Raw genomic sequence first — 50,243 nt, forward strand, 5'->3', positions numbered from 1 at the left:
CTGTATAAGGACATCATGGCCGAGCTGAACATCGACCCGAAGCGCTTTCCGGTCAACCAGCTCATGAACCGCATCTCGAGCGCGAAAAACGACCTCGTCGTGCCCGGTGATTTCGAGAGTCGGGCCACCGACCCGGTAGGGCGCGTGGCCGCCCAGGTGTACACGCGGCTCCAGGAGCGCTTGCGCGCGGCCAATGCCGTGGACTTCGACGATTTGCTGCTGTACGCCTACCTGCTGCTCAAGCAGCATGAGGACGTTCGCACCGCCTACCAGGAGCGCTTCCGCTATATCATGGTGGACGAGTACCAGGACACCAACCGCGCCCAGTACGCCATCACCATGCTCCTGGCTGCTGGTCATCGCAATGTCATGGTGGTGGGCGACGACGACCAGTCCATCTACTCCTGGCGCGGCGCCGATCTGCGCAACATCTTGGAGTTCGAGAGCGATTACCCCGAGGCGCGCGTGGTGAAGCTGGAGCAGAACTACCGCAGCGTGGGCAACATCCTCGCTGCCGCCAACGCTGTGATCGCCAACAACCAGCACCGTAAGGCGAAGCGCCTGTTCACTTCGTCGGGCGACGGCGACAAGATCTCGGTGTACATGGCCTCCGACGAGCGGGACGAGGGTCGCTGGATCGCCGGGGAGATCGAGAAGCGCTGCGCAGACGGCGTGTCCTACAACAACATGGCGGTGTTCTACCGCACCAACGCCCAGTCCCGCATGCTGGAAGACATGCTGCTGCGGGCCGGCGTGCCCTACCGCATCGTCGGCGGCACTCGCTTCTTCGACCGCGCGGAGATCCGCGATGTGATGGCCTATCTCACCCTGGTGGTGAACCCGGCCGACGACATCGCCGCCAAGCGCGTGGTGAACGTACCGCGCCGCGGCATCGGCAAGGCCACCATCGAGCGCATCGACCAGTTCGGCCGCGAGCTGAACATGCCCTTCCTCACTGCCGCCGAGTTGGCCATTGTCGATGAGGACATTCGGCCGGCCACCCGCCGGGCCGTGGGCGAATTCGTGCAGGTTCTCAAGGACGGTGCCAGCTACGAGGGCGACCTGCGCAAGGTCATCGAGCGCATCATCGATCAGGCCGGGCTCATCGAGGCGCTGCAGAACGAGGGCACCGACGAGGCCCGCGGCCGCATTGAGAACATCCAGGAGTTTCTGGGCGTAGTGGACGAGTTCGTGGAGACTCATGATGCCGAGGATGCCGACTACGCCGCGCCCACGGCCGGCGAGAGCCCCGAGGCGGAGCCGGTGCGCGTGCTGCGGGGCGATTCCCTGGCCGACTTCATCGAGTGGGTGCGCCTGCGCACCGACCTGGACACGGTGACCGAGGACGGCCAGGCCGTCACCCTCATGACCGTGCACTCCTCCAAGGGCCTGGAGTTCGACTGCGTGTGGGTGGCCGGCATGGAGGAGACCCTGTTTCCCCACATGAACTCCGTGGGCGACGCTGCGGCCGTGGAAGAGGAGCGGCGGCTGGCCTATGTGGCCATCACCCGCGCCCGCAAGAAGCTCTACCTCACCTGCGCCCAGCAGCGCCAGATCTTCGGCCAGACCCACGCGAACCCCATTTCGCGCTTCATCGGCGAGATCCCGAGCGAGCTGCGCCAGACCACAGGTCTGGGCTCGGCGGGCTTCTCCGGCACCGGCTGGGAGAAACGGGGAAGCCGCCGGGGCATTGCCGGCTCGGGTACCGAGGCGGGGGAGGGCCGCGTGTTCGGCCGGTCGAGCGCCTCGGGATCCGGCGGCCGCTCCTTCGCCGAGTACCGTGCCGCTACCGGCTCGGGCCGCACGGCCGCCAGCAGCGGATCCGTGTCGCGAGGCGGGGCCGCGTCGGGGCGCGTTGGTGCCGGGGTGAACCCGAACGCGGGCAAGAAGGCCGCCGCCAAGGCCGCCTTCGCCGCCGGCGATGCCGTGGACCACAAGACCTTCGGCCGTGGCATCGTGGTAAAGGTGGACGGCGACACCCTGCACGTCAAGTTCGCCAAGACCGGCCAGACCAAGAAGCTGCTGCGCGACTACGCCCCCATCGTGAAGATCGGCTAGCCCTCGCCTAGCACCCCGCGCAGAAGCTGCAGGCGGAGGGGGCGGTGGCGATGCCGCCGCGGGCGGTCTCGCGCAGCTCCATGGGCAGCTCGCGGCCCACCTTGTCCATCACGGCCACGTTCTCGTCGAAGGGTACGAGGTTGCTCACGCCCGCCAGCGCGATCTGGGCGCACACCAGCGCCAGGGGCGCGGCGGTGGCGTCGCGCTTCTGGCAGGGCAGCTCTACCAGGCCACCTACCGGATCGCACACCAGGCCCAGCAGGCACTGGATGACGTTCGATGCCGCATCGAGCGCTTGGGTCGGCGTGCCTCCGGCCATGGCCACGGCCGCCGCCGCCGCCATGGCCGCCGCGCTGCCCACCTCGGCCTGGCAGCCGCCCTCGGCGCCAGAGACGCTGGCGTTGCGGGCCACGATGTAGCCCACGGCCGCCGCCGTGAGGATGCCCTCGCGCAGCTCGTCGTGGCTGTAGCCGCGCACGTCGCGCATGGCCAGCAGCACGCCGGGCAGAACACCCGAGGAACCGGCCGTGGGGGTGGCCACGATAATGCCCATCTTGGCGTTGGTCTCCAGGGTGGCCAGGGCGTAGACGGCCGCCTTGGCCGTGAGCGGGTCCATGAGGCGCCGCTTGGCATCGTCGGTCTCCAGGCTGGCGGTCACCTTCGCCGCCTCCCCGCCGATGAGGCCTCCGATGGAGCGCTCGGGAGCCTCGATGGGAACCGTGGCGGCCGCATCCATGACGGCGAGCACCCGGTTCAAATAGTCATCCACGTCGGCGGCGACGCCCTGCTTGGCGCAGAGGGCCTCTTCCCGGGCGCGGAAGGCCTCGGCGATGGTTGCGCCCTCGCGCTCGCACAGGGCTAGAAGCTCCGCGCCGCTCGCGTAGTTCCAGCGCGTAAACGCCTCGTCGGCGCCGGGCGGCACCGCCACGGCCGCGCCGTCGGTGGCGCTCATGGCCGGGATAATGCGGGCGTTCAGGATATCCGGGTGCAGAATGAGGTAGTCGCGCACCTTGCCGTCCACGTCGTCATCGGTCTCGAGCACGGTGAAGGCGTCGCCGCGCTTCTCGGTGCGGTGGAGGTTGGCCGTGGCGATGTTGATGCCGCAGCTCGCGAGCACCGAGGAGATGTGGGCCAGCACCCCGCGCACGTCGTGCTGGTGCACCACCACGCTCGTGTGCTCGCCGGTGATGTCCACGTCGATGCCGTTGATGCGCCGGATGACCGCGGCGCCCCCGCCGATAGAGACGCCGCGCATGTCGAGCACGGTGCCCTCGCCGTCCTCGCAGTGCACGTCTACGGTATTGGGGTGGTCGCAGGGGCTGGCGGTGTCCCAGATAATATCGACCTCCACGCCCGCCCGCTCGGCCAATGCGAAGGAGCGCGAGACGTCCGGGTCGTCGGCGGCCAGGCCGATGATGCCGGCCACGAGGGCCTTGTCGGTGCCATGCCCGCTGCCCGTGGCGGCGAAGGAACCGTAGAGCGTGAAGGTCACGCGCTCGGGGTTGCCGCCGAAGAGCTTGCGCGCAATGGAGGCGATGCGCAGGGCACCAGCCGTGTGCGAGCTGGACGGGCCCACCATGATGGGGCCGATGATATCCCGCAGACCGTAGGTTTTCATGCTGCTCCTTTCGCGGGCGCCGCGGCCTCATCCGCCCGATCGCCGGTAGAACCGGGGCTCGCGGGTGGCGCTGCCCGCCGTCGGCCGCGCGAGCATTTGTTTTCGTCGCAGAACGCTATCATAGCCCATCGCCACCGAGGGCTGGGAGGGGTATACTGCCTCAAAACCGTAAATTGGTATAAGGTGAGATTGGTACAAGAACAGAAAGGGGCACCAATGACCGCCAAGATTCTCGTCGTGGGCCATCGCAATCCCGACAACGACTCCATTTCCGCCGCTGTGGGATACGCGCATCTGAAGAACGCCCTGGCCGCCCGCGACGGTGAGGCCGAGGCCGTCGAGTACGTGCCCGCCCGCCTGGGCCCCCTGCCCGTGGAGAGCGCGTGGCTTCTCGAGCGCAACGATATTCCCGAGCCAGTGCTCATCGACAACGTGAACCCCGTCGAGCATGACGGCGAGACGGTGCGCCAGAAGGTCATCCTCGTGGATCACAACGAGGTGGCCCAGGCCGCTCCGGGTATCGAGGAGGCCGAGGTCGTGGAGATCATCGATCACCACCGCATCGCCGATGTCACCACGGCCAATCCCATCTTGTTCTTGAACCTGCCCATCGGATCCACGGCCACTATCGTCACGCTGCAGTTCCGCCAGACCGGCATCGAGCTGCCCGACGCCATCGCCCGGGTGCTCCTGTCCGCCATCCTCACCGACACGGTCATTATGAAGTCCCCCACCTGCACCCAGGTGGATATCGACCAAGTGAGTTTCCTGGCCGACAAGCTCGGCATCGACGCCGTGGAGTTCGGCATGGAGATCTTCCGCACCCGCGGCGGCGAGGATACCATGCCCATTGCCAAGCTCGTGGAGGCCGATTCCAAGGAATTCAAGGTCAACGATGACGTGACTGTGCTCATCGCCCAGCGCGAGACGGTGGACCTGCCCTGTGTGATGGGCCGCGAGGCCGAGATTCGCGAGCACATGAAGAAGCTCGTGGAAGGCAACGGCTACGAGTTCGCTCTGCTGCTGGTCACCGACATTTTGGCCGAGGGAAGCCAGTTCATCGTGGAGGGCGACCCTGCCCGCGTGAACCGCGTCTTCGAGATCGAGTGCTGCGAGGGCGGCAACTGGATGCCCGGCGTGCTGTCCCGCAAGAAGCAGGTGGCGGCTCCCATTCTGGCTTCGTAGAAGCCTCGTAATAATTCCCCGGGGAATTACTGCGCGACGCTGCGGGTCCGACAGGCACCTGGCCCGGCCCCTTGTTTTTGCCACGGCACGGTGCGAAGGCCGCTCGGGCAAAAGGCGGGGCAATCCCAGGCGCCTGCCGGACCCTCGCTGTTTTTCCTTGGGCGCATTCCTGCGACCAAAAGTTTCGGAGTTTTGGAAAGAAGGACCCCTATGAATCCCGACCGCGTGCTCGAATCGTTTCTGGAGATGGTGGCCATCGAGAGCCCGTCGTGGCACGAAGCTCCTATGGCCGCCTGCTGCGCGGAGAAGCTGGCCGAGATGGGATTTACCGTCGCCTTCGACGCTTCGGCGGCGGAAACCGGGTCAGATACGGGCAACCTCATCGCGCATCTGCCGGGCACGGTGCCAGGGCGCGTGGCGTTCTCGGCCCATCTGGACACGGTGAAGCCCTGCGCGGGCATCGAGGCCGTGGTGGAGACGCGTCATATCTGCGATGATGTGACCTGCCGCATGGCCGAGGTGGTGTGCTCGGCGGGGGATACCATTCTGTCGGCCGACGACAAGGCTGGTATTGCGGCCATCTTCGAGGGCGTGCGCTCGGTCGTGGAGTCCGACGCCGTGCGCCCCGACATCACGGTGCTGCTCACCACCTGCGAGGAGCAGAGCCTGCTCGGCTCCTCGGCTCTTGCCGACGACGCGCTCGCGTGGCCGGCCGATCTGCCGGCGGCCTCGCGCGGCACTGCTGCCGAGGGGCTTTTGGGCGACGGCGCCGCCCCCTCCGAGCCGGTGCCGCTGTTCGTGCTCGATGCCGACGGGGCGCCGGGCACCATCATTATGGGCGCGCCCTACCACTGGACCCTGCGCGCCCGCATCGAGGGCCGCGCCGCCCATGCCGGGGTGGAGCCGGAGGAGGGGGTGTCCGCCATCCAGATCGCCGCCGCCGCGGTGGCCACCATGCCGCTCGGCCGCATCGATGAGTGCACCACGGCCAACGTCGGCCACATCGAGGGCGGCGTGGCTGTGAACATCGTGCCGGCCGCTTGCGAGCTGGAAGGGGAGTGCCGCTCGCTGTACGAGGACCGCGTGCTCGCCCAGCGTGATGCTATGACCGCGGCTTTGGAAGAGGCCGCCGAGCGCCTCGGCGGCACGGTGGAAGTGGCTTGGGAGCTCGACTACCCGGCCGTGGTCCACGAAGCGGGTGACGCCATCGTGGGGCATCTGGAGGCCGCCGCGGCCGCCTGTGGGCTGCCCGTGTGCCATGTCGTCTCCGGTGGCGGGGCCGATGCCAATGTGCTTTCCGCCAAAGGGGCCGATGCCATTACCCTGGGGATAGGCATGACCAACTTCCACAGCACCGACGAGTACATCGAAGTGACCGATCTTCAGAATATGGCCCGCTACGTCGAGGCCATCATCGCCGAGTACGCCTGCTAGGAATCTTTTCTCCCGAAAATAAAGAAGTTTCCCACCCGAAAATGACGAAGTTTTCTGCCCGAAAATGGTGAAGCGGTTGGGCGCATCGTCATTTTCGGGCTGCGGGGCGGGCATACCGGCATTTTCAGTCGTGCGCCTGACCTGGTATTTGTCGCATATCACCAGATCAGATAGGGGGTTTGGAAATGCCCCGAAATGACGGTGCGCCCGGCCGCTTCGTCATTTCGGGGCAGGGCACCCTCCAGGGCCGGCCGCCCTCCAGGGCAGGCGCGCACCCTCCAGGGCCGGCCGCCCTCCAGGGCAGGCGCGCACCCTCCAGGGCAGGCGCTCGCCCTCCGGGGCAGGGCGCCCTCGTGCGGGCAGCTTCGGGACGTATTTCCCAGTTGTGAACGTTTTGTGCCGCTCATCGGAAGATATAGATACGCCCGGATGCGTGGCGTTTGACACACGGCGGGAACCCTCGTAGTATGCATCCTCGCGCCTCTGGGAGGCGCTTGTTTTGTGCAGTGTAAGCTCGTGGATAAAAGGAAAGGAAAAGAGTCTTGCCTACAATCAACCAGCTGGTCCGCAAGGGCCGCAAGAAGTCGGTCGACAAGTCGAAGACCCCGGCTCTCAAGGGCAACCCGCAGAAGCGCGGCGTGTGCACTCGCGTGTACACCACCACCCCGAAGAAGCCGAACTCCGCTCTTCGCAAGGTCTGCCGCGTGCGTCTCGTCAACGGTATGGAGGTCACGGCCTACATCCCCGGCGAGGGCCACAACCTCCAGGAGCACTCCATGGTGCTCATCCGCGGCGGCCGTGTAAAGGACCTTCCCGGTGTCCGCTACAAGGTCATCCGCGCGGCGCTCGACTGCGCTGCGGTGGACAACCGCAAGCAGGCCCGCAGCCGCTATGGCGCCAAGCGCCCGAAATAACATTCGTTAAGCCGCGCGGGCCGAAGGGTTCGGCCTAATGGGCGGGGCACCGCCCCGAAGCGCGCAGAAGCAAAAGGAGAAACTACATGCCGCGTCGTGCAGCAGCAGTCCGCCGCGAAACGCAGCCGGACGCAAAGTTCAACAACCGTCTCGTCACGCAGCTGATCAACAAGGTCCTGCTTGACGGTAAGAAGTCCACCGCCGAGAACATCGTCTACGGCGCCTTCGATCTGGTCGCCGAGAAGACCGGCGAGGATCCGCTGGCTGTGTTCAAGAAGGCTATGGACAACGTGCGCCCCACCCTCGAGTGCAAGCCGAAGCGCGTGGGCGGCGCCACCTACCAGGTGCCGATGGAGGTCAACTCCCGTCGCGCCACTACCCTGGCCATCCGTTGGATCGTCGACTTCTCGCGCAAGCGCAAGGAGCACACCATGATCCAGCGTCTCGCCAACGAGATCATCGACGCTTCCGAGAACACCGGCGCCGCCGTGAAGAAGCGCGAGGATATGTACAAGATGGCCGAGGCTAACCGTGCGTTCTCGCACTACCGCTTCTAAGGCTGGTGTGATATATGGCTAAAATCGATCTGAAGGATACGCGCAATATCGGCATCATGGCCCACATCGATGCAGGCAAGACCACCACGACCGAGCGCATCCTCTACTACACGGGCAAGACCCACAAGATCGGCGAGGTGCACGACGGCGCCGCTACCATGGACTGGATGGTCCAGGAGCAGGAGCGCGGCGTGACCATCACCGCTGCCGCCACCACCTGCTTTTGGAAGTACCCCGGCGGCGCTGCCGGCGGCAAGGAGTACCGCTTCCAGATCATCGATACCCCCGGCCACGTGGACTTCACGGCCGAGGTGGAGCGTTCCCTGCGCGTGCTCGACGGCACCGTGGCCGTGTTCGACGCCGTTGCCGGCGTGCAGCCGCAGTCCGAGACCGTGTGGCGCCAGGCTGAGCGCTACGGCGTGCCCCGCATCGCCTTCATCAACAAGTACGACCGCGTGGGCGCCGACTTCTTCCATGCCATCCAGACCATGCGCGATCGTCTGGGTGCCAAGGCCGTGGCCGCCCAGGTTCCCATGGGCGCCGAGGACAACTTCTGGGGCGTCATCGACCTGGTGACCATGACCGCCTGGGACTTCAAGGCCGACGACAAGGGCATGACCTACCCTGAGCCCATGGATGCCATCCCGGCCGAGTTCGCCGACGATGCCGCCATGTACCGCCAGGAGCTTCTGGAGGCCGCCGCCGACTGCGACGACGATCTCATGGAGAAGGTCCTCATGGAGGAAGAGGTCACGGTCGAGGAGCTGAAGGCCGCCATCCGCAAGGGTGTCATCGCCTGCCAGATCAACCCGGTGTTCGTGGGCTCCGCCTACAAGAACAAGGGTGTGCAGGAGCTGCTGGACGCCGTGGTCGACTACATGCCGTCCCCGGTTGACATCCCCGCCATCAAGGGCACCAACCCCGACACCGATGCCGAGGAGGAGCGTCCCGCCGACGTGAAGGCCCCGTTCTCTTCCCTGGCCTTCAAGATCATGACCGACCCCTACGTGGGCAAGCTCACTTACCTGCGCGTCTACTCCGGCGCCCTGGACGCGGGCAGCTACGTGCTGAACGCCGTGAAGGGCAAGAAGGAGCGCATCGGACGCTTGCTGCAGATGCACTCCAACCAGCGTGTGGACATCGACGCCTGCCAGGCTGGCGACATCGTCGCCGTCGTGGGTCTGAAGGATACCTCCACCGGTGACACCCTGTGCGCCGAGAACGCGCCGATCATCCTGGAGTCCATGGAGTTCGCCGATCCGGTTATCGACATTGCCGTGGAGCCCAAGACCAAGGCCGAGCAGGACAAGATGGGCGTGGCTCTGGCCAAGCTGGCCGAGGAGGATCCGACCTTCCGCGTGTCTACCAACCACGAGACCGGCCAGACCATCATCGCCGGCATGGGCGAGCTGCACCTGGAGATCATCGTCGACCGCCTGCTGCGCGAGTTCAAGGTGGAGGCCAACGTGGGCAAGCCCCAGGTTGCCTACCGCGAGCGTCCGGGTCACGAGGTGCTGAATGCCGAGGGCAAGTTCGTACGCCAGTCCGGTGGTCGCGGCCAGTACGGCCATGCGGTCATCAACATGTACCCGCAGGAGGCCGGCAAGGGTTACGAGTTCGTCAACAAGATCGTCGGCGGCGTGGTGCCCAAGGAGTACATCCCCTCCATCGACAAGGGCATCCAGGAGGCGCTGAACTCCGGCGTTCTGGCCGGCTATCCGGTCGAGGACGTGAAGGTCGAGCTCATCGACGGCTCCTACCACGACGTTGACTCCTCCGAGGCTGCCTTCAAGGTGGCCGGCTCCATGGCCATCAAGGACGCCCTGCGCAAGTCCAACCCGGTCATCTTGGAGCCCGTCATGGCCGTCGAGGTGGAGACTCCCGAGGAGTACACTGGCTTTGTCATGGGCGATATCCCGTCCCGCCGCGGCCTCATTCAGGGCCAGGAGCAGCGCAGCTCCTCGGTCGTCATCGAGGCGAAGGTTCCGCTGGGCAATATGTTCGGTTACGCGACCGACCTACGCAGCGGCACCCAGGGCCGCGCGGTGTACACCATGCAGTTCGACTCCTACGAGCCCGTGCCCAAGTCCGTGCAGGACGAGATCATCAGCAAGGCCGGCGGCAACGCCTAGGGCGCCCGTCAGCAACTTCTATTTGGAGGTAATGTAAGTGGCAAGTCAGAAGATTCGCATCCGCCTGAAGGGGTACGATCATGAGATCGTGGATCAGTCCACGCGCCTCATCGTCGATACCGCTCAGAAGACGGGTGCCAAGGTTTCCGGTCCTATTCCGCTGCCGACGGAGCGCAACCTGTACTGCGTCATCCGCGGTCCCCACGTGAACAAGGACTCCCGCGAGCAGTTCGAGATGCGCACCCACAAGCGCCTCATCGACATCCTGGAGCCGACCCCCAACACGGTCGATTCCCTGATGCGTCTCGATCTCCCCGCTGGCGTTGACATCGAGATCAAGCTGTAAAGGAGGTTTGGGACATGATTAACGCTATCTATGGCAAGAAGATCGGCATGACCCAGATCTTCGACGAGGACGACCGCATCGTTCCCGTGACGGTCATCCAGGCCGAGCCGAACACGGTGTGCCAGGTGAAGACCGTGGACACCGACGGCTACGAGGCCGTGCAGATGGGCTTCGGCTACATCAAGCCGCGCCGCGTGAACCGCCCCATGCAGGGTCACTTCGACAAGCAGGGCGCCGAGCCGAAGCGCTACCTGCGCGAGGTGCGCGTGGAGAATGCCGGCGAGTACAAGGTGGGCGACACCCAGACCGTGGCTGCCTTCGCCGAGGTGAAGAAGGTGGACGTCACTGGTACGTCCAAGGGCAAGGGCTTTGCCGGCGTCATGAAGCGCTACGGCTTTGCCGGCGGCCCGGGCGGCCATGGCGCGCACTTCCACCGCGCTCCCGGTTCCGTCGGCCAGTGCGCCACGCCCTCTCGCGTGTTCAAGGGCCTGCGCCTGCCGGGCCACATGGGCTGCGATACCGTGACCGTGAAGAACCTCGAGGTCGTGCGCATCGACGAGGAGCAGAACCTGATCCTCGTGAAGGGCGCTGTCCCCGGCGGCAAGAACGGCATCGTGCGCGTGCGCATGGCTTAGTGAATCGATCGGTAACAAGGAGTTACAGAAATTATGGCAACTATTGAGATTAAGGACGTGAAGGGCGCTGCCGCCGGCACGGTCGATGTGAACGACGCCGTGTTCGGTATCGAGCCGAACGTGCCTGTCATGCACCGCACCGTGAAGGCGCAGCAGGCCGGTTGGCGTCAGGGCACCGCTAACACGCGCACCCGCGGCATGGTCCGCGGCGGCGGCAAGAAGCCGTGGCGTCAGAAGGGCACCGGTCGTGCCCGCCAGGGTACCATCCGCGCTCCCCAGTGGGCTGGCGGCGGTACCGTGTTCGGCCCGCACACCCGCTCCTACGACCAGAAGGTCAACAAGAAGGAGATCAAGCTGGCCATGCGCAGCGCCCTGTCCGCGAAGCTGGCCGACGGCGAGCTCGTGGTGGTCAAGGACTTCGATTTCGAGAAGCCCTGCACCAAGGACGCCGTGGCGCTGATCAAGGCCCTGGGTCTGGAAGGCAAGCGCATCTGCGTGGTCATCGGCAACGAGGACATCGAGGCGTTCCTGTCCTTCCGCAACATCCCCGAGGTGAACATCCTGCCGGTGGGCGATATCAATACCTACGAGCTCATTGACAACAAGGTGCTCGTCATCGCCGAGCCGTGCCTGGCCCGCATCGAGGAGGTGCTTGCATAATGGAGAAGGATCCCCGCGACGTCATCATCCGCCCCGTCATCACGGAGCACAGCTACGATGCCATGGAGAACAACGTGTACACCTTCGAGGTGGCCAAGGACGCCAACAAGGTTGAGATTCGCCAGGCCATCGAGGCTATCTTCAAGGTGAAGGTGGTCAAGGTGAACACCCTGAACGTGAAGTCGAAGCCGAAGCGCGTTCGCTACCAGGAGGGTCGCACCCGCACCTGGAAGAAGGCCATGGTCACCCTGGCCGAGGGCGAGACCATCGAGATCTTCGCCAGCTAGTCTTCGCTTGCAAGCGATAGGCTGAACGAACGGCGCCCCCGCCTCACCCGAGGCGGGGGCGCTTTGCATGCGAGGGGAGTGCCAGGTGCAACGAGGCCCCCGGAATATCCCGGGGCCTCGTTGCGGCCACGGGACGCGCCGCAAGGGGAGGAGGCGCGGCGATTCCCGATGGTCGGTGGAATACGTTGCGCCTCTTAGGCGGCGGGCATGGCGGTGCAGAGCGCGGCCGCCGCCTTAGCGAACACACCGGCGATACCCTCATGGGCGGTGAGGGTGCCTTGATCGTAGGAGAAGATGCCCTCGACGGCATCGGCCCTCACGATATCGGAAGCGGCCGCGTCGTCGGCAGCTACAGCCATGGAAGCCGGCTGCGCCTCGGGCGCGTCGGGCGATGGGCGCCCTTCTCGCCTGCCCCGTGCTCTTTCACGGCCACCGCAGCGCCCTCCCCGTGCGCCGCTTCTGTTGATTTGCCCCCCGCTTGCTTTCGGACGCGGCCCTTCTCGTGTATCGTAAGTCGCAACGGAAGATGGCCGCCTCCGTCGACGTGCGCGGGCGGTGCACAGATGAGGTGAGGTTCAGCATGGCGTTCGTTGAGTTTCGCGATGTGAGCAAGATGTACCAGATGGGCGAGGTGTCGGTGGCCGCTGTGCGCGCCATGAGCTTCCAGATAGAGCAAGGGGAATTCGTCGTCATCGTGGGGCCCTCGGGCGCTGGCAAGACGACGCTGCTGAACATGCTCGGCGGCATGGACTCGGCCACTTCGGGCACCATCATGCTGGACGGGGCCGAGGTGAGCTCCTTCAATCGTCGGCAGCTGACCCAGTACCGCCGCCACGATATCGGGTTCGTGTTCCAGTTCTACAACCTTGTGCAGAACCTCACGGCCCGGGAGAACGTGGAGCTGGCGAGCCAGATATGCCGTGATCCGCTGCCGGCCGATGAGGTGCTGGCCGCCGTGGGGCTCGCCGATCGGGCGCGCAACTTCCCCGGACAGCTCTCCGGTGGCGAACAGCAGCGTGTGGCCATCGCCCGCGCCCTGGCGAAGAACCCCAAGCTGCTGCTGTGCGACGAGCCCACGGGTGCCCTGGACTTTGAGACTGGCAAGGCCATTCTGCGGCTTCTGCAGGACACCTGCCGCACGACGGGCCGCACCGTCGTGGTGGTCACCCATAACAGCGCCTTCACGGCCATCGCCGATCGGGTCATTCATGTGCGCGAGGGCTCTGTGGCCGCAGTGGAGCGCAACGAGGCGCCCTTGTCCGCCGAGGTACTGGAATGGTAGGGGATCGACCGGCCCGCAGCGTCCTCGCGAAGGCGGAGGGGCGCCGATGAGGGCCTTCAGCAAGGACGTCGTCCGCTCCATCCGTCACTCTCTCGGCCGCTTCGTGGCCCTGGCGGCCATCGTGGCCCTGGGCACCGGCTTCTACGCTGGCCTGCGCATGGCGCCGCCCGATATGAATCTGGCCGCCGACGCCTACTACGACGGCACGGCTCTCATGGACGTGCGCGTCGTGTCCACCTTGGGGCTTACCGAGGAAGATATCGAGGCCCTGCGGGCCGTCGACGGTGTGGAGGCGGTCATGGGGGCCTATTCCGCCGATGTGCTGGCCAGCATGAATGACGAGCAGTACGTCATGCGCGTCCACTCCCTCTCGCCGAGCGCGGCGTCGAGCGTTCAGGAGGGCTCCGCCGTCGCCTCCGATGACAGCGACTACTTAAATCGCCTCGAACTGGCCGAGGGACGCTGGCCGGCGGCTCCGGGAGAATGCGTCATCTTCAACGATAAGGTCATGAGCGGGCCCTCGGAGCTGGGGGATGTCATCGTGGTGGACGCCTCGGTGGGCGAGGGGGCCGGAACCCTGGCGCGGACGGAGTTCACTGTGGTGGGCCGGGTGCACTCGCCGCTCTACGTGAGTTCCACGGCCATGGGCACATCGACCATCGGCTCCGGTGCCGTCGAGCAGTTCATGTACGTGATGCCCGAGGATTTCGATCCCGACCTGCCCTTCGTGGAGGCCTATCTTACCGTGGCCGGCGCCGCCGACCTGCCAGCGAACAGCATCGCCTACGACGATCGCGTGTCCGCCGTGGTGGCCGCCATCGAGGCCATCGCCCCCGAGCGGGAGCAGGCCCGCGTGGCCGGGCTTCAGGACGAGGCCCAGGCCGATCTGGACGAGGCCCGGGCCGAGTTCGAGGAGGAGAAGGCCCGGGCCCAGACCGAGCTGGGGGATGCCCGTGCCGAGCTGGACGCGGCCAAGGCCGAGCTGGATGACGGCCAGCGCCAGCTGGATTCCGCGGCGAGCGCCCTGGCGGCCAGCGAGAAGAAGATCAGCGACGGCGAGAAGCGCTACGCCCAGGGTACTGAGGCCCTCGCGAAGCGCCGGGCCGATGCCGAGGCGCAGTTCGCCGAGGCCCAGGCGGCGGTGGAGGCCAACGAGGCGAACCTGGCCGAGGCGAACGCGGCCCTGCCGACTTTGGAGGCGTCTGTGGCCCAGGTGGAGGCGGCCCTGGCCGCGCCCGAGCTTCCCGACGAGCAGCGGGCCCAGCTTGAGGCCCAGAAGGCGGAGCTGGAGAAGAACATCGCCGATATCGCCGCAGCAGCTGCGGCCCTGGACGAGGCCAAGGCCCAGCTTGCGGCCCAGCGCACGGCCGCCGACGAGCAGATGGCCGCGGCCCGGAAGCAGCTCGACCAGGGCAAGCTGGATGTGGAAGAGGGCACGGCTCGCCTTCAGGAGGGCCGTGCCGAGTACGAGCAGGCCAAAGCCGACCTGGAAGCGGGCCGCGCCGCGTACGAACAGGGCGTGGCCGACTACGATGTTGCGGCCGCCGAGGCCAACGAGAAACTCGATGAGGCCGAGCGGGAGTTGGCCGACGCCCAGCAAAAGATCGATGACATCGAGCCGCCAGATTGGCTCGTCATGGATCGATCCAAGAATTTCGGGCTGGTCAGCTTCGAGAACGATGCCGCTCGCGTCGATGCCATCGCCTCCTTTTTCCCGCTCATCTTCTTCCTTGTGGCCGCCTTGGTGGCCCTTACCACCATGACCCGCATGGTGGAGGAGGAGCGCATGCTCATCGGCACCTTCAAGGCCCTCGGATACTCCCGGGGCCGCATCACGTCGAAGTACCTCATCTATGCGGCTTTGGCTGCCGGCCTCGGCAGCATCGTCGGCATCGGGGCCCTCTCCCAGCTGCTGCCATGGGTCGTTATGGAGGCCTATTCCATCGTCTACTACGTACCGAGCGGCCCGTTGATCGTCGATTGGCCCATCGCCCTGGCCGCCGCCGGCATCGGCGTGGGCATCACCTTGGCCGCTACCTGGGCGGCCGCGGCAGCCACTCTGCGCGAGACCCCGGCCGCCCTCATGCAGCCGCCGGCCCCCAAGGCGGGCAAGCGCATCCTCCTGGAACGGGTCGGTCCCCTGTGGCGGCGCCTGTCGTTCTCGTGGAAGGTCACCTTCCGCAACATCTTCCGCTACAAGCGGCGCCTCGTCATGACCTGTGTGGGCATTGCCGGCTGCACGGCCCTGCTGCTCACGGGCCTGGGGCTCCAGAACTCCATCAACGACATCATCGATGTGCAGTACGGCGAGATCGTGGACTACAACGTCGTCATAACCGAGAAGGAGGATGCCTCCGACGCCGATCGCGAGGCCGCCCGCGTCCTGCTGGACGATGAGGGCCGGCTTCCCGTGGCCGTACGGGCCACCGAGGCCTCCCTGATCGCGGTGGGTGCCAATGGCACCGAGGCCATGACCACCATTGTGGCCCCCGACGACCCCCTGGCCTTCCAGGGGCTCTGGCACTTCCGCGCCCGCGAGGGCCATGAGACGCGCGACCTGACCGACGATGGCGCTGTCATTACCGAGAAGCTCGCCACCAAGCTCGGCGTGGCCGCCGGCGACGAGATCACCTTCGCCGAGCAGGACGACCTGGGCAACGCCACGGCCGTTACCTACACCGTGCCCGTGGCCGCCGTCGTCGAGAACTACATCGGCGACTACGCCTTCGTGACGCCCGCGGTCTTCGAGCGCACTTTCGGCGAGGAGCCGGCGAACTTGACCGTGTACGCCCGGGCCACCGATGACGCCGCCGAGCGCGCAGCCCTCTCCGAGGCGCTGCGGGCCACCGGGGCCGTGGATACGGTGGCCTTCAACGACGAGGTCATCGATTCCTATCGCCAGATGCTGAAGTCGGTGAACATGATCGTGGTGGTACTCGTGGTGGCCGCCGCGGCCCTGGCCTTCATCGTGCTGTACAACCTCACGAACATCAACATCACCGAGCGGGCCCGCGAGATCGCCACCTTGAAGGTGCTCGGCTTCACGCCGCGGGAGGTGAACGCCTACATCTTCCGCGAGATCGTGCTGCTCACTATCCTGGGGGCGCTTGTGGGGCTGGGGCTCGGCGTGGTGCTGGAGGGATTCGTGGTGGTCACCGCCGAGGTGGACCAGGTGATGTTCGGGCGCACTATTCACGCCGTCAGCTTCGCCGTCGCCTTTGCGCTCACCATGGTGTTCACGGCCGTGGTGATGGCTGCCATGCGGCCCAAGCTGGCGAAGATCGACATGGTGGAAAGCTTGAAGTCGAACGAGTAGGGGCCGCCCGGCCGCTGACCCCGGCAAGGGGGCACTGCGCTCGGGCAGGTCATCGCCTTGGGGAACAGCCCAGTGGACTGTTCCCGTCGCTGCGGAATCTGCGCGCTGACCCCCTCGCCGGGGTCAGCGGCCTCCGTTGCCTCGGCTGCTCGCTACTTCGTGACCTTGCCCTCTTCCACCCACAGGCGGATGCGGTAGTTCACCCCCAGCTCGTCGCAGATGCGTTGGCACTCCGCTTCCTCCTCGGGGGTCAGGGTCGTCTCCACGGTGGTCATGGTCACACTCGGCACGTAGCGCTTCACCTCGCGGGCGAAATCGAGCATGGCGGGGAAGGCCGCCTCTCCGAACCGGCTGCGCGTGAGCTCGGCGTAGCGCTCGGGATTCGGCGTGTTCAGCGAGATGGACACCGCGTCCACCAGCCCCGCGAACTCCGGTGCGATGTCGCGTCCGCAGATGAGCGAGCCCTGGCCGTTGGTGTTCACGCGCACCGGCAGCCCGAAGGCCTCCTTCACATAGGCGGCCACCCGCTTCAGCACCTCCCAGGCCTCGGTGGGCTCGCCGAAGCCGCAGAAGACCACTTCGTCGTAGCGGCTCATGTCGAACTTCGCGAACTCGTCGCGCACTTCCTCGAAAGTGGGCTCGCGCTCAAGCCACAGGCTGGCGGAGCCGCACACGCTCTCGCCCTGGCTGCGCAGGCAGAACGTGCAGCGGCACGAGCAGCGGTTCGTCAGGTTCACGTACAGGCCGTCATACACCTCGTACAGCAGGGTCATGGTGCGTGTCATGGGTCTTGTGCCTCCTTCGGCTTCTCTTCTCCGACGCGGGGCTTCCCGCCCGCACCGGCGGCGGTTAGTCCAGTTCCCGAATAACTTCCTCGAAGGCCACCCCGTCAGTGACGGGGATGCCCATCTCCGCCGAACGCTCGATGCATCGCCCGACGAAGGCCGCCGCCCGCTCCACCGAGGCGCGGAAGGCAATGCCGTTCACCGCGTCGGCGGCGATGATGGCCGCGAACACATCCCCGGTGCCCGAGCGATCGCCGCCGCACTGGGGCGTGGCCACGGTAAAGGAACCTTCGCCGCGCTGGAACCCCACGTTCACCACCTGCCCGTCACGCACGTTGCCGGTAATGACCACCCGGGTGGGGCCGGCCTCGCTCAGCCGCTCGGCCAGGGCGGCCACGTCCTCCAGGCTCGCATCGGCGCGATAGGGCTCGCCGGCCAGAATGCAGGCCTCGGTGAGGTTCGGCGTCATGATGTCGGCGCGGGCCGCCAGCTCGCCCATGCGCGCGCACATATCCGGCGTGTAAGTGGCGTAAGGGCGCCCGTAATCGCCCATCACCGGATCGACCACCACGGTGGTACCCGCTTCCGCGAACTCGCGGATGAACTCGTCGACGATGGCGATCTGGTCGGCCGAGCCGAGAAACCCCGTGCAGATGCTCGCGAACCGCAGATCCAGCTTGCGCCACTCGGCGATGTGCTCTTCCATGTGTGCGGTGAAATCCTGGATGCTGAAGCTGTCGAACATGGTGTGGTTGGAAAGCACCGCCGTTGGCAGCGGGCAGCACTGCACGCCCAGGTGCGAGATGATCGGCAGCTGCACGGCCACCGAGCAGCGCCCGAACCCGGTATAGTCGTTCACGAGCGCGATCTTCTTCTGTCGGTTGTGCGGCACGGGGCCTCCTTTTCAGGGCGATGCCCTCTTCTGCTCTCTTGCGGGGGCGCCTCCTATCATAGGGCTCGATGTTGCCCTCGGGTTTCGAAACTCCTCAGCGTTGGGAGGCTGTCCGCCAACGGCAGAGGCGGGGGCACCGGATGAGAGGGGGCGGGGCGGCTTTCGGCGAGCGCGGTTGCTCGGACGCTGGTTTTCGATTGCGGTATAGGGCTGGAGTTGCGCGGGTCCATGGGGCCTTCGCGCGCTGCTTATTTGTGGGCTTCCCCATGCGGGCGATGGGTCCGTGCCGCCTTGTGCTACCATAGCCCCCAAACCTTTTGAGGGGTCGCACAGGAGCGGCCCCCGTTCATGGAGAAGGAGCATTCAACCGTGAAAGTAACCGAGAAGAAGCTGGCCGACGGTGTCATCAAGCTCGACTGCGAGGCGACGGCCATCGAGGTGAACAATGCCTTGAAGGAGGCCGGCGAGGCCTTTGCGCTGTCCATGGGCGTGCGCCCCCAGCCTGGCAAGACCATCGAGCAGCTGTGCCAGGAGCAGATGGGCATCGCCGATCTGGACAAGATCGTCGAGACGAGCGCCATCGAGGTGCTCGTGCCCCGCGCCCTCGACCGCCGCAACCTCGTGCCCGCTTTCCCGCCCAAGGCCACGCCCGCCACGAAGTTCGAGCGCGGCAAGAAGTTCTCCTTCACGCTGAGCGTGACCGTGAAGCCCACCTACGAGCTGTCTTCCTACGATCCGGTCGAGGTCACGGTGCAGCCCTTCGTGTTCGACGAATCGCCCATCGAGAAGCAGATGGAGGAGCTGGCGGCCAACTCCGTGGTGTACGAGGTGAGTGATCCCCATCCGCTGACGGCGGGCGACGCGTGCTCCATTGCCATGAAATGCATGGACGGCGACGAGGAAATCAAGGCGCTCACCTGCACCGATCGCACTTACATCCTGGGCCGCGGCTTTATGCCCGAGGGCTTCGATGCCGAGATGGTGGGCATGGAGCCGGGCCAGACCAAGGAGTTCACCTTCGACGCGCCTCTCGGCATGGAGGACGGCGAGGTGACTATGAAGCCCATCCAGTGCACGGTGACGGTGAACAACGTGCAGAAGGAGGTCACGCCCATCATCGACGATGCGTGGGTGGAGGCCAACATGCCCATGTTCGCCAGCGTGCAGGCGCTGCGCGATGACATGCGCCGCGTATTCGAGGCCCAGCAGCGCGAGGCCTACGAGGGCTACGTGCAGCAGATAGCGGTGGGCAAGCTGACGAGCCGCTTCAGCGGCCGCATCGCCGACGAGATCTACGAGGCTACCCGCGACCATCTGGTGCAGAACCTGCGCATGGAGCTGCAGCAGGCGGGTATGACCTGGGAGCAGTTCATCGAGGCCAATGGCGGCGAGCAGCAGTTCGGCATGATGCTCATGATGCAGACCCGCGAGGTGCTGGTGCAGGGCTTCTGCCTGGACGCCGTGTTCCGCCACGAGCGCATGACCCTGACCGACAAGGATCTGGAGGACGCTTGCTACGGCATGAACCCGCAGGCCAACCCGAAGATGATGCGCCAGCAGCTGGAGGATTCGGGCCGCGGCTTCGCCCTGCGTGAGACCGCCGAGCGCCTGAAGGCCGCCCGCTTCGTGGCCGCCAACGCCAAGATCACCGTGGCCGAGGCCCCCGCGGCTCCCGTGGCCGCCCCTGCTGCCGTCGAGACCCCCGCCGCCGAGCCTGCGCCCGAAGCGGCGGCCGAAGCGGCGGTCGAGGAGCCGGCCGCAGACGCGAAGACCGACGAGAACTAGCTGGCGCGCCCTCCCGGGCGACCCTATGCCATAAGATCTGCCAGGGCGGGGAGCTTCCCCGCCCCTTTCTATGAAGAAGGTAGCTGTGTCGAAGAAAACCCCATCGAAGCGCCCGATATCTCCGAAGGACGAGAAGGCCAGTCCCCGGCCATCGCGCAGCTCTGTGCCCGCCTCGGCCTTCTTGCCCACCACGCGGGCCGAGGCCGACGAACGCGGCTGGGACGAGCTCGATTTCGTCTATGTCTCGGGCGACGCCTACGTGGATCACCCCTCCTTCGGAAGCGCCATCATCACTCGCGTGCTGGAGGCCCACGGCTACAAGGTGGGCGTCATCGCCCAGCCCGATTGGAGCGACCCCGAGAGCATCGCCGTGTTCGGCGAGCCGCGCTTGGGTTTCCTCGTGTCGGCGGGCAACATGGACTCCATGGTGAACCACTACACCGTGAACAAGAAGCGCCGCCATGACGACGCCTACACTCCCGGTGGCCGCAGCGGGGCGCGGCCCAACCACGCGGCGGTGGTGTATTCCAATCTCATCCGCCGTACCTTCAAGAAAGCGCCCATCATCTTAGGCGGCATCGAAGCGAGCCTGCGCCGTCTGGCTCACTATGACTACTGGTCCGACTCGCTCAAACGCTCTATCCTCATGGATTCGGGGGCCGATCTCATCTCCTACGGCATGGGGGAGCGCTCCATCGTGGAGATCGCCGATGCGCTCGCCGCCGGTCTTGCGGTGGAGGACCTCACCTTCATCGACGGCACGGTGTACCGCACTCGCTCGCTGGATCATGTGGTGGACTACCAGATGCTGCCGAGTTGGGAGGAGGCGTCCGCCAGCAAGCGCGCCTTCGCGGAGAGCTTTGCCATCCAGTACCGCGAGAGCGATCCGGTGAAGGGAGGGCGGCTGGTGGAGGCCTATCCTCACGGCGTGTACGTGGTGCAGAATCCGCCCGCTGCCCCGCTGACCCAAAACGAGATGGACGCCGTCTACCGGCTGCCCTACGCCCGCACGTGGCATCCGTCCTACGACGAGGCCGGCGGCGTGCCGGCCCTTTCCGAGGTGAAGTTCTCCCTCACTTCCTGTCGCGGTTGCTTCGGCGAATGCTCCTTCTGCGCACTCACTTTCCATCAGGGGCGCATCGTCACGGGCCGCTCCCACGAGTCGCTTTTGGAAGAGGCCCGCGCCATGACCGCCGAGCCCGACTTCAAGGGCTACATCAACGACGTGGGCGGTCCCACAGCGAACTTCCGCGGGCCGGCCTGTGCCAGGCAGCGTGCCCGGGGCGCCTGCGTCGACCGCCGCTGCCTGGGCACGAAGCTCTGTCCGGCCCTGAAGGTCGACCACCGTGACTACACGGGCCTCCTGCGCAAGCTGCGGCGCCTGCCCGGGGTGAAGAAGGTGTTCGTGCGCAGCGGCATCCGCTTCGACTACGTCATGGCCGACCCCGACCCGGATTGCACCTTCCTGCACGAGCTGGCTGCCCACCACGTGTCCGGCCAGCTGCGTGTGGCCCCCGAGCATGTGTCCGATAGGGTGCTGGCCGCCATGGGCAAGCCGCCGCGAGCCGTCTACGACGCCTTCTGCGAGGCCTTCGAGGAGGCGAACCGGGCAACGGGCAAGCAGCAGTTCGTCGTGCCCTATCTCATGAGCTCGCACCCGGGCAGCACGCTTGCCGAGGCTATCGAGCTGGCAGAGTACGTGCGCGACATGGGCTTCAATCCCGAGCAGGTGCAGGACTTCTACCCCACGCCCTCCACCATCTCCACGTGCATGTACTACACGGGTCTCAACCCGCTGACCATGGAGCCCGTCTACGTGCCGAGAAGCCCTCGCGAGAAGGCCATGCAGCGCGCGCTCATCCAGTATCGCAACCCCGCCAACTACGACCTGGTGCGCGAGGCGCTGGAGAAGGCCGGCCGCCAAGACCTCATCGGCTGGGACGAGGGCTGCCTCATCCGCCCCATTCGCCCCAAGAAGCGCGATGGAAAAGAGGGCGTTCCGTGCAACGGAAAGAGCGAGGTCGATGCCGGCCGGGGAGGCAGCGGCGGCAAGGGCAGCAAGGGCAGAGGCGGCAAGGGGAGGGCGCGAAAGCCGTCGAGGCCCAATGCCCGCACGTCCGGTGCCTCTACAGAGGCGCACTTCGGTAGCCGGCGCACCGCAAGCGGGGGAGGCCCGGACAGCCGGTGCTCCGCGGGCGGGAGAAGGCCTGGTAAGCCCCCGAAGGCTGCCGCGCTCGGTCACCTCGACTCCGCCAAACCTCCGCGCGGGGGCAAGCCGCCCAAGGCTAATGGCCGCAAGGGCGGCATCCGCAAGGGACGTTAGCCCCACGCGGCTCGCAATTGGGAGAGGAGCACCAAACAACCCGTTTGCGACATGGAGCAAAACATTTCTGTCGCATACAGGCTGTTTGGTGCTTCAATGCTGTCTCCAATATCCACTCTGGACTGTAAAAGCCCAAGAAAGGCCAGGTCGGCAAAGGACTGGCATTGCTTTGCTGACACCAAACTGTCATTTTGCGCCATCTTCCCTCCCGGATATGTCGCAAATGTGCGGTTTGGTGCCCCTCCCCGGCGGTGTCCAGCCCCGGCCAACAGGCGGCCCCCCGCGCGGCCCCGCCAGCGAACGTGGCGTCCCGTGGCCCGCGCGGCCCCGCCAGCGAGCGCCCCGTGTCCCCCGGAGCTCCCGCTGGCGGGCACCGCTCCTCTCCGCGCAGCCCCCATCAGCGAGTGCGGCTCCCCACCGCAATCCCCATCAGCGAGCGTCCCCCGTGACCCCCGGCGTTCCCGCCAGCGAGCACGGCTTCCGCTCGGTGGCTTTCTGCCTCGGGCCGCCCGTCGCCGGCCGCCCGGCGCCGGCTCGCTTCGTGCGGCCTCCCGCGAGGCGTCCCCGGGGCCCTCTTCCCGCCCAGGTTCGGCGAGCTCCCCGCATGTGCGCGAAATGTGACGGTCGCGCCGTCTGGGAAAAACTTCTTGAAACCCCCGCATGCCACGCCTATAATGCATCTTTGCGTCTATGTGCCTATGGATACACCCGGACGCGTGGTTAGACGGCGTCGCGACGGAGAGCCTCCATCTGCGCCGATCGGCAATCGCCTGACCACTTAAAGTAGGGGAGCTTCCGGTGTGCGGAGAGGCGCGCGAGCGGAAGGTCCGAAGTAAGGGGCAACGTCACGCGCACCGGTTGCCGTTACCGGCCGGAGCGGTGGGGAAGCCCGAGGTTAAGAAAGGTTGTTACTGTGGGAATCAAACAGTACAAGCCGACGAGCCCCGGCCGACGTTTTCAGACGGTCTCCGACTTCGCGGAGATCACCACGTCCAAGCCGGAGAAGTCTCTGCTGGCCCCGAAGCCGAAGAAGGCCGGTCGTAACTGCTACGGTCGCATCACCGTCCGTCACCAGGGCGGCGGCAACAAGCAGCGCTACCGCATCATCGACTTCAAGCGGAACAAGGACGGCGTGCCCGCCAAGGTCGCGACCATCGAGTACGACCCCAACCGTTCCGCCCGTATCGCTCTGCTGCACTATGTTGACGGCGAGAAGCGCTACATCATCCACCCGAAGGGCCTGAAGGTGGGCGACATCGTGGTTTCCGGCCCCGATGCCGACATCAAGCCCGGCAACGCGCTGCCCTTGGCCAACATCCCGGTCGGTACGCTCATCCACAACGTGGAACTGCAGCCCGGCAAGGGTGCCGCCATCGCCCGTTCCGCCGGCACCTCCATCCAGCTCATGGGCAAGGAGGGCAACTACGCCATCCTGCGCATGCCCTCTTCCGAGATGCGCCGCGTGCTGATCACCTGCCGCGCCACCATCGGCGAGGTGGGCAATGCCGAGCACTCCAACATCAAGATCGGCAAGGCCGGCCGCAAGCGTTGGATGGGCGTCCGTCCGACTGTCCGCGGTACCGTCATGAACCCGGTCGACCACCCGCACGGCGGCGGCGAGGGCAAGAACAAGTCCGCCGGTCGTCACCCGGTCACCCCGTGGGGCGTGCCCACCAAGGGCCATCGCACCCGCAACCCGAAGAAGGCTTCCAGCCGTCTCATCATCCGTCGTCGCAAGAAGTAGCGGAATAGAAGGAGTCTTAAGTGAGCAGAAGTTTGAAAAAGGGTCCTTTCGTAGAGCCGCGCCTGCTTGCCCGTATCGAGGCAATGAACGCGGCGGGCGAAAAGAACGTCATCAAGACCTGGTCCCGCGCCAGCACCATCTTCCCGGAAATGGTGGGCCACACCATCGCCGTGTACGATGGTCGCAAGCACGTGCCGGTCTATGTTACCGAGTCTATGGTTGGCCACAAGCTGGGCGAGTTCTCGCCGACCCGTACCTTCAAGGGTCATGCGGCCGACAAGAAGAAGCGATAGGGCATAGGTGAGAAGTTACATGGAAACTAAAGCAGTATCGCGTTACGTCCGTATCGCTCCCCGCAAGGCCCGCGTCGTGGTCGACCTGGTTCGCGGCAAGTCCGTTGCCCAGGCCCGCGAGATCCTGGCCTTCTGCGAGCGCGCCGCCGCCGAGGTCGTTGTGAAGACGCTGAACTCCGCCGTGGCCAACGCCGAGCACAACAACCACCTTCGCGCCGACAACCTGGTCGTGAAGACCGCGTTTGTCGACGAGGGTCCCACCCTGAAGCGCATTCGTCCCCGCGCCAAGGGCTCCGCGTCGCGCATCAACAAGCGCACGTGCCACATCACCATCATCGTCGCACCCCGAGAGGAGGCATAAGGAATGGGTCAGAAAGTAAGCCCTACCGGATTCCGCCTCGGTATCACCGAGGATTGGCGCAGCCGCTGGTACGCCGGCAAGGACTACGCCGCCACGCTTGAGAACGACATTGCCATCCGCAAGTTCCTCGATGCGCGCCTCGCCCGCGCCTCCGTCTCCAAGGTGGAGATCGAGCGTGCCGGCGACAAGATCAAGGTCGCCATCACCACCGCCCGTCCCGGCGTGGTCATCGGCAAGAAGGGCGCCGAGATCGACGCCCTGCGCAAGGACCTGGAGAAGGTCGCCAACGGCCCGGTCTCCATCGACGTGATCGAGGTGAAGCGTCCCGAGCTGGATGCCGAGCTGATCGCCCAGTCCGTGGCCGAGCAGCTCGAGGGCCGCGTGGCCTTCCGCCGCGCCATGCGCAAGGCCGTGCAGTCCGCCATGAAGTCCGGCGCCAAGGGTATCCGTATCCAGTGCTCCGGCCGTCTGGGCGGTGCCGAGATGAGCCGCCGCGAGTGGTACCGCGAGGGCCGCGTGCCGCTGCACACCCTCCGTGCGAAGATCGACTACGGCTTCGCCACCGCCGCCACTACCATGGGCTCCATCGGCGTGCAGGTGTGGGTGTACCACGGCGAGGTGCTGCCGGGCCAGAAGGCCCCCCAGCCCGCGCTCGAGGGCTCTTCCCGCCCGAGCCGTTCCCGTCGTAACGATCGCCGCGAGAGGGGTGACAAGTAAATGCTCGTACCTAAGCGCGTCAAGCACCGCAAGGTGCAGCGTGGTTCCATGAAGGGCAAGGCCAAGGGTGGCACGCGCCTGAACCACGGTGAGTACGGTATCCAGGCCCTCGAGGCTCACTGGATCACCAACCGTCAGATCGAGGCTGCTCGTATCGCCATGACCCGTCACATGAAGCGTGGCGGTAAGGTGTGGATCACCATCTTCCCCGACAAGCCCATCACCTCCAAGCCCGCCGAGACCCGCATGGGTTCCGGTAAGGGCAACCCCGAGGGCTGGGTTGCTGTCGTGAAGCCGGGCCGCATCATGTTCGAGATCGCCGGTGTGGACGATGAGACCGCCCGCGAGGCACTTCGTTTGGCCATCAACAAGCTGCCCATCAAGTGCAAGATCGTCACTCGTGAAACGGAGGGGCAGCAATAATGAAAGCAGCAGAGATTCGTGAACTTTCTGCCGAGGACCTGCAGGTGAAGTTGAAGGAGGCCAAGGCTGAGCTGTTCAACCTTCGCTTCCAGATGGCCACGAGCCAGCTTGACAACACCGCCCGCGTGAAGCAGGTTAAGAAGGACATCGCGCGCATCATGACTGAGATGCGGGCTCGCGAGCTGAGCGCGTAGATCAAGGAAGGTGCAAACAATGACTGAAGAGCGTAACCTGCGTAAGGTCCGTCAGGGCATCGTGGTCAGCGACGCCAACGACAAGACCATCGTGGTGGCTGTGGAGGAGCGCAAGCCCCACCCCATCTACAAGAAGATGATTACCTCCACCAAGAAGTTCCATGCCCATGACGAGAACAACGAGGCCGGTATCGGCGACACCGTTCAGATCATGGAGACGCGCCCGCTGTCCAAGATGAAGCGCTGGCGCCTCGTGAAGATCGTCGAGAAGGCCAAATAGTTTTAGTGCCCCGGCACGAAGGCTATTGTTAAGGAAAGTTAGGAACATCACATGATTCAGATGCAATCCATGCTCGCCGTGGCCGACAACTCCGGCGCTCGCAAGGTGCAGTGCATCAAGGTCCTGGGCGGCTCTAAGCGCCGCTATGCGGGCCTCGGTGACGTGATCATCTGCAGCGTCAAGGAAGCGATGCCCAACGGCAACGTCAAAAAGGGCGAGGTCGTGCGCTGCGTGATCGTGCGCGTGAAGAAGGAAGTTCGTCGCGCCGACGGCTCCTACATCCGCTTCGATCAGAACGCCGCTGTGCTGATCAATAACGACGGCTCCCCCCGTGGCACCCGTATCTTCGGGCCCGTGGCGCGCGAGCTGCGCGACAAGAAGTACATGAAGATCGTGTCTCTGGCACCGGAAACGCTGTAAGGGAGGTGTCAGAATGGCTCAGAACAAGATGACGATCCGCAAGGGCGACACCGTCAAGGTGATCACCGGCAAGGACCGCGGCAAGACCGGCAAGGTGCTCCGTTCCGTCCCCGAGAAGTCCCGCGTGGTGGTCGAGAAGGTGAACATGGTCAAGAAGGCCATGCGTCCCACCCAGCAGAATCCCCAGGGCGGCATTTCCTCCCTTGAGGCCCCGATCCACGTCTCCAACGTGATGCTCGTGTGCCCGAGCTGCGGTGAGGCCACCCGTGTGGCCCGTCGCCGCGACGAGGGCAAGCTCGTCCGCGTCTGCAAGAAGTGCGGCAAGGACATCCCGGCTGCCGAGTAGAGTTTTCGTGAAAATCCGCCCGTTCGTTGAGAGCGGGCGGATTTTTCCTTGGATAGAGTGCCCGCTTGTGGGACAATATCCAATCGCGCGCTCGCGCGCTATGGCCCTGGGAAGGTCCCAGGGACGCGGGGTCGGAAATCCCGCGTTTAATCCATCGAAGAAAGGCAAGAGAAGACATGGCTGAAACCCCTCGTCTGAAGGTCAAGTACACGACCGAGATCGTGCCGGCTCTCATTGAGCAGCTCGGCATCAAGAACGTGAACTGCGTGCCCCGCCTCGAGAAGATCGTGGTAAACATGGGCGTTGGCGCCGCCGCCGGCGACTCCAAGCTGCTCGATGCCGCCATGAACGACATGCGCATCATCACCGGTCAGCAGCCCTGCGTCACCCGCGCGAAGAAGTCCATCGCCGGCTTCCATGTGCGCGAGGGCCAGGCCATCGGCTGCAAGGTGACCCTGCGCGGCGACCGCATGTGGGAGTTCCTCGATCGTCTGCTGGCCACCGCTCTTCCCCGCGTCCGCGACTTCCGCGGTATCTCGCCGAAGAGCTTCGACGGTCGCGGCAACTACACGCTCGGCATCACCGAGCAGCTGATCTTCCCCGAGATCGAGTACGACAAGATCGACCGTACCCGCGGTATGGACATCACCTTTGTCACCAATGCCGGCGAGAACGAGGGCGCCCTCGCGCTGCTGACGGCGCTCGGCTTCCCGTTCAAGAGCAAGTAAAACGGCAGGGCAGAAGCCCTCGTCGCGTAACCTCAGGTTTTGAGTCCGCGAAAAGGAATGCGGGCTTGAAGGCATAAGAAAGAAGGAATGCATGGCTAAGAAATCGATGATCGCCAAAGCCAAGCGCGAACCGAAGTTCTCGACGCGGCAGCACAACCGCTGCACCCGTTGCGGACGTCCCCGCGCCTACTATCGCAAGTTCGGCCTGTGCCGTATCTGCGTGCGTGAGTTGGCTAACAAAGGCGAGCTGCCCGGCGTGACCAAGGCTTCCTGGTAGGAACCGACCCACGTCAGGGTGTGCCAGCGTTACAGGCGGAGGCGCTATGGGCGCCGACGAACCGAACGCATGGTTCATCACGGATCAAAGGAGAAACCACATGACAATGACCGACCCCATCGCAGACATGCTGACGCGCGTGCGCAACGGCCAGTCTGCCGGCAAGGCGACGGTGTCCATGCCGTCGAGCAAGAAGCTCGTCGAGATCGTGCGCATCATGGAGCAGGAGGGCTACATCCAGCGCTTCGACGTGATCGACGGCGAGCCCCGCGCCACCCTTGAGATCACCCTCAAGTACGGCCCGAAGAAGGCCAAGACCATCCGCGGCATCAAGCGCATCTCCAAGCCCGGCCTGCGTATCTACGCCGGCAAGGACGAGCTGCCCCGCGTGCTCGGCGGTCTCGGCTGCGCCATTATTTCGACGTCCCGCGGCGTGATGACCGACCGCGATGCCCGTAAAGAGGGCATCGGCGGCGAGGTTGTCGCCTATCTGTGGTAGGAAAGGAAGGGATTGACCTATGTCTCGTATCGGTAAGATGCCCGTTCCCGTTCCTGCCGGCGTCGATGTGACCATCGACGGCCAGACGGTGACGGTGAAGGGCCCCAAGGGCGAATTGACCCGCACGTTCCTTCCGTCCATGACCATCGTCCGCGAGGGCGACGAGCTCATCGTGACCCGCCCCGACGACACCCGTGAGTCCAAGAGCGCTCACGGCCTGACTCGCACGCTGCTCGCCAACATGGTGGAGGGCGTGTCCGCCGGCTTCTCCAAGAAGCTGCAGCTCGTCGGCGTCGGCTACCGTGCCGCTCTCAAGGGCAAGGACCTCGAGATGCAGCTCGGCTACTCCCACCCGGTGCTGGTGGAGGCTCCCGAGGGCATTGCCTTCGAGGTTCCCTCCCAGACCGAGATCGTGGTCTCCGGCCCGAGCAAGGAGCAGGTCGGCCAGGTTGCCGCGAACATCCGCAAGTGGCGCAAGCCGGAGCCCTACAAGGGCAAGGGCATCCGCTACGAGGGCGAGCATGTCCGCCGCAAGGCTGGCAAGGCCGGCAAAGACTAAGCCTACTCGGTAGCTGATTGAAGGGATTAACCTATGAATAAGCAACAGAAGAAGCAGGCCGGTCTCGCCCGTCGCCATCGTCGCGTCCGCGGTAAGATCTCCGGCACTGCAGCCCGTCCGCGCCTTTGCGTGACGCGCAGCAACAGCAACATCTACGCTCAGGTCATCGATGACGTGGCCCATGTCACCATCTGCGGTGTGTCCACTCTCGGCCCCGACTTCAAGGCCACCGGCAAGTCCGGCGCCACCGTCGAGGGCGCAGCTGAGCTCGGCGCCATCGTCGGCAAGCTGGCCCAGGAGAAGGGCGTGACGGAAGTTGTGTTCGACCGTGGCGGCAACCTGTATCACGGGCGCATCAAGGCTCTGGCCGACGCTGCCCGCGAAGCCGGATTGAAATTCTAGAAGGGGTTTGGCATATGGCTCGTAACAACAACCGTCAGCAGGAGAGCACTACTCCTGAGCTGCAGGAGCGCGTCGTTTTCATCAACCGCGTGTCCAAGGTCGTCAAGGGCGGCCGCCGCTTCGGCCTGACCGCGCTCGTGGTCGTGGGCGACGGCAACGGCCGCGTGGGCGTGGGCATGGGCAAGTCCCAGGAAGTGCCCACCGCCATCAAGAAGGGCGTCGAGGACGCGAAGAAGAACATGTTCACCGTGCCCGTCACCGCCGAGGGCTCCGTGCCCCATGAGATCATGGGCGAGTACGGTGCCGGCCGCGTGCTCATCAAGCCGGCCGTTCCCGGTACCGGTGTTCTGGCCGGCGGCCCGGTCCGCGCCATCATGGAGCTTGCGGGCGTGCAGAACGTCATCACCAAGTCGCTCGGCACCAACAACGCCATGAACATCGTGAAGGCCGCTGCCGAGGGTCTCAAGAACATGGAGAGCCCGGCCGAGGTTGCCGCTCGCCGTGGTATCTCCGTGGCCGAGATGTTCGGCGGGAAGGAGAACTAATGGCTGAGACGAAGAAGACCCTGCGTCTGACCCAGGTCAAGAGCCCCATCGGCCGCAAGCCGAATCAGGGCCGCACCCTGCGCGCCCTGGGCCTGCACCACATCGGCGACACCGTCGATCAGGTCGACAACGAGAGCGTGCGCGGCATGATCTTCACCGTGAAGCACCTCATCACCGTCGAGGAGATCTAAATCTTCTCGCACCCCATTTGATGGTTTCCGGCGCACTCGAAAACGGGTGCGCCGTTGCCATGATAGAAGGAAGTTTGCTGGCGGCGAGCTGCCAGCACCGGTCAGAATTAAGAAAACACCTGGTCGGAAAGCGAAACAAAGGAGAAAGAACAACATGGAACTTAAGGATCTGAAGCCTGCTGCTGGCTCCACCAAGAACCGCAAGCGCGTGGGCCGCGGCCCTGCTTCTGGCACCGGCAAGACCGCCGGTCGCGGCATGAACGGCCAGAAGTCCCGCGCTGGCGGCGGCAAGGGCGCCGGCTTCGAGGGCGGCCAGACTCCGCTGGCCCGTCGCCTGCCGAAGCTGCCCGGCTTCCGCAACTTCAACCGTGTTGAGTACCTGCCCGTCAACGTGAGCCGCCTGGACGCCAAGTTCGAGGCCGGCGACGTGGTGGACGGCGATTCCCTGAAGGCCAAGGGCATCATCAAGCACGCCGACGCTCTCGTGAAGGTGCTCGGCGACGGTGAGATCACCAAGCCTCTCACCGTGCGCGTGGATAAGGTGTCCGCTACCGCCAAGGCGAAGATCGAGGCGGCCGGAGGAAAGGTCGAAGAGCCTTGCTAAGGTCAATTCTTGACGCATTCAAGGTTCCGGAGCTGCGCAAGAAGATCCTCTTCACGTTGGCGATTCTCGCGCTCTACCGCTTCGGGGCCTATGTGCCGGTCCCGGGCATTCCCTTCCACGAGTTTGCCACGGCCTTCCAGGACACCGGTGTGGCTATGACCATGCTGGATCTGTTCACCGGCGGCGCGCTGTCGAACTTCTCGGTGTTCTCCCTTGGGATCATGCCCTACATCACCGCATCCATCATCATGCAGCTGATGCAGGGCGTCATTCCCGCCGTGGGCCGCTGGGCCCGCGAGGGCGATACCGGGCGTCGTAAGATCACCCAGGTCACCCGTTATCTCACGTTGGGCCTGGGCCTCATCAACGCGGTCGGCTACTTGCTGCTGTTCAAGTCCCCGGCCTACGGCGTGCAGTTCTCCACCGAGGTGCCCGAGCTGCTCACGGATGCCATCATCGTGTTCACCCTCGTGGCCGGCACGGCGTTCATCATGTGGATGGGCGAGCTGATCACTCAGCGCGGCATCGGCAACGGCATGTCGCTCATCATCTTCGTGAGCATCGTGTCCCGTGTGCCTTCCGCCATCTTCTCGTCGGTGAACCTCACGAGCGACTTGGGCACGGGTATCGCCCTCACCCTGGTCATCCTGGCCGTGGTGCTGGTGTGCATCCCGCTCATCATCTTCGTTGAGCGAGCCCAGCGCCGCATCCCGGTGAACTATGCCAAGCGCGTGCAAGGTCGCAAGATGATGGGCGGTCAGTCCACCTACATTCCGCTGAAGGTGAACGCGGCCGGCGTTATCCCGATCATCTTCGCGAGCTGCCTCATCTACTTCCCGGCCCAGCTGGCGGCCATCTTCAATGTGGGCTGGCTGACGGAGTTCGCGAACTGGTGCTCCACCGGTTGGCTGAACTGGGTGCTCACGGTGCTGCTCATCGTGTTCTTCGCGTACTTCTACACCTCCATGGTGTTCAATCCCGAAGAGACCGCTGACAACATCCGCAAGCAGGGCGGCTTCATTCCCGGCGTGCGTCCTGGCACGGCCACGGTGCAGTACATCAAAAACGTCATCAATCGCGTGACACTGCCCGGCGGCATCTTCATCGCGGCCATTGCCGTGGTGCCCACCATCATCTTCTTCTTCACGAACAACCAGCTTATCCAAGCGTTCGGCGGCACGTCCATCCTCATCATGATCGGCGTGGCCCTGGACACCATGAGCAAGATCGAGAGTCAGCTGAAGATGTACAACTACGAAGGTTTCTTCAAGTAAGAGGAACCGCAGGTAGAAACGAAAGGATGTTTCCATGAACATCGTGCTTCTTGGGGCTCCCGGTGCTGGCAAGGGCACCCAGGCAGCCAAGCTGGTAGCGGAGTTCGAGCTGCCCCACATCTCCACCGGCGACATGCTGCGCGCGGCGGTGAAGGCGGGCACGCCGCTCGGCCAGAAGGCCAAGTCCTACATGGACGCTGGTGATCTGGTGCCCGATGACGTCATCATCGGCCTGGTGACCGAGCGCCTCCAGGACGGCGACACCGCCAACGGCTTCATCCTCGACGGCTTCCCGCGCACTTCGGCCCAGGCCGTGGCGCTGGACGCCGAGCTCTCCAAGCTGGGCCGCCCCTTGGACGCCGCCCTGCTCATCGACGTTGACCCTGAGGTCATCGTCGGCCGCCTCACCTCCCGTCGCATGTGCCGCGACTGCGGCTACATCGGCAGTGCCGCCGACGGCGATACCTGCCCGAAGTGCGGTGGCGAGATGTACCAGCGCGACGACGACAACGAGGCCACCGTGCGCAACCGCCTGGATGTGTACGAGACTGCCACGAGCCCGCTCATCGACTACTACCGCGGCTGCGAGTTGCTCGTCACCATCGACGGTGACCGCGACCCGGAGGTCGTCTACGCGGACGTGAAGGAAGCGCTCGCCTAGGTTGCGGCCTCGCCGCCGTTGGTCGTCCCGTGAGGTAAGGCGTTTAACCTCTGAAACCCGCATCCCGCGAAGGGGTGCGGGTTTTCTCTATATAATAGGCCCATGCCCACTGTGCGCGAGAACATAGCCTACACCTTCGAGCATTTCATGCTCATCTACCGCGGCACCCTGCTGCGGGCGGTTCGGGCCGTGGCGCTCATCGCGCTATTGGCCGCCGCCTGCGAGGTGTTCGTCTTCAATATGAACTACTTCGCCAGCGCCGGCTACCAAACTATCAACCTCACCGATCGGCTGTCCCTGGCCCAGAACGAGGACGGCACCTACAGCCTCACGGACGTGGACCACGTCATGGAGTTCTCGAACCTCAATACCGAGGTGCACAACATCAAGCTGGACTTCGCCGCGAGCCAACCGGCCCAGCTGGTCTCGGTGAAGATCCAGTTCACGGATGGGGCCCACCAGACCTACTTCGACTCCACGGAGTACACCGTGGGGGTGCCCCTGGCCGACATATCCACGAACGTGGAGCAGAGCAAGTTCGTGAACCTCCAGACCGCCGGCCGCGTGGACAACCTGCGCATCGAGATCGCGGGGGAGGAGCTGGGAGCCGAGGTGTCCTACCCCATCCTGCTCGACGGGCTGTATCTGAACGCCCATCGCCCCTTCGCCTTCAACGGCTGGCGCTTCGCGGCCGTGCTCATGGTCATGCTCGTGGGCTACGGCTTCCGTCCGAAATCGGCCATCTACCGCATCCGTATCGTGGAGAACCCCCGCAAGTCCAAGGCGGGTATCATTTTCGCCGTGTTGGTGGAAGTGGCGCTGCTGACCGGATTTCTGTTCTACGGGTCGAACCTGGTGGGCGTGGCCACCTCGAGCTACAACTACGGCTCCTGGGACGGAGCGTCGGTGGTGAACACCTTCGAAGTGGGCGGCGACAATGCCCAGCAGTACGCCGAGCTGGCCCGGGCCATGGCCGAGGGGCGTCTGTACCTGGACGAAGAGCCGCCCCAGTGGCTCCAGGACATGGAAGATCCCTACGACAAGGGTGCTCGGGATGAGGCCCAGAAGGCCACCGGCGAGCCCTACCTGTTCGATGTGGCCTACTACGAGGGCCACTACTACGTGTACTTCGGCGTCGTGCCGGTGCTCCTGTTCTACCTGCCCTTCTATTTGCTCACGGGGGCGAACTTTCCCACGGCCATCGGCGTGCTCGTTATGGCCATCGCCTTCGTGCTGGGGGCCACGGCTCTGCTCGACCGCTTCGCCCGCTACCACTTCCGCTCGGTTTCCCTCGGTGTGTACCTCCTGTTGCAGATACCGCTCGTGGCCTGTAGCGGCATCTTGTACCTGGTGAAGTTCCCCACCTTCTATTCGCTGCCCATCATGTGCGGGCTCGCCTTCTCGGTGTGGGGCCTGTGCTGCTGGAACCGAGGGAGTGTGGGGCGCCATCGCCGTCCGTGGCTGTTCACCGGGTCGCTGTGCATGGCTCTTGTGGCCGGGTGCCGACCGCAGCTGCTGGTGCTGTCGTTTCTGGCCTTTCCGCTGTTCTGGCGCACCTACATCACCGAGGGGCGGCTGCGCACCCGGGCGGGTGCGGGGGAGTTCGCCTGCCTGGTGGCGCCCTACCTGCTGGTGGCCGCCGGCATCATGGCCTACAACTACGCGCGGTTCGGCTCGCTGACCGATTTCGGCGCCAACTACAACCTCACGGTGAACGATATGACCAAGCGCGGCATGAACCTGGGGCGCCTGGCGCCGGCCTTCTTCACTTACTTCCTGCAGCCGCCCTCCATGGTGGGGGTGTTTCCCTTCCTCCAGCCGGCCCCCTTCGACACCACCTACATGGGCCAAACCATCAAGGAGGTCACCTTCGGCGGCATCTTCGCCTGTCTGCCGCTTCTGTGGGTGCTCGCGTTCTCGAAGCGCATTCTGGGCATGCGGGTGCGGCAGCGCTCGACGCGCACCATTATGGGCGTGATCGTGGTGCTGCTGGCTTCTGGCGTGGTCGTGGCCTTGGCCGATGCGGAACTGGCGGGCATCCTCCAGCGCTATTATGCCGATTTCAGCTTCATGTTCCTGGCGGCCTCGGTGCTGCTGTGCTTCGTCGTGAACGAGCAGCTCTCCCACGCGCGGACCGGCTACGACCTCATGCTGAAGGTGCTTCTCGTGCTGGCGGCGGCGAGCGTCACCTACAGCCTGCTGCTGTGCCTCGTGCCCGAGACCGGCTGGTATTCGGACGTGTACCCCTGGGCCTACCAGGACCTCCTGCAGACGGTGCTGTTCTGGAAGTAAGGTAGCTCTTTTCCTAGATCGGCCGTGCTTCCTTCATGGGGGTCGTGCCGAGGAATAGCAGCCCCGTCGCCCCAATGGGGTCGTAGCCGTCCAGCTGGCCGTCGTAGTAGGCCGTGGCTGTCTCGCGGTGGAACAGCGGGTAGAGCGGCGCCTCGGCGGCGATGATGTCGAAGCACTGGTTCCACAGATCCTGCTGGGCGGCCTCATCGATGCTGGCTCGCGCCTCGGCCATGAGCTCGGATAGCTCGGCGAACTGGGGCGTAGCGGCCCAGCAGGTGCGGGCCCGCGTCCAGACATTGTCGCCGTACCACCAGCTCATGATGAGGTCGGGATCGTTGCCGAAGCAGGACGGATCGCCGGGGGAGAGCACCACATCGAAGGGCAGCAGCGTGGCGGCCTCTGGTGGCGTGGAGATGTCCTCGAACAGCGCTGCGGCATCCAGCGGCACTGCCTCGGCGGTCACGCCCACGGCCTTCCAGTCCTCGATGATCATCGGTGCCAGCGCGCTCACCCAGTTGTCGTTCACGCGCAGGGTAAGGGTGAGCTCTTCCACGCCCGCCTCTGCCAGAAGCTTGCGGGCCTTCTCCGGGTCGTAGCTGTACACCGTGGAGGCGCGGTGGTAGCCGCGGAAGTAGTCGGGCAGAAGCGAGGTGGCCGGACGGGCATGGCCGGCCATGACCTGGCCGATCATAGAGTCCACGTCCAGGGCGTACAGGAGTGCCTGGCGCACGCGGGTATCGTCGAAGGGCGGCCGGGCGCAGTTGAACATGAGGAAGGGCAGGTTGCAGCCGGGCACGTAGTCCACCGATGCTCCCGCCTCAGCGATGGCATCGGCGAGCACCTCGGGGGCCGCCTCCATGGCCAGCACGCGCTTCTCGGCCAGCGCGCGGGTGCGCTCTTCGTCATTAAGGATGACCGACCAGGCCATGCGGTTGCAGGTGGCGGGGTAGGGGCCCTCGTAGCGGTGGTTGGGGGTGAAGGTGATGGTCCCGCCGTCGGCGGCATTCACGGTGTCGTAGCACCATGGGCCGCTTCCGATAGGACGGCTTGTGAGTTCCTCGTCGGTGGCGGTGGCGGGGAAGATGCGCACGAGGGCGAGGCGTTCCCGCAGAAGCGAGCCCATGGGGGCGGTCAGGGCGAAGCGCAGGGTGCGGTCGTCGGTGGCGGTCACAGAGCGGATGAACGAGAGGAAGGGCCCGTAGAGCTCGTCGGCCATATTGCGGTTGAAGGCGTTCACCACGTCGTCCACGGTAAGGGGGCTGTCGTCGGAGAACACGGTGCCCTCCCGCAGGGTCACCTCGAAGGCGAGGTCGTCGATCTGCACCGGGTCGGCCGCGGCCAGCCCCAGCTCGGCGCGGTAGGTGTGCATGTCCAGCTCGTAGAGCCCTTCGAACACGTGCCAGTTCGCGGCCAGGAACAGCCCCGAGGCGCAGCCGATGGGGTTAGGCGTGCCGTCCTCGTAGGCCACGGCCGCCGTCAGCGTGCCAGCCACGCCGCTCTCGATCTCGGGCGCGGCGGCGGGGGCGTCGGGCGCCGGTGCCGGTGCGGGCTCGAGGGGCTGCTCCACCGAGCAGCCGCCCAGGGCCACGGCCGTCGCAGCGGAAGCGGCCCCGGCCACAAAGGCCCGACGGGTAAGAGGGAGGGCGGCGGCCTCGGGCACCGCGAGGAGCGCAGAGAGCGGAGAGGGGACCACGGGCATCCTTTCTCATCGTGATTTCCCACTATTATAGAAGGGCGCCGCGCCTCGTCCGGAAATCCCACAGCAAAGCCAAGGAGCGGGTGCCCCATTGGGTCATCGAGGTCGCCGCCTTTTGAGTCGCCTGATGCGCACAGGGCCGCGCGAGCACTCCGGGTGCGGGGCGCGTCTGTCGAGGGCGGGGATGCCCCGTGGTGGGCGCGTGTCCTCCCGCCGACCGACGGGTCAGGGCTGTGGCGGGGGAGGGGAAACGTTGACGGTTCGTCAGCGGCGGGGGACTGCTATTATCAGACAGGTATTTCTGTTCGCAGAGCAAATCCGACTCGCCGGTCGGTGCGCTTCCGTCCTCTCGACCTCTCCGCGACAGTACCACCCCGCGGATGTTCGCGAGGCCGCAAGCCGGCCGATCCCGCGCGGGCCAGATGCAAAGGAGAGGAACATGACGAGAGTTCTGAAGTCGATGGACGGCAACAACGCCGCGGCGCACGTGTCCTACGCGTTCACCGAGGTTGTCGGCATCTACCCCATCACTCCCTCAAGTCCCATGGCCGACTTCGTCGACATTTGGGCTGCCCAGGGCCGCAAGAACATCTTCGGCACCACGGTGAAGGTGTGCGAGATGCAGTCCGAGGGCGGAGCGGCGGGTGCCGTGCACGGCTCGCTGGCCACCGGCGCGCTGACCACCACCTACACGGCCAGCCAGGGCCTGCTGCTCATGATCCCCAACATGTACAAGATCGCCGCCGAGCAGCTGCCCACGGTCTTCCATGTGTCGGCCCGCACCGTCTCCACCCAGGCGCTCAACATCTTCGGCGACCACTCCGACGTCATGGCCTGCCGCCAGACCGGCTTCGCCATGCTCGCCGAGGGCAACGTGCAGGAGGTCATGGACCTGTCCGCCGTGGCCCACTTGGCCGCCATCAAGGGCCGTGTTCCCTTCCTCAACTTCTTCGATGGCTTCCGTACCTCCCACGAGGTGCAGAAGATCCAGGTGTGGGACTACGAGGATCTGGCCGAGCTGTGCGATATGGATGCGGTGAATGCTTTCCGCGAGCACTCCCTGAACCCGGAGCGCCCGGCCATGCGCGGCTCCCACGAGAACGGCGACATCTTCTTCCAGCACCGCGAGGCCTGTAACTCCATCTACAACGATCTGCCGGCCGTGGTGGAGGAGTACATGAGCAAGGTGAACGCGAAGCTGGGCACCAACTACCAGCTGTTCAACTACTACGGCGCGCCGGACGCCGAGCGCGTTATCGTGGCCATGGGAAGTATCTGCGACGTGGCCGAGGAGGTCATCGACTACCTCACCGCCCAAGGAGAGAAGGTGGGCCTCGTGAAGGTGCGCCTGTACCGCCCCTTCGTGACCGAGAAGTTCGTGGCTGCCCTGCCCGCTAGCTGCAAGAAGATCGCCGTGCTGGACCGCACCAAGGAGCCCGGAAGCATCGGCGAGCCCCTGTACATGGATGTGGTGAACGCGCTGTCCGTGGAAGGCCGCGAGGGCATCACCGTGACCGGCGGCCGCTACGGCCTCGGCTCCAAGGACACCCCGCCCGCGTCCGTGTTCGCCATCTTCACCGAGCTTGAGAAGGACGAGCCGCGCCGCCAGTTCACCATCGGCATCGTGGACGACGTGACGGGCCTGTCCCTGCCCGAGGTGCCCGCCCCCAACACCGCCGCCCCCGGCACCATCGAGTGCAAGTTCTGGGGCCTCGGCGGCGACGGCACCGTGGGCGCGAACAAGAACTCCATCAAGATCATCGGCGATCATACCGACAAGTACGTGCAGGCCTACTTCCAGTACGACTCGAAGAAGACCGGCGGCGTGACCATCTCGCACCTGCGCTTCGGCGACGCCCCCATCCGCAGCCCCTACTACGTGAACAAGGCCGACTTCGTGGCCTGTCACAATCCGTCCTACATCACCAAGGACTTCCCCATTGTGCGCGATGTGAAGCCGGGCGGCGCCTTCCTCATCAACTGCCAGTGGACCCCCGAGGAGCTGGAGCAGCACCTGTCGGCTGACGCGAAGCGCTACATCGCCGAGAACGACATCAAGCTGTACCTCATCAACGCCATCGATTTGGCCATGGAAATCGGCATGGGCAAGCGCACCAACACCATCCTGCAGTCCGCCTTCTTCACCCTGGCCGGCGTTATGCCCCAGGAGGAGGCCATCCGCTATATGAAGGACGCGGCCACGGCCTCCTACGCCAAGAAGGGCCAGGATATCGTGGACATGAACCACAAGGCCATCGATGCCGGCGCTACTGCCTTCGTGGCCGTGGAAGTGCCCGCTTCCTGGAAGGATGCCGAGGGCTCCGTTAAGGCCGCTTCTGCCGAGGGCCGTCCCGAGACCGTGAGCCTTGTGGAGAACATCATGTTCCCCGTGGGCCGCATGGACGGCGACTCCCTGCCCGTGTCCGCCTTCATGGGCTATGAGGACGGCCAGTTCCCGCTGGGCGCCTCGGCCTACGAGAAGCGCGGCGTGGCCGTGCAGGTGCCCGAGTGGAACGCCGACACCTGCATCCAGTGCAACCAGTGCGCGTTCGTGTGCCCTCACGCCACCATTCGTCCCTTCGCCCTGACCGAGGCCGAAATGGCCGCGGCCCCGGCCCAGACCAAGCACATCCCCGTGAAAGGCAAGGTGGGTGCCGACATGCAGTACGTGCTGGCCGTCTCGCCGCTCGACTGCATGGGCTGCGGCCTGTGCGCCATCCAGTGCCCCACCGATTCGCTGACCATGATGCCCATCGCCGATGAGCTGAACGAGCAGCCGGTGTTCGACTACTGCGTGAAGGACGTTGCGCGCAAGGAGGAGCTGGAGGGCACTTCGGTGAAGGCCAGCCAGTTCAAGCGGCCTCTGCTGGAGTTCTCCGGCTCCTGCGCCGGCTGCGCCCAGACCTCCTACGCCCGCCTGGTCACCCAGCTGTTCGGCGATCGCATGTACATCGCCAACGCCACGGGCTGCTCCTCCATCTGGGGCGGTCCGGCGGCCACCTCGCCCTACACGGTGAACGCCGACGGCCACGGTCCGGCCTGGTCCAACTCGCTGTTCGAGGACAATGCCGAGCACGGCATGGGCATGCTTCTGGGCTATGAGGCTGTGCAGGACAAGGTCGTGGTGGATACCGAGGCGCTCATCGAGTGCGCTGGCGCGGCCGGCGAGCTGGCCGACGCGGCCCGTGCGTGGCTCGAGGCCCGCGCTGACGCCGAGGCCTCCAAGGCGGCCGCGGCGGCCTACATCGCGGCCCTGGAGACCGCCGCTGCAGGCGAGGGCGACCTGGCGGCGCTGGCCGCCGGCATCCTGGCCAACAAGAGCTACCTGACCAAGAAGTCCGTCTGGATCTTTGGTGGCGACGGCTGGGCCTACGACATCGGCTACGGCGGTCTGGATCATGTGCTCGCCTCCGGCAAGGACGTGAACGTGTTCGTGTTCGACACCGAGGTGTACTCCAACACCGGCGGCCAGGCCTCCAAGGCCTCCAACCTCGGCCAGGTGGCGCAGTTCGCCGCGGCCGGCAAGGACGTGAAGAAGAAGAGCCTCGCCGAGATCGCCATGACCTACGGCTACGTGTACGTGGCGCAGATCGCCATGGGTGCGAACCTGAACCAGACTATCAAGGCCATCACCGAGGCCGAGGCCTATCCGGGTCCCTCGCTCATCATCGGCTACAGCCCCTGCGAGATGCACTCCATCAAGGGCGGCATGACCAACTGCCAGACCGAGATGAAGAAGGCCGTGGACTGCGGCTACTGGAACCTGCTGCGCTTCAACCCGCAAGGTGCCCCGGGCAAGAAGCTCGTCATCGACTCCAAGGAGCCGGTGGAGGGGGAGTACCAGAACTTCCTCATGAACGAGGCCCGCTACAGCCGTCTGACCCGCGAGTTCCCCGAGCGCGCCGGCGAGCTCTTCGCCGAGAACGAGCGCGCCGCCATGGATCGCTGGGATCATCTGCAGAAGCTCAAGGACCTCTACGCCGCCGAGTAGGGCGAGCGAACGCCAAAGCTTGCCGGCCCAACCCTGGACCGCAACCGAAAAGGGAGCCTTCGGGCTCCCTTTTCATTCGTCTGCGCAAATCGCTCAGCGTCAGAAGCGCGATTTTTCTGCGTTAGACACATCTCCGTTTTAGACACACATAACGTGATGTTCTTTCCGTATTAGCGACAAACTCCAGATCATGAGCGCAACGAGATGCCCCGTCCTCCTCTTTTGGTAATGATTCTTACAAGATGGGATGTGCAGGGCATTGTCAGAGACGGCGTAGACAACTGCGTCGCTTCCGCGTTCGCGTCAAGATTGCTCTCGAGGCGGCTTAAGCGGTCGCGGCGGTCTCCAGGTCGAGCTCGGTGGCGGGGGCGGTTGCCTCGGCGCGCCGGTCTGCCAGTGCCTTGGCCGAGCGCAGCACCACGTAGGCGCCCATGACCGCCGAGTACACAGCGATGGACACGACGGCCACGGTGTTGCCCACCAGGGCGCTCGGCATGAGCAGCAGCGCCAAATGCACATAGGTCAGCACGTAGAAGGGGTAGGCCAGACGCTGAATGCGCTTCCAGGTGAGGGCCTTCATGCCGTGCTTCACCACCTGGAACGAAGTGATCCACAGCACCGCCATGAGCGCCGTGATGAGCGCGGCCAAGCCCAGCGAGAAGGCCAGGTTCCCGGAAAAGGCACTCGTGATGCGCGGGATATAGGAGGCGCTGTAGAAGACGATGTGCCCTACGGCAAAGATACAGGCGAGGATGGACAGCTGCCGGCGAATGGGCATGAGGTGGGCGCGCAAAGGGTTTCGCTCGTTCAGAACGCCTACGAACATGACAATGGAGAAGAGCAGAAACGCCAAAGCGCAGCGCTGCATGAGCGGCTGAAAGTAAGACCACGCCTCGCCGCGGATATTCACCGCGGTGCCCCAGAAGTACAGGGCCAAAAGGGCCGCGGCACCCAGGTAGAAGGGAGCGGGGTGCTTCTTCAGGGGTTTTGCGCATACCCACACCAGGGCAAACGATAGGATCAGTGCGATGACGAATCTCATAGTGCCTCCTCCAGGCCCCTTCGCGAGCTTTCTCCCTTGTTGTCACAATAGCATAGGATAGATGACCTATCAGCCCAACATTGGACATATACAGGGAGTTGTGGGGGTTTCGATCGCATCCCTTGAGGAGGCATAGTCGTGCAGCCAGATCACGACAGAGAAAGAAGAGGCGGAAAGCAAAAGGGGTGGTGCAGAATGGGTGGCAAGCGTATTGCCTTGCCATAAGGTTGTCCTCAAGAAAGATAGCATGAAACCAGCGATCCCGTTGACTGTCCTACTCATGCATGATAGTATAGGCGCCGTAACCGTCATACAAGTTTAGGATGGTTTCACCTATGCATGGGTCGTATCGAGAGAGAAGGGGAGGCGACCGTGTCCGGGCGCTTTCCCGCACGACTAGAAGAGGGAGGGTCAAGAATGAGCAACGAATTGACTCGACGCAGCTTCGTCAAGTGGGGCACGGCCACTGCTGGCGCCGCAACCCTCGCGGGCTTGACTGCCTGCGCGAATTCACCAGCATCGTCCGAGATCTCATTGGGCGACACCGGCATCGAATCCTATCCGGGGGAGAAGGGCGATGGCCAATGGCTGACGGGCGCATGCATGAACAACTGCAGTTGCGAGCACTCCCGCTGCCTTTTGAGGGTGTATGTGGAGGACGGCGTGCCGCTGCGCATCCGCACCGATGAGGAGGAGGACTCTATCGAGGTGCCCCAGCGCCGCGCTTGCCCGCGCGGACGAGCGCAAATTAGTAATATGCTGTCACCGGCGCGCATCAAATATCCCATGAAGCGCAAGGGCTGGAGCCCCGATAATCCCAACGGCGAGATGCGCGGCCGCGATGAGTGGGAGCGCATCAGCTGGGATGAGGCGCTGGATATCATAGCGAGCGAGATGCAGAAGGCCTACGACAACTGGGGTCCGAAATCTATTCTTGCCGCGGCCTACTCCGATATTGGCGAGGAGTACTTCGACCCCATCGTGTGTTTGCTGAATGCCAAGGGCGGTGCGGTGCATCACGATCTGGGCACCGTATCGCTTGGAGCATGGCCTTGCGTCGAGCTGTTCATGACGGGCAGCATCTTCGAGGCTCCCGACGCCCTGAGTCTCGCCGAGAGCCAGCTCCACTTCCATTTCGGCAACAACTGGGCAGCCAACAAGGCGGGCAACACACCGCTCCAGTTGAGCTACGCGCAGTCCGAGGGGGGTCGCCTCGTTATTGTGGATCCGTGGCTCAATCAGACGGCCGCCGCCATTGCCGATGAGTGGGTGCCCATCCTGCCCGGCACCGATACGGCGTTCTGCCTCGGTATGATGTATCACCAGGTGGAGAACAATCTGCAGAATCAGGAGTTCTTGGACACCTACTGCGTGGGATTCGATGCCGAGCATATGCCTGAGGGCGCCGACCCCAAGGAAAATTTCAAGGACTACTTGCTGGGTACCTACGACGGCGAGCCCAAGACGCCGGAGTGGGCCGAGGCCATCTGCGGTGTGCCTGCAGCAACAACGCGCCGCCTGGCTGAGGAAATCGCGAAGACCGAAAAAGTCGATTTCTTCGCCGGCCAGTCTACGACCAAGATTCCCGCCGGTGAGATGTTCGGTCAGGCCTTCTACACCTTGGCCTTCATGCATGGGGTGGGAACGCCGGGCAACTATGTCGGCTGGCTCGGCATGCACGAGCACGGCTATTCCACCACGCCCTATTGTTTTGCGGGAGATGCCTCCAACGGGGCCGGCAAGAACCCCGTCAATCCGCTGGCGCCTCCTGTCATTGTGCTCGTGCCCAATTGGGGCGAGATAACTGACAAGGATTCTTGGGAAAAGGTGGACTACACCGAGTGCTGGCAGTCGATTCTCGATGGCGCCTACGGGCGCGATTCCTGGCCTGGCGGGAAAAAGCCCATCGACATTCACGTCATTTACACGGGCGGTTATCAGAACAGCCTCAACTCGCTGCCCAATGCGAATGCCGGCATCAAGGTGTTCCGCAAGGTTGATTTCGTGTGGGGTGTCGGGCCGTTCTTCGATGCCTCGCGGCAGTACTGCGACGTGGTATTGCCTGCGGCCACGTGGTGGGAGAAGGGCAATATCGCCTGGAGCGTGAATGCCGAGACCGTGTATTGGGCTGATCGCATTATGGAGCCGCTGTACGAGGCGCGCCCCGAGACTGAGATCGCCGAAGAGCTGGCAAGCCGTCTTGGCCTGGATCCGAAGACGGTGAACACCATGACCGATGCCGAGCGCACCTATCACTCCTTCGCCGGCGCCATTAAGATGACTGATCAGGCCACGGCGGCCTATGAGCCGCTGTTCACCATCACTCAGGAAGACATCGATGCCCTGGGTGTGGAGGGCAAACCCCAGGAGGGCAGCATCACCATCGCAGAATTCAAGGAGAAGGGTTGCTACAAGACCCAGCGATCCAAGGGCGACGCCCTTACCTATCGGCCCTTCGCGGCGTTCATTGCCGATCCCGAGGGCAATCCGGCGGCCACGGCGTCGGGTAAGTTCGAGATCCATAGTGCCACACTCTCGGCGGTCGTGAGCTCGCTCGGTTACTCCGTCATTCCGCCCATCGCGAAGTGGCAGATCGGTGATCCCGACCAGGGCGCCGGTACCCAGACTGAGGAGTATCCGCTGCTGTTGTGGACGCCCCATTCCCTGCGTCGCTCCCATACGGTGAACGACAACGTCGTCTCGCTGCGCGAGGCGTTCCCCCAGGAATGCTTCATGAGCACCGTGGATGCCGAGGCACGGGGCATCAAGAACGGCGACTTGGTGCTCATGACGAGCCCCCACGGCAAGGTGCTGCGTCCGGCCAAGGTGCTGCCTACCATCGTTCCGGGTGCGGTGGCGCTCCAGGACGGCGCGTGGATCCGCATCGACGAGGAGACCGGCATCGACTTGGGCGGCGACCCGAACATCTTGCAGGCTCCGAAGGCCTCGGGGCAAGCTTCCCAGTCGTGGACGGGCACGCTGGTGCAGGTGGAGAAATACGACGGGCCGCTGACGCTTGAGCCCGACAAGAACACGCCCATTGTTACGCCCGTGGGCATCGAGGAATAGGGGAGGTGCGCTATGACTCAGTACGCATTTCATTTGGATGGCGGCAAGTGCACGGGCTGCAAGACCTGTCAGGTCGCGTGCAAGGAAACTTATAGGCTGCCGGCGACTAATCTCTATCGCAAGGTGTACAGCTATCAGGGTGGCAGCTGGGATGCAACAGCGGCGGGTCATTACGTCCCTAATGGGGTGTTCGGCTATTTCATCTCTCTGGCGTGCAATCACTGCACGAACGCCGCCTGTGTGGAGAATTGCCCGACGGGCGCTATGCAGAAAGACCCTGATACGGGTATTGTGTGGACCGATCATGAAGTGTGCATCGGGTGCAAGACCTGTCAGACCGCCTGCCCCTATAAAGCCCCCACCTTCAACGAGGAAGAGGGCTACATGCTCAAGTGCGACATGTGCCGTGGCGAGGTGGCCACGGGCGGCAAGCCCATCTGCGTAATTGGCTGCCCCATGCGAGCATTGGACTTCGGGCCCCGTGAGGAACTTGTTGAGAGGTACGGCGAGGGCGATATCGAAGTCGAGCCGCTGCCCCAAGACACCACGGGCCCCAATCTGATCCTGACTCCTCATCGCAACGCCCAGAAGTCTGGTGTCGGTACCGGTTCGGTGGTCAACCTCCAAGAGGAGCTGTAGCGTTCTCGAAGGGTGCTCCGCTGTCTCGGGGGAATTGCGGGGTGCGGGTCGCTGCGCGAAACGGCAAGATCTGTGCCCCTTTCATGAACCTTTCCAATACCGAGGAGAATACCTTTCAACCCTGTATAATCCCACGTTAAGGCGGGCACCGGACAGATTCACCCCCCCCTCCCTCCCGATTTGCCCGGTGCCCCGCCTGTTCTTTTTAGAGGTGTCCTATGATCGCTCCCCTTTCTTCCGATACGCTGGCTGCGGCCGAGGTCTGCTTCGCTGTCGCCTCTCGGCTGCTGTATGTCGAGCCGGACATTTCATCGGTGGCCGAGCAGGTTGCAAGCCGTCAGTTCGCCAGCGCCCCCTTCGGCGAGGAAAGCGATGACGCGCGGCAGGGCCTTCGTTTTCTGGACGGCTGGTGTGCCGCCGCTCTGTGCGCATCTGAGGTGCCCGAGGGCGCAAGCACTGATAGTGCGGCCGCCTTCCTTGGGGAAAGCCCTGCGTTCGCCGAGGCCGTGGCTGAATTGCGTCGCGAATGGCTGCGTCTGTTCGTGGGTCTGGGCACGCCTGAGGCATCGTGCTTGGAGTCATTCTACGTGGAGCCGAACCGACACGTGTTCGGCAAGAACGTCATTGCTGTGCGCGAGGTCTACCGTCGTCACGGCCTTGAGGTCGAACGACTGCATCGGGAGCCCGACGACCATTTGGGGCTCATGCTCGGCTTCCTCTCTCGCCTGATTGCCGAGGAACGCGAGGCCTTGGATGCCGGCGAAGGTCAGCGAGCTGCCGCGTTGGCCGGCGAAGGGGACGCTTTCCTGACGGAGCATGTCCTTCCCTGGTTGGCCCCCTGGCGCTATGCTGTCGAGAGGCATGCACGTACCGGGTACTACCGTGGTGTCGGAGCGTTCGTTTTCGGCCTGATCGCTTGCTACGCCGAGCGCTTCGGCATTTGCTTCGACGGAGAGGCCCGCGCGTTTTGGCGCAGGAAGTAACGTCGGTGCCTTGAGGGGAGGTGCGTATGCTGGGGACGTTCGTGGTTCTCTACCTGTTTCTGGGCGGTTGCGGTGCCGGCACACTACTTGTGACAACCGCCTGGTCGCTCCTGTTCCACTGCACGAAATCGCGCACCTTTCGGCAGAGCCGTGCCTTTTGGGGCCTGGCGGGCAAGCTGTACCTCGCCAGCTTCGGGCTTCTGGCCCTCTCGGCATTCTGCTTGCTGGCGGACTTGGGCAGTCCCCATCGTTTCTTTTTGCTGTTCCTCCGACCGACGGTATCGCTGCTATCGGTGGGCTCGTTCGTCCTGCTGGCGTCGCTGCTCGTCTCGGCTTGCGTGGCTGCGGCCCACGTCCTCGGTTGGCCGCTGCCCTCCATGGCTCGCAAGGGGCTGGAAGTGCTCGGCGCGCTGCTGGCGGCGGTGCTCATGGTCTACACCGGCCTGTACCTGGCGTGGATGGAGGCGGTACCCCTGTGGAACAACGCGGCGCTTCCGGCGCTGCTTGCCCTCTCATCGCTTTCCTCCGGCTCGGCGATCGTGCTTCTGCTTGCGCCCTTCGGCCACGATTGGGCGCTTCTGGCCGGCTGGGTAGACGGTCTGCATCGGGTTCATCTGATAACCTTGGGACTCGAGTTCGTAGCGCTTGCCGCCTTCATCGTCCTGGCTGCAGCGAACTTGTTCGCGGGCCCGGGCCTCGCGCAGCTGATTTCGCCTGAGGGCCAAGGTTCCTGGTTCTTCGGGGGTTTCGTGCTAGGCGGCATTGTCGTGCCCTTTGGCATCGAGGCGCTGCGTCCCTTCGCGGGTCGTGTCGCACCGGTCGCAGCAGCTGAGGCCTCGTGCCTCTTCGGAGGGCTAATTCTGCGGTTCTGCCTGGTGTTGGCCGGAAGTCATTGGCTCGGGTGATACAATGCGAGCCGATATGAAACAGAAGCGCCCGGCAGGCGCCCAAGCAGGAAGGCTGCGGAGAGCCCATGGCCCTGTTCGAGATAGACGAGTCGAGCGGACTGCCCGTATGGGTGCAGCTGCGCAATCGGTTCGTTTACCTCATCAAGACCGGCTATTACCGGCCTGGCGATCAGCTGCCCAGCGTGCGCACCTTGGCCGCCGAGGCCGCCATCAACTACAACACCGTGAGCAAGGTATACGTCAACCTGGAGAGCGGCGGCTATGTCGAGTCCGTGCGCGGCCGGGGCGTTTTCGTGCGCGACATCGGCGGGAAGGCCGATGATGTGTGTTCCATTGCCGACACGGAAATAGAGGGCTGCATCCGGCGCTGCCTGGCCCTGGGAATGACCATCGATGAAGTCACGCTGTGCATGATGGATGTGGCTCATCGGTTGAAGGATGAGAGGTCCTGATCTTCGAAGAGGGGGGAGAGTTCCATGCTGAATCGTACTGAGAAGACCGAGCGCGAGGGTCGCGCCCGACGCGTTGCCGGCATCGAGAAATACAATTCCAACGTCGATCGTCGCACATCTCAGAACGGACCGCTCGTTTTCGCGGTCTTCATCGCTGTGACGGTGTTCGCCTGCGTGCTGGGTCTCGGGTTCGCACTGGGGGGAAAGCTCGATGTCTGGTGGCTTTTTGGCGCGCTGGCGGCGGCCTGGGCCGCTACCATGGCGGTGCACATCGCCATGGAGTGGGAGAAGGTGGTGGTGTTTCGCCTCGGTAAGTTCTCCCGCGTGAAGGGACCGGGACTCTACTTCACCATCCCCTTCATCGAGCAGACGGCCCTGAAGGCCGACCAGCGCATCATGGTCACCGGCTTCGGCGCCGAGGAGACGCTGACGAGCGATTTGGTGCCCATCAACGTGGATGCGGTGCTGTTCTGGATGGTGTGGGACGCGAAGAAGGCGTGCCTGGAGGTGGAGAACTACTACAACTCCGTGTCGCTGGCGGCCCAGACGGCCCTGCGCGACGCCATCGGCCGGGCCAGCGTGTCGGAGGTGGCCATCCGCCGCAACCAGCTCGACCAAGAGCTTCAGGAGGTCATCGAGGAGCGCACGAGCGTGTGGGGCATCACGGTGCTATCTGTGGAAATCCGCGACATCGTCATTCCCGCCGAGCTGCAGGAGGTCATGTCGGCCGAGGCCCAGGCCGAGCGGGAGAAGAACGCCCGCATGGTGCTGGCCGAAGTGGAGAAGGACATCTCGGCCATGCTCGTGGATGCGGCCAACGTGTATGAGGAGAACGAGCTGGCCGTGCGCTTGCGCACCATGCACCTGCTCTACGAGTCGGTGAAGGGCAGCGGCGGCACCGTGGTCATTCCCTCGGCCTACTCCGAGGGCTTCTCCGATGCGGCGCTGGACAAGGTCATCGACGGGTTGAAATCGGGGAAGTAGGGGTATGGCAGCCGGGCGCGGCTGCGGGGCGCCTTCATTTGCTCGGATGGTCATCGCTTTTGGGGCAGAGCGCGTGGTCCTGCTCCCGTCGCACGTCGGCGCCCGGGCGAAGCGGGGAAGCGCCCTTGGGTAGACGGCGCTCGATCTGAAAATCTCGCGCCTCCCTCACACGTTTCTGTGCTCCCTAAAGTATTGGTCGTACCAGATGACGAAGCAGTAGGCACTCCAGATCTTCTTCATGTTCGATCGCGTGCCGCGTTGGTGCTCGTCCAGAAGGGCGTTCAGGCGGTCGCCGCGGAAAAACATCCGGGCCGTCTCGCTGTTCAGCACCTCGCGCACCGAGGCGGCCCAGGGGTCCTCCCGCAGCCACTGGGCCAGAGGCGTGAGGAAACCCTTTTTGGGCATGGCAGCCGTGACGGCCGGCAGGGTGCGGGTGGCGGCGCGCCGCAGGGCCACCTTGGTCTCGCCCCGGGTCACCCGCAGGGCCGTGGGCAGCGTGCGGGCTACGGCGAATACCTCCCGATCGAGGAAGGGCACGCGCAGCTCAAGCGAGGCGGCCATGGACATCTTGTCCGCCTTCAAGAGAATGTCCTGCTGCATCCAGGTGAGGATGTCGGCGGTCTGCATGGCGGTGACCTCATCGAGTCCTGCGGCGCCCATCTCGGCGAACAGCGGGGCCGTGACTTCCCAAGGGGCCGGTGCCGCCGCTCCCCGGGCGCCCAACTCCGGTGTGAGCAGGCCCAGAGCCTCGGTCCAGGGGAAATTGTACTCCAGGCGGATGTAGCGCTCGGAGAGGGGGCGGGCGCCCCGCATGAGGAAGCGGCGCCCCCGAACGCCGGCCGGCAGGCGGCCCGCTGCGGCCCCAAGGCCCCGACGCAGGGATGCGGGCGCGGCCATGTAGGGCTCGAAGGCGAGGCACTCCTGGTAGTACGGGTAGCCGCCGAACAGCTCGTCGGCCCCTTCACCTGACAGCACTACCTTCGACGACTGGGCGGCATGGGCGCACAGGTGGTACAGCGGCACGGCCGAGGGGTTGGGCAAGGGCTCGTCCAGGGCGTACTGCACAGCGGGCACCGAGGCGAAGAACTCCTCGGCGCCAAGAGTGCGCCCCTCGTTGGCCAGGCCGATGGCTCGGGCGAAGGAGGCCGCCTGTTCCAGCTCCGAGAAGCGCCCGTCGTCGTAGCCGATGGAGAACGTGCGGGCATCCATGAGGCGGCTGGCCTCATGGGCTACCAGACTGGAATCCACGCCGGCGGAGAGGAAGCAGCCCACGGGCACATCGGCCGCGGCATGGGCGGCCACCGATCCGCGCACGGCCTCGGCGATGGCCTCGGCGCTCTCATCGAGGCTGCAGCCCTCGTCGGGGGCGAAGGACGGGGCGAACCAGCGGCGGTACTCGGCGCGGCCGTCCCGCCAGCGCAGCCAGTGGCCGGCCGCTAGCTTGCGCACGCCAGTGAAGA

General features: G+C 64.8%; 48 protein-coding genes (1 of these 48 running past the window's edge). 41 read left to right on the forward strand and 7 right to left on the reverse strand.

Annotation, left to right across the window (positions count from 1 at the left end):
• Positions 1–2,058: the 3' portion of an ATP-dependent helicase gene (locus AAK988_RS04705; protein ID WP_369872913.1), read on the forward strand. Its footprint begins 357 nt before the window's first position; the window shows 2,058 of its 2,415 coding nt (coding positions 358–2,415); the start codon falls outside the window, past its left edge; the stop codon is at positions 2,056–2,058.
• A gap of 7 nt (positions 2,059–2,065) precedes the next feature.
• On the opposite strand, the gene sdaAA is transcribed toward AAK988_RS04705, so the two are convergent.
• Positions 2,066–3,676, reverse strand: coding sequence for an L-serine ammonia-lyase, iron-sulfur-dependent, subunit alpha (gene sdaAA, locus AAK988_RS04710; RefSeq protein ID WP_369872912.1), 1,611 nt, complete (start codon positions 3,674–3,676; stop codon positions 2,066–2,068).
• Between the two features lie 216 nt (positions 3,677–3,892).
• Here sdaAA and AAK988_RS04715 point away from each other — a divergent pair, with 216 nt between their 5' ends.
• From AAK988_RS04715 to rplW, 9 genes are all read left to right on the forward strand, one after another.
• The gene (locus AAK988_RS04715) at positions 3,893–4,861 is read left to right on the forward strand and encodes a manganese-dependent inorganic pyrophosphatase (protein WP_369872911.1); all 969 of its coding nucleotides are present in this window, start codon (positions 3,893–3,895) and stop codon (positions 4,859–4,861) included.
• Positions 4,862–5,071: 210 nt separating this feature from the next.
• Complete coding sequence (locus AAK988_RS04720) at positions 5,072–6,295, forward strand: M20/M25/M40 family metallo-hydrolase (protein ID WP_369872910.1); 1,224 nt, start codon at positions 5,072–5,074, stop codon at positions 6,293–6,295.
• Positions 6,296–6,837: 542 nt separating this feature from the next.
• Entirely contained in the window at positions 6,838–7,209 is a 372-nt protein-coding gene (gene rpsL / locus AAK988_RS04725) for a 30S ribosomal protein S12 (RefSeq protein ID WP_016309240.1), read from the forward strand.
• 86 nt (positions 7,210–7,295) lie between these two features.
• Positions 7,296–7,766, forward strand: a complete 471-nt coding sequence (rpsG, locus tag AAK988_RS04730) for a 30S ribosomal protein S7 (protein WP_150839719.1) — start codon at positions 7,296–7,298, stop codon at positions 7,764–7,766.
• A 14-nt stretch (positions 7,767–7,780) separates the two neighbouring features.
• The gene (gene fusA / locus AAK988_RS04735) at positions 7,781–9,898 is read left to right on the forward strand and encodes an elongation factor G (RefSeq protein WP_135971144.1); all 2,118 of its coding nucleotides are present in this window, start codon (positions 7,781–7,783) and stop codon (positions 9,896–9,898) included.
• A gap of 37 nt (positions 9,899–9,935) precedes the next feature.
• Positions 9,936–10,244: a 30S ribosomal protein S10 gene (gene rpsJ / locus AAK988_RS04740; RefSeq protein ID WP_016309237.1), complete on the forward strand. Its 309-nt coding sequence runs from the start codon at positions 9,936–9,938 to the stop codon at positions 10,242–10,244.
• A 14-nt stretch (positions 10,245–10,258) separates the two neighbouring features.
• Complete coding sequence (gene rplC / locus AAK988_RS04745) at positions 10,259–10,879, forward strand: 50S ribosomal protein L3 (RefSeq protein WP_135971145.1); 621 nt, start codon at positions 10,259–10,261, stop codon at positions 10,877–10,879.
• Between the two features lie 33 nt (positions 10,880–10,912).
• Positions 10,913–11,539: a 50S ribosomal protein L4 gene (rplD, locus tag AAK988_RS04750; protein WP_135971146.1), complete on the forward strand. Its 627-nt coding sequence runs from the start codon at positions 10,913–10,915 to the stop codon at positions 11,537–11,539.
• Positions 11,539–11,826: a 50S ribosomal protein L23 gene (gene rplW, locus AAK988_RS04755; RefSeq protein ID WP_160323981.1), complete on the forward strand. Its 288-nt coding sequence runs from the start codon at positions 11,539–11,541 to the stop codon at positions 11,824–11,826. Before rplD ends, rplW begins: the two co-directional genes overlap by 1 nt.
• A 194-nt stretch (positions 11,827–12,020) precedes the next feature.
• Here rplW and AAK988_RS04760 read toward each other — a convergent pair whose 3' ends face one another.
• Positions 12,021–12,185 carry a hypothetical protein gene (locus AAK988_RS04760; protein WP_369872909.1) on the reverse strand — a complete coding sequence of 55 codons (165 nt, stop codon included), beginning with the start codon at positions 12,183–12,185 and terminating at the stop codon, positions 12,021–12,023.
• Between the two features lie 221 nt (positions 12,186–12,406).
• Here AAK988_RS04760 and AAK988_RS04765 point away from each other — a divergent pair, with 221 nt between their 5' ends.
• Complete coding sequence (locus AAK988_RS04765) at positions 12,407–13,108, forward strand: ABC transporter ATP-binding protein (RefSeq protein WP_135971148.1); 702 nt, start codon at positions 12,407–12,409, stop codon at positions 13,106–13,108.
• 46 nt (positions 13,109–13,154) lie between these two features.
• Complete coding sequence (locus tag AAK988_RS04770; RefSeq protein WP_369872908.1) at positions 13,155–16,424, forward strand: ABC transporter permease; 3,270 nt, start codon at positions 13,155–13,157, stop codon at positions 16,422–16,424.
• Between the two features lie 152 nt (positions 16,425–16,576).
• Here the strand turns inward: AAK988_RS04770 and AAK988_RS04775 are convergent, their stop codons facing one another.
• Both AAK988_RS04775 and AAK988_RS04780 read right to left on the reverse strand, forming a co-directional pair.
• A complete protein-coding gene (locus AAK988_RS04775; RefSeq protein ID WP_369872907.1) occupies positions 16,577–17,209 on the reverse strand; it encodes a TatD family nuclease-associated radical SAM protein in 633 nt (210 codons plus the stop codon).
• Between the two features lie 64 nt (positions 17,210–17,273).
• Positions 17,274–18,101 (reverse strand): pyridoxamine kinase, encoded by an 828-nt coding sequence (locus AAK988_RS04780; RefSeq protein ID WP_369872906.1) that lies wholly within the window; start codon positions 18,099–18,101, stop codon positions 17,274–17,276.
• A gap of 369 nt (positions 18,102–18,470) precedes the next feature.
• Here AAK988_RS04780 and AAK988_RS04785 point away from each other — a divergent pair, with 369 nt between their 5' ends.
• From AAK988_RS04785 to AAK988_RS04890, 22 genes are all read left to right on the forward strand, one after another.
• A complete protein-coding gene (locus tag AAK988_RS04785) occupies positions 18,471–19,886 on the forward strand; it encodes a trigger factor (RefSeq protein ID WP_369872905.1) in 1,416 nt (471 codons plus the stop codon).
• Between the two features lie 85 nt (positions 19,887–19,971).
• Positions 19,972–22,209 carry a YgiQ family radical SAM protein gene (locus AAK988_RS04790; RefSeq protein WP_369872904.1) on the forward strand — a complete coding sequence of 746 codons (2,238 nt, stop codon included), beginning with the start codon at positions 19,972–19,974 and terminating at the stop codon, positions 22,207–22,209.
• 913 nt (positions 22,210–23,122) lie between these two features.
• Positions 23,123–23,953, forward strand: coding sequence for a 50S ribosomal protein L2 (rplB, locus tag AAK988_RS04795; RefSeq protein ID WP_135970794.1), 831 nt, complete (start codon positions 23,123–23,125; stop codon positions 23,951–23,953).
• A 20-nt stretch (positions 23,954–23,973) separates the two neighbouring features.
• A complete protein-coding gene (gene rpsS, locus AAK988_RS04800) occupies positions 23,974–24,246 on the forward strand; it encodes a 30S ribosomal protein S19 (protein ID WP_135970795.1) in 273 nt (90 codons plus the stop codon).
• A 19-nt stretch (positions 24,247–24,265) separates the two neighbouring features.
• A complete protein-coding gene (rplV, locus tag AAK988_RS04805; protein ID WP_160323975.1) occupies positions 24,266–24,607 on the forward strand; it encodes a 50S ribosomal protein L22 in 342 nt (113 codons plus the stop codon).
• 3 nt (positions 24,608–24,610) lie between these two features.
• The gene (gene rpsC / locus AAK988_RS04810) at positions 24,611–25,324 is read left to right on the forward strand and encodes a 30S ribosomal protein S3 (protein WP_135970797.1); all 714 of its coding nucleotides are present in this window, start codon (positions 24,611–24,613) and stop codon (positions 25,322–25,324) included.
• A complete protein-coding gene (gene rplP / locus AAK988_RS04815) occupies positions 25,325–25,747 on the forward strand; it encodes a 50S ribosomal protein L16 (RefSeq protein WP_016309215.1) in 423 nt (140 codons plus the stop codon).
• Complete coding sequence (rpmC, locus tag AAK988_RS04820; RefSeq protein ID WP_016309214.1) at positions 25,747–25,941, forward strand: 50S ribosomal protein L29; 195 nt, start codon at positions 25,747–25,749, stop codon at positions 25,939–25,941. The genes rplP and rpmC overlap by 1 nt, the downstream gene beginning before the upstream one ends.
• 19 nt (positions 25,942–25,960) lie before the next feature.
• On the forward strand, positions 25,961–26,221 hold the full coding sequence (gene rpsQ / locus AAK988_RS04825) for a 30S ribosomal protein S17 (protein ID WP_135970798.1): 261 nt from the start codon (positions 25,961–25,963) through the stop codon (positions 26,219–26,221).
• A gap of 51 nt (positions 26,222–26,272) precedes the next feature.
• Positions 26,273–26,641 (forward strand): 50S ribosomal protein L14, encoded by a 369-nt coding sequence (gene rplN, locus AAK988_RS04830; protein ID WP_022740329.1) that lies wholly within the window; start codon positions 26,273–26,275, stop codon positions 26,639–26,641.
• A 13-nt stretch (positions 26,642–26,654) separates the two neighbouring features.
• A complete protein-coding gene (gene rplX / locus AAK988_RS04835) occupies positions 26,655–26,987 on the forward strand; it encodes a 50S ribosomal protein L24 (RefSeq protein WP_440132284.1) in 333 nt (110 codons plus the stop codon).
• Between the two features lie 176 nt (positions 26,988–27,163).
• The gene (gene rplE / locus AAK988_RS04840; protein ID WP_135970799.1) at positions 27,164–27,715 is read left to right on the forward strand and encodes a 50S ribosomal protein L5; all 552 of its coding nucleotides are present in this window, start codon (positions 27,164–27,166) and stop codon (positions 27,713–27,715) included.
• A gap of 91 nt (positions 27,716–27,806) precedes the next feature.
• The gene (locus AAK988_RS04845) at positions 27,807–27,992 is read left to right on the forward strand and encodes a type Z 30S ribosomal protein S14 (RefSeq protein WP_013980746.1); all 186 of its coding nucleotides are present in this window, start codon (positions 27,807–27,809) and stop codon (positions 27,990–27,992) included.
• A gap of 100 nt (positions 27,993–28,092) precedes the next feature.
• On the forward strand, positions 28,093–28,491 hold the full coding sequence (rpsH, locus tag AAK988_RS04850) for a 30S ribosomal protein S8 (RefSeq protein WP_135970800.1): 399 nt from the start codon (positions 28,093–28,095) through the stop codon (positions 28,489–28,491).
• A gap of 19 nt (positions 28,492–28,510) precedes the next feature.
• Positions 28,511–29,050: a 50S ribosomal protein L6 gene (gene rplF, locus AAK988_RS04855; protein WP_135970801.1), complete on the forward strand. Its 540-nt coding sequence runs from the start codon at positions 28,511–28,513 to the stop codon at positions 29,048–29,050.
• A 33-nt stretch (positions 29,051–29,083) separates the two neighbouring features.
• Positions 29,084–29,452 (forward strand): 50S ribosomal protein L18, encoded by a 369-nt coding sequence (gene rplR, locus AAK988_RS04860; RefSeq protein WP_135970802.1) that lies wholly within the window; start codon positions 29,084–29,086, stop codon positions 29,450–29,452.
• 14 nt (positions 29,453–29,466) lie between these two features.
• Positions 29,467–29,997 carry a 30S ribosomal protein S5 gene (gene rpsE / locus AAK988_RS04865; RefSeq protein ID WP_135970803.1) on the forward strand — a complete coding sequence of 177 codons (531 nt, stop codon included), beginning with the start codon at positions 29,467–29,469 and terminating at the stop codon, positions 29,995–29,997.
• Entirely contained in the window at positions 29,997–30,188 is a 192-nt protein-coding gene (rpmD, locus tag AAK988_RS04870) for a 50S ribosomal protein L30 (protein WP_135970804.1), read from the forward strand. The genes rpsE and rpmD overlap by 1 nt, the downstream gene beginning before the upstream one ends.
• A gap of 154 nt (positions 30,189–30,342) precedes the next feature.
• Positions 30,343–30,792: a 50S ribosomal protein L15 gene (gene rplO / locus AAK988_RS04875; protein ID WP_135970805.1), complete on the forward strand. Its 450-nt coding sequence runs from the start codon at positions 30,343–30,345 to the stop codon at positions 30,790–30,792.
• Positions 30,786–32,066 carry a preprotein translocase subunit SecY gene (secY, locus tag AAK988_RS04880; RefSeq protein WP_135970806.1) on the forward strand — a complete coding sequence of 427 codons (1,281 nt, stop codon included), beginning with the start codon at positions 30,786–30,788 and terminating at the stop codon, positions 32,064–32,066. The genes rplO and secY overlap by 7 nt, the downstream gene beginning before the upstream one ends.
• A gap of 34 nt (positions 32,067–32,100) precedes the next feature.
• Positions 32,101–32,727 (forward strand): adenylate kinase, encoded by a 627-nt coding sequence (locus AAK988_RS04885; protein WP_135970807.1) that lies wholly within the window; start codon positions 32,101–32,103, stop codon positions 32,725–32,727.
• Between the two features lie 102 nt (positions 32,728–32,829).
• The gene (locus tag AAK988_RS04890; protein ID WP_369872900.1) at positions 32,830–35,019 is read left to right on the forward strand and encodes a cytochrome C oxidase Cbb3; all 2,190 of its coding nucleotides are present in this window, start codon (positions 32,830–32,832) and stop codon (positions 35,017–35,019) included.
• 13 nt (positions 35,020–35,032) lie between these two features.
• On the opposite strand, the gene AAK988_RS04895 is transcribed toward AAK988_RS04890, so the two are convergent.
• The gene (locus tag AAK988_RS04895; RefSeq protein WP_369872898.1) at positions 35,033–36,712 is read right to left on the reverse strand and encodes an ABC transporter substrate-binding protein; all 1,680 of its coding nucleotides are present in this window, start codon (positions 36,710–36,712) and stop codon (positions 35,033–35,035) included.
• 442 nt (positions 36,713–37,154) lie between these two features.
• On the opposite strand from AAK988_RS04895, the gene nifJ reads away from it, so the two are divergent.
• Complete coding sequence (nifJ, locus tag AAK988_RS04900) at positions 37,155–40,706, forward strand: pyruvate:ferredoxin (flavodoxin) oxidoreductase (RefSeq protein WP_369872897.1); 3,552 nt, start codon at positions 37,155–37,157, stop codon at positions 40,704–40,706.
• 325 nt (positions 40,707–41,031) lie between these two features.
• Here the strand turns inward: nifJ and AAK988_RS04905 are convergent, their stop codons facing one another.
• Positions 41,032–41,748, reverse strand: coding sequence for a ferric reductase-like transmembrane domain-containing protein (locus AAK988_RS04905; protein WP_369872896.1), 717 nt, complete (start codon positions 41,746–41,748; stop codon positions 41,032–41,034).
• 417 nt (positions 41,749–42,165) lie between these two features.
• Here AAK988_RS04905 and AAK988_RS04910 point away from each other — a divergent pair, with 417 nt between their 5' ends.
• From AAK988_RS04910 to AAK988_RS04935, 6 genes are all read left to right on the forward strand, one after another.
• Complete coding sequence (locus tag AAK988_RS04910) at positions 42,166–44,817, forward strand: molybdopterin-dependent oxidoreductase (RefSeq protein WP_369872895.1); 2,652 nt, start codon at positions 42,166–42,168, stop codon at positions 44,815–44,817.
• 12 nt (positions 44,818–44,829) lie between these two features.
• Positions 44,830–45,456: a 4Fe-4S dicluster domain-containing protein gene (locus AAK988_RS04915; RefSeq protein WP_135970816.1), complete on the forward strand. Its 627-nt coding sequence runs from the start codon at positions 44,830–44,832 to the stop codon at positions 45,454–45,456.
• Between the two features lie 218 nt (positions 45,457–45,674).
• Complete coding sequence (locus tag AAK988_RS04920) at positions 45,675–46,439, forward strand: TorD/DmsD family molecular chaperone (protein ID WP_369872894.1); 765 nt, start codon at positions 45,675–45,677, stop codon at positions 46,437–46,439.
• 26 nt (positions 46,440–46,465) lie between these two features.
• The gene (gene nrfD / locus AAK988_RS04925; protein WP_369872893.1) at positions 46,466–47,344 is read left to right on the forward strand and encodes an NrfD/PsrC family molybdoenzyme membrane anchor subunit; all 879 of its coding nucleotides are present in this window, start codon (positions 46,466–46,468) and stop codon (positions 47,342–47,344) included.
• 68 nt (positions 47,345–47,412) lie between these two features.
• On the forward strand, positions 47,413–47,799 hold the full coding sequence (locus tag AAK988_RS04930) for a GntR family transcriptional regulator (protein WP_289636325.1): 387 nt from the start codon (positions 47,413–47,415) through the stop codon (positions 47,797–47,799).
• Between the two features lie 24 nt (positions 47,800–47,823).
• Positions 47,824–48,783 (forward strand): slipin family protein, encoded by a 960-nt coding sequence (locus AAK988_RS04935; protein WP_289636327.1) that lies wholly within the window; start codon positions 47,824–47,826, stop codon positions 48,781–48,783.
• Positions 48,784–48,948: 165 nt separating this feature from the next.
• Here the strand turns inward: AAK988_RS04935 and AAK988_RS04940 are convergent.
• Positions 48,949–50,243, reverse strand: a 1,295-nt coding sequence (locus tag AAK988_RS04940) for an asparagine synthetase B family protein (protein WP_369880464.1), incomplete at its 5' end; no start/stop codon positions are given.

Source organism: Adlercreutzia muris (assembly GCF_041223505.1).
GTDB classification, from domain to species: Bacteria; Actinomycetota; Coriobacteriia; order Coriobacteriales; family Eggerthellaceae; genus Adlercreutzia; species Adlercreutzia muris.

Excerpts from the sequence above, each read along its gene's own strand:
- sdaAA (WP_369872912.1), bottom strand. The coding sequence starts at position 3,676 with ATGAAAACCTACGGTCTGCGGGATATCATCGGCCCCATCATGGTGGGC.
- AAK988_RS04715 (WP_369872911.1), top strand. The coding sequence starts at position 3,893 with ATGACCGCCAAGATTCTCGTCGTGGGCCATCGCAATCCCGACAACGAC.
- AAK988_RS04720 (WP_369872910.1), top strand. The coding sequence starts at position 5,072 with ATGAATCCCGACCGCGTGCTCGAATCGTTTCTGGAGATGGTGGCCATC.
- rpsG (WP_150839719.1), top strand. The coding sequence starts at position 7,296 with ATGCCGCGTCGTGCAGCAGCAGTCCGCCGCGAAACGCAGCCGGACGCA.
- fusA (WP_135971144.1), top strand. The coding sequence starts at position 7,781 with ATGGCTAAAATCGATCTGAAGGATACGCGCAATATCGGCATCATGGCC.
- rplC (WP_135971145.1), top strand. The coding sequence starts at position 10,259 with ATGATTAACGCTATCTATGGCAAGAAGATCGGCATGACCCAGATCTTC.
- rplD (WP_135971146.1), top strand. The coding sequence starts at position 10,913 with ATGGCAACTATTGAGATTAAGGACGTGAAGGGCGCTGCCGCCGGCACG.
- rplW (WP_160323981.1), top strand. The coding sequence starts at position 11,539 with ATGGAGAAGGATCCCCGCGACGTCATCATCCGCCCCGTCATCACGGAG.
- AAK988_RS04760 (WP_369872909.1), bottom strand. The coding sequence starts at position 12,185 with ATGGCTGTAGCTGCCGACGACGCGGCCGCTTCCGATATCGTGAGGGCC.
- AAK988_RS04765 (WP_135971148.1), top strand. The coding sequence starts at position 12,407 with ATGGCGTTCGTTGAGTTTCGCGATGTGAGCAAGATGTACCAGATGGGC.
- AAK988_RS04770 (WP_369872908.1), top strand. The coding sequence starts at position 13,155 with ATGAGGGCCTTCAGCAAGGACGTCGTCCGCTCCATCCGTCACTCTCTC.
- AAK988_RS04775 (WP_369872907.1), bottom strand. The coding sequence starts at position 17,209 with ATGACACGCACCATGACCCTGCTGTACGAGGTGTATGACGGCCTGTAC.
- rplV (WP_160323975.1), top strand. The coding sequence starts at position 24,266 with ATGGAAACTAAAGCAGTATCGCGTTACGTCCGTATCGCTCCCCGCAAG.
- rpsC (WP_135970797.1), top strand. The coding sequence starts at position 24,611 with ATGGGTCAGAAAGTAAGCCCTACCGGATTCCGCCTCGGTATCACCGAG.
- rplP (WP_016309215.1), top strand. The coding sequence starts at position 25,325 with ATGCTCGTACCTAAGCGCGTCAAGCACCGCAAGGTGCAGCGTGGTTCC.
- rpmC (WP_016309214.1), top strand. The coding sequence starts at position 25,747 with ATGAAAGCAGCAGAGATTCGTGAACTTTCTGCCGAGGACCTGCAGGTG.
- rpsQ (WP_135970798.1), top strand. The coding sequence starts at position 25,961 with ATGACTGAAGAGCGTAACCTGCGTAAGGTCCGTCAGGGCATCGTGGTC.
- rplN (WP_022740329.1), top strand. The coding sequence starts at position 26,273 with ATGATTCAGATGCAATCCATGCTCGCCGTGGCCGACAACTCCGGCGCT.
- rplX (WP_440132284.1), top strand. The coding sequence starts at position 26,655 with ATGGCTCAGAACAAGATGACGATCCGCAAGGGCGACACCGTCAAGGTG.
- rplE (WP_135970799.1), top strand. The coding sequence starts at position 27,164 with ATGGCTGAAACCCCTCGTCTGAAGGTCAAGTACACGACCGAGATCGTG.
- AAK988_RS04845 (WP_013980746.1), top strand. The coding sequence starts at position 27,807 with ATGGCTAAGAAATCGATGATCGCCAAAGCCAAGCGCGAACCGAAGTTC.
- rpsH (WP_135970800.1), top strand. The coding sequence starts at position 28,093 with ATGACAATGACCGACCCCATCGCAGACATGCTGACGCGCGTGCGCAAC.
- rplF (WP_135970801.1), top strand. The coding sequence starts at position 28,511 with ATGTCTCGTATCGGTAAGATGCCCGTTCCCGTTCCTGCCGGCGTCGAT.
- rplR (WP_135970802.1), top strand. The coding sequence starts at position 29,084 with ATGAATAAGCAACAGAAGAAGCAGGCCGGTCTCGCCCGTCGCCATCGT.
- rpsE (WP_135970803.1), top strand. The coding sequence starts at position 29,467 with ATGGCTCGTAACAACAACCGTCAGCAGGAGAGCACTACTCCTGAGCTG.
- rpmD (WP_135970804.1), top strand. The coding sequence starts at position 29,997 with ATGGCTGAGACGAAGAAGACCCTGCGTCTGACCCAGGTCAAGAGCCCC.
- rplO (WP_135970805.1), top strand. The coding sequence starts at position 30,343 with ATGGAACTTAAGGATCTGAAGCCTGCTGCTGGCTCCACCAAGAACCGC.
- AAK988_RS04885 (WP_135970807.1), top strand. The coding sequence starts at position 32,101 with ATGAACATCGTGCTTCTTGGGGCTCCCGGTGCTGGCAAGGGCACCCAG.
- AAK988_RS04890 (WP_369872900.1), top strand. The coding sequence starts at position 32,830 with ATGCCCACTGTGCGCGAGAACATAGCCTACACCTTCGAGCATTTCATG.
- nifJ (WP_369872897.1), top strand. The coding sequence starts at position 37,155 with ATGACGAGAGTTCTGAAGTCGATGGACGGCAACAACGCCGCGGCGCAC.
- AAK988_RS04905 (WP_369872896.1), bottom strand. The coding sequence starts at position 41,748 with ATGAGATTCGTCATCGCACTGATCCTATCGTTTGCCCTGGTGTGGGTA.
- AAK988_RS04910 (WP_369872895.1), top strand. The coding sequence starts at position 42,166 with ATGAGCAACGAATTGACTCGACGCAGCTTCGTCAAGTGGGGCACGGCC.
- AAK988_RS04915 (WP_135970816.1), top strand. The coding sequence starts at position 44,830 with ATGACTCAGTACGCATTTCATTTGGATGGCGGCAAGTGCACGGGCTGC.
- AAK988_RS04920 (WP_369872894.1), top strand. The coding sequence starts at position 45,675 with ATGATCGCTCCCCTTTCTTCCGATACGCTGGCTGCGGCCGAGGTCTGC.
- nrfD (WP_369872893.1), top strand. The coding sequence starts at position 46,466 with ATGCTGGGGACGTTCGTGGTTCTCTACCTGTTTCTGGGCGGTTGCGGT.
- AAK988_RS04930 (WP_289636325.1), top strand. The coding sequence starts at position 47,413 with ATGGCCCTGTTCGAGATAGACGAGTCGAGCGGACTGCCCGTATGGGTG.
- AAK988_RS04935 (WP_289636327.1), top strand. The coding sequence starts at position 47,824 with ATGCTGAATCGTACTGAGAAGACCGAGCGCGAGGGTCGCGCCCGACGC.